This is a genomic window from Paenibacillus sp. EB106-04-04-XG159 (assembly GCF_058791835.1).
The window spans coordinates 173,014-230,684 of record NZ_JBYTDY010000010.1 but is presented as its reverse complement, the minus strand read 5'-3'; the positions used below and the strand labels follow the sequence as shown (position 1 = coordinate 230,684).

The 57,671-nt window shown below is 46.9% G+C and carries 55 protein-coding genes, 1 tRNA gene, 1 other RNA gene and 1 pseudogene (2 of these 58 only partly in view); 45 read left to right on the top strand and 13 right to left on the bottom strand.

What is annotated here, in order from left to right; all coding sequences use genetic code 11:
- The 12 genes from AC3WTP_RS14385 to AC3WTP_RS14330 all read left to right on the top strand — a co-directional run.
- On the top strand, positions 1–262 hold the 3' end of the coding sequence (locus AC3WTP_RS14385) for a tetratricopeptide repeat protein (RefSeq protein WP_492395309.1). Its footprint begins 1,673 nt before the window's first position; 262 of the gene's 1,935 nt are visible here — the last part of the coding sequence; the start codon falls outside the window, past its left edge; its stop codon occupies positions 260–262.
- Between the two features lie 152 nt (positions 263–414).
- Positions 415–1,371 (top strand): thioredoxin-disulfide reductase, encoded by a 957-nt coding sequence (gene trxB, locus AC3WTP_RS14380; protein WP_492395308.1) that lies wholly within the window; start codon positions 415–417, stop codon positions 1,369–1,371.
- A 204-nt stretch (positions 1,372–1,575) separates the two neighbouring features.
- Complete coding sequence (locus AC3WTP_RS14375) at positions 1,576–2,529, top strand: ROK family glucokinase (protein ID WP_492395307.1); 954 nt, start codon at positions 1,576–1,578, stop codon at positions 2,527–2,529.
- 31 nt (positions 2,530–2,560) lie between these two features.
- Entirely contained in the window at positions 2,561–3,454 is an 894-nt protein-coding gene (rapZ, locus tag AC3WTP_RS14370) for an RNase adapter RapZ (RefSeq protein ID WP_492395306.1), read from the top strand.
- Between the two features lie 20 nt (positions 3,455–3,474).
- Complete coding sequence (locus AC3WTP_RS14365) at positions 3,475–4,461, top strand: gluconeogenesis factor YvcK family protein (protein WP_492395305.1); 987 nt, start codon at positions 3,475–3,477, stop codon at positions 4,459–4,461.
- A gap of 4 nt (positions 4,462–4,465) precedes the next feature.
- Entirely contained in the window at positions 4,466–5,398 is a 933-nt protein-coding gene (whiA, locus tag AC3WTP_RS14360) for a DNA-binding protein WhiA (RefSeq protein WP_492395304.1), read from the top strand.
- 118 nt (positions 5,399–5,516) lie between these two features.
- Positions 5,517–5,783 carry an HPr family phosphocarrier protein gene (locus tag AC3WTP_RS14355; protein ID WP_492395303.1) on the top strand — a complete coding sequence of 89 codons (267 nt, stop codon included), beginning with the start codon at positions 5,517–5,519 and terminating at the stop codon, positions 5,781–5,783.
- A gap of 382 nt (positions 5,784–6,165) precedes the next feature.
- Entirely contained in the window at positions 6,166–6,366 is a 201-nt protein-coding gene (locus AC3WTP_RS14350) for a cold-shock protein (RefSeq protein ID WP_458570600.1), read from the top strand.
- Positions 6,367–6,533: 167 nt separating this feature from the next.
- Positions 6,534–7,520: a helix-turn-helix transcriptional regulator gene (locus tag AC3WTP_RS14345; protein WP_492395302.1), complete on the top strand. Its 987-nt coding sequence runs from the start codon at positions 6,534–6,536 to the stop codon at positions 7,518–7,520.
- A 31-nt stretch (positions 7,521–7,551) separates the two neighbouring features.
- A complete protein-coding gene (locus AC3WTP_RS14340) occupies positions 7,552–8,226 on the top strand; it encodes an AlkZ-related protein (RefSeq protein WP_492395301.1) in 675 nt (224 codons plus the stop codon).
- Positions 8,227–8,389: 163 nt separating this feature from the next.
- Positions 8,390–8,890, top strand: coding sequence for an RNA polymerase sigma factor (locus AC3WTP_RS14335; RefSeq protein ID WP_492395300.1), 501 nt, complete (start codon positions 8,390–8,392; stop codon positions 8,888–8,890).
- 3 nt (positions 8,891–8,893) lie between these two features.
- Complete coding sequence (locus tag AC3WTP_RS14330; protein ID WP_492395299.1) at positions 8,894–10,888, top strand: hypothetical protein; 1,995 nt, start codon at positions 8,894–8,896, stop codon at positions 10,886–10,888.
- A gap of 803 nt (positions 10,889–11,691) precedes the next feature.
- On the opposite strand, the gene AC3WTP_RS14325 is transcribed toward AC3WTP_RS14330, so the two are convergent.
- The gene (locus tag AC3WTP_RS14325) at positions 11,692–12,855 is read right to left on the bottom strand and encodes an acyltransferase (RefSeq protein ID WP_492395298.1); all 1,164 of its coding nucleotides are present in this window, start codon (positions 12,853–12,855) and stop codon (positions 11,692–11,694) included.
- A 329-nt stretch (positions 12,856–13,184) separates the two neighbouring features.
- Between AC3WTP_RS14325 and AC3WTP_RS14320 the strand changes: the two genes are divergently transcribed.
- The 5 genes from AC3WTP_RS14320 (at position 13,185) to AC3WTP_RS14300 (ending at position 17,979) form a co-directional block, all read left to right on the top strand.
- Positions 13,185–13,940, top strand: a complete 756-nt coding sequence (locus tag AC3WTP_RS14320) for an SIMPL domain-containing protein (RefSeq protein ID WP_492395297.1) — start codon at positions 13,185–13,187, stop codon at positions 13,938–13,940.
- A gap of 331 nt (positions 13,941–14,271) precedes the next feature.
- Positions 14,272–15,243 (top strand): ABC transporter ATP-binding protein, encoded by a 972-nt coding sequence (locus AC3WTP_RS14315; RefSeq protein WP_492395296.1) that lies wholly within the window; start codon positions 14,272–14,274, stop codon positions 15,241–15,243.
- Positions 15,240–16,094: an ABC transporter permease gene (locus tag AC3WTP_RS14310; RefSeq protein ID WP_492395295.1), complete on the top strand. Its 855-nt coding sequence runs from the start codon at positions 15,240–15,242 to the stop codon at positions 16,092–16,094. Before AC3WTP_RS14315 ends, AC3WTP_RS14310 begins: the two co-directional genes overlap by 4 nt.
- Positions 16,091–16,906 (top strand): ABC transporter permease, encoded by an 816-nt coding sequence (locus AC3WTP_RS14305; RefSeq protein WP_492395294.1) that lies wholly within the window; start codon positions 16,091–16,093, stop codon positions 16,904–16,906. Before AC3WTP_RS14310 ends, AC3WTP_RS14305 begins: the two co-directional genes overlap by 4 nt.
- A gap of 32 nt (positions 16,907–16,938) precedes the next feature.
- Positions 16,939–17,979: an ABC transporter substrate-binding protein gene (locus AC3WTP_RS14300; protein WP_492395293.1), complete on the top strand. Its 1,041-nt coding sequence runs from the start codon at positions 16,939–16,941 to the stop codon at positions 17,977–17,979.
- A gap of 861 nt (positions 17,980–18,840) precedes the next feature.
- Here AC3WTP_RS14300 and clpP read toward each other — a convergent pair.
- The 5 genes from clpP to AC3WTP_RS14275 all read right to left on the bottom strand — a co-directional run bounded on the left by clpP (position 18,841) and on the right by AC3WTP_RS14275 (position 21,193).
- Entirely contained in the window at positions 18,841–19,431 is a 591-nt protein-coding gene (gene clpP, locus AC3WTP_RS14295; RefSeq protein ID WP_492395292.1) for an ATP-dependent Clp endopeptidase proteolytic subunit ClpP, read from the bottom strand.
- Between the two features lie 269 nt (positions 19,432–19,700).
- Positions 19,701–19,775, bottom strand: a tRNA-Arg gene (locus AC3WTP_RS14290).
- 109 nt (positions 19,776–19,884) lie between these two features.
- Positions 19,885–20,199, bottom strand: a complete 315-nt coding sequence (locus AC3WTP_RS14285) for a DMT family transporter (protein ID WP_492395291.1) — start codon at positions 20,197–20,199, stop codon at positions 19,885–19,887.
- A gap of 2 nt (positions 20,200–20,201) precedes the next feature.
- Positions 20,202–20,522: a DMT family transporter gene (locus tag AC3WTP_RS14280; RefSeq protein ID WP_492395290.1), complete on the bottom strand. Its 321-nt coding sequence runs from the start codon at positions 20,520–20,522 to the stop codon at positions 20,202–20,204.
- Between the two features lie 65 nt (positions 20,523–20,587).
- Positions 20,588–21,193, bottom strand: a complete 606-nt coding sequence (locus tag AC3WTP_RS14275) for a TetR/AcrR family transcriptional regulator (RefSeq protein ID WP_492395289.1) — start codon at positions 21,191–21,193, stop codon at positions 20,588–20,590.
- Positions 21,194–21,607: 414 nt separating this feature from the next.
- On the opposite strand from AC3WTP_RS14275, the gene AC3WTP_RS14270 reads away from it, so the two are divergent.
- The 6 genes from AC3WTP_RS14270 (at position 21,608) to eno (ending at position 28,936) form a co-directional block, all read left to right on the top strand.
- Positions 21,608–22,663, top strand: a complete 1,056-nt coding sequence (locus tag AC3WTP_RS14270) for a sugar-binding transcriptional regulator (protein ID WP_492395288.1) — start codon at positions 21,608–21,610, stop codon at positions 22,661–22,663.
- 38 nt (positions 22,664–22,701) lie between these two features.
- Positions 22,702–23,706: a type I glyceraldehyde-3-phosphate dehydrogenase gene (gene gap / locus AC3WTP_RS14265; RefSeq protein ID WP_492395287.1), complete on the top strand. Its 1,005-nt coding sequence runs from the start codon at positions 22,702–22,704 to the stop codon at positions 23,704–23,706.
- A 304-nt stretch (positions 23,707–24,010) separates the two neighbouring features.
- Positions 24,011–25,195, top strand: coding sequence for a phosphoglycerate kinase (locus AC3WTP_RS14260; protein WP_492395286.1), 1,185 nt, complete (start codon positions 24,011–24,013; stop codon positions 25,193–25,195).
- Positions 25,196–25,249: 54 nt separating this feature from the next.
- The gene (gene tpiA / locus AC3WTP_RS14255; RefSeq protein ID WP_492395285.1) at positions 25,250–26,002 is read left to right on the top strand and encodes a triose-phosphate isomerase; all 753 of its coding nucleotides are present in this window, start codon (positions 25,250–25,252) and stop codon (positions 26,000–26,002) included.
- Position 26,003: 1 nt separating this feature from the next.
- Complete coding sequence (gpmI, locus tag AC3WTP_RS14250) at positions 26,004–27,542, top strand: 2,3-bisphosphoglycerate-independent phosphoglycerate mutase (RefSeq protein ID WP_492395284.1); 1,539 nt, start codon at positions 26,004–26,006, stop codon at positions 27,540–27,542.
- A 107-nt stretch (positions 27,543–27,649) separates the two neighbouring features.
- On the top strand, positions 27,650–28,936 hold the full coding sequence (gene eno, locus AC3WTP_RS14245; RefSeq protein ID WP_492395283.1) for a phosphopyruvate hydratase: 1,287 nt from the start codon (positions 27,650–27,652) through the stop codon (positions 28,934–28,936).
- 357 nt (positions 28,937–29,293) lie between these two features.
- Here the strand turns inward: eno and AC3WTP_RS14240 are convergent, their stop codons facing one another.
- Entirely contained in the window at positions 29,294–29,776 is a 483-nt protein-coding gene (locus AC3WTP_RS14240; protein ID WP_492395282.1) for a hypothetical protein, read from the bottom strand.
- 351 nt (positions 29,777–30,127) lie between these two features.
- Between AC3WTP_RS14240 and AC3WTP_RS14235 the strand changes: the two genes are divergently transcribed.
- The 10 genes and pseudogenes from AC3WTP_RS14235 (at position 30,128) to AC3WTP_RS14190 (ending at position 40,135) form a co-directional block, all read left to right on the top strand.
- Complete coding sequence (locus AC3WTP_RS14235; RefSeq protein WP_492395281.1) at positions 30,128–30,694, top strand: GNAT family N-acetyltransferase; 567 nt, start codon at positions 30,128–30,130, stop codon at positions 30,692–30,694.
- Positions 30,695–30,902: 208 nt separating this feature from the next.
- Positions 30,903–31,286: a PadR family transcriptional regulator gene (locus AC3WTP_RS14230; protein ID WP_492395280.1), complete on the top strand. Its 384-nt coding sequence runs from the start codon at positions 30,903–30,905 to the stop codon at positions 31,284–31,286.
- Entirely contained in the window at positions 31,279–32,001 is a 723-nt protein-coding gene (locus AC3WTP_RS14225) for a DUF1700 domain-containing protein (RefSeq protein WP_492395279.1), read from the top strand. Before AC3WTP_RS14230 ends, AC3WTP_RS14225 begins: the two co-directional genes overlap by 8 nt.
- The gene (locus tag AC3WTP_RS14220) at positions 32,002–32,943 is read left to right on the top strand and encodes a DUF4097 family beta strand repeat-containing protein (protein WP_492395278.1); all 942 of its coding nucleotides are present in this window, start codon (positions 32,002–32,004) and stop codon (positions 32,941–32,943) included. It begins immediately after the preceding gene.
- Positions 32,944–33,156: 213 nt separating this feature from the next.
- On the top strand, positions 33,157–33,981 hold the full coding sequence (gene pdxK, locus AC3WTP_RS14215; protein WP_492395277.1) for a pyridoxine/pyridoxal/pyridoxamine kinase: 825 nt from the start codon (positions 33,157–33,159) through the stop codon (positions 33,979–33,981).
- Between the two features lie 123 nt (positions 33,982–34,104).
- Complete coding sequence (gene secG, locus AC3WTP_RS14210; RefSeq protein ID WP_492395276.1) at positions 34,105–34,344, top strand: preprotein translocase subunit SecG; 240 nt, start codon at positions 34,105–34,107, stop codon at positions 34,342–34,344.
- A 197-nt stretch (positions 34,345–34,541) separates the two neighbouring features.
- A pseudogene (rnr, locus tag AC3WTP_RS14205) lies at positions 34,542–36,782 on the top strand (ribonuclease R); the annotation flags it as partial.
- 1,179 nt (positions 36,783–37,961) lie between these two features.
- A complete protein-coding gene (gene smpB, locus AC3WTP_RS14200; protein WP_492395275.1) occupies positions 37,962–38,438 on the top strand; it encodes an SsrA-binding protein SmpB in 477 nt (158 codons plus the stop codon).
- A gap of 622 nt (positions 38,439–39,060) precedes the next feature.
- A complete protein-coding gene (locus AC3WTP_RS14195; protein WP_492395274.1) occupies positions 39,061–39,294 on the top strand; it encodes a hypothetical protein in 234 nt (77 codons plus the stop codon).
- Between the two features lie 370 nt (positions 39,295–39,664).
- Positions 39,665–40,135, top strand: coding sequence for a DinB family protein (locus AC3WTP_RS14190; protein ID WP_492395273.1), 471 nt, complete (start codon positions 39,665–39,667; stop codon positions 40,133–40,135).
- Positions 40,136–40,735: 600 nt separating this feature from the next.
- Here the strand turns inward: AC3WTP_RS14190 and AC3WTP_RS14185 are convergent.
- Positions 40,736–41,152 carry a zinc ribbon domain-containing protein gene (locus tag AC3WTP_RS14185; protein WP_492395272.1) on the bottom strand — a complete coding sequence of 139 codons (417 nt, stop codon included), beginning with the start codon at positions 41,150–41,152 and terminating at the stop codon, positions 40,736–40,738.
- Positions 41,153–41,479: 327 nt separating this feature from the next.
- Between AC3WTP_RS14185 and AC3WTP_RS14180 the strand changes: the two genes are divergently transcribed.
- The 7 genes from AC3WTP_RS14180 to AC3WTP_RS14150 all read left to right on the top strand — a co-directional run bounded on the left by AC3WTP_RS14180 (position 41,480) and on the right by AC3WTP_RS14150 (position 46,184).
- Positions 41,480–42,037: a bifunctional transcriptional activator/DNA repair enzyme AdaA gene (locus AC3WTP_RS14180; protein ID WP_492395271.1), complete on the top strand. Its 558-nt coding sequence runs from the start codon at positions 41,480–41,482 to the stop codon at positions 42,035–42,037.
- Positions 42,038–42,040: 3 nt separating this feature from the next.
- Positions 42,041–42,505, top strand: a complete 465-nt coding sequence (locus AC3WTP_RS14175) for a methylated-DNA--[protein]-cysteine S-methyltransferase (protein WP_492395270.1) — start codon at positions 42,041–42,043, stop codon at positions 42,503–42,505.
- The gene (locus AC3WTP_RS14170) at positions 42,505–43,101 is read left to right on the top strand and encodes a DNA-3-methyladenine glycosylase family protein (protein WP_492395269.1); all 597 of its coding nucleotides are present in this window, start codon (positions 42,505–42,507) and stop codon (positions 43,099–43,101) included. The genes AC3WTP_RS14175 and AC3WTP_RS14170 overlap by 1 nt, the downstream gene beginning before the upstream one ends.
- A 312-nt stretch (positions 43,102–43,413) precedes the next feature.
- Positions 43,414–43,778: a transfer-messenger RNA gene (gene ssrA, locus AC3WTP_RS14165) on the top strand.
- Positions 43,779–44,108: 330 nt separating this feature from the next.
- On the top strand, positions 44,109–44,309 hold the full coding sequence (locus tag AC3WTP_RS14160) for a cold-shock protein (protein WP_492395268.1): 201 nt from the start codon (positions 44,109–44,111) through the stop codon (positions 44,307–44,309).
- Between the two features lie 550 nt (positions 44,310–44,859).
- Positions 44,860–45,441 (top strand): TetR/AcrR family transcriptional regulator, encoded by a 582-nt coding sequence (locus AC3WTP_RS14155; RefSeq protein ID WP_492395267.1) that lies wholly within the window; start codon positions 44,860–44,862, stop codon positions 45,439–45,441.
- A gap of 2 nt (positions 45,442–45,443) precedes the next feature.
- Positions 45,444–46,184: a CPBP family intramembrane glutamic endopeptidase gene (locus AC3WTP_RS14150; RefSeq protein ID WP_492395266.1), complete on the top strand. Its 741-nt coding sequence runs from the start codon at positions 45,444–45,446 to the stop codon at positions 46,182–46,184.
- A gap of 221 nt (positions 46,185–46,405) precedes the next feature.
- Here AC3WTP_RS14150 and AC3WTP_RS14145 read toward each other — a convergent pair whose 3' ends face one another.
- Positions 46,406–46,774 (bottom strand): collagen-like protein, encoded by a 369-nt coding sequence (locus AC3WTP_RS14145; RefSeq protein ID WP_492395265.1) that lies wholly within the window; start codon positions 46,772–46,774, stop codon positions 46,406–46,408.
- A gap of 228 nt (positions 46,775–47,002) precedes the next feature.
- On the opposite strand from AC3WTP_RS14145, the gene AC3WTP_RS14140 reads away from it, so the two are divergent.
- Positions 47,003–47,923, top strand: a complete 921-nt coding sequence (locus AC3WTP_RS14140) for a VOC family protein (RefSeq protein WP_492395264.1) — start codon at positions 47,003–47,005, stop codon at positions 47,921–47,923.
- 193 nt (positions 47,924–48,116) lie between these two features.
- On the opposite strand, the gene AC3WTP_RS14135 is transcribed toward AC3WTP_RS14140, so the two are convergent.
- Both AC3WTP_RS14135 and AC3WTP_RS14130 read right to left on the bottom strand, forming a co-directional pair.
- Positions 48,117–48,512 (bottom strand): VOC family protein, encoded by a 396-nt coding sequence (locus AC3WTP_RS14135; protein WP_492395263.1) that lies wholly within the window; start codon positions 48,510–48,512, stop codon positions 48,117–48,119.
- Positions 48,513–48,652: 140 nt separating this feature from the next.
- On the bottom strand, positions 48,653–49,993 hold the full coding sequence (locus tag AC3WTP_RS14130; protein ID WP_492395262.1) for an aminotransferase-like domain-containing protein: 1,341 nt from the start codon (positions 49,991–49,993) through the stop codon (positions 48,653–48,655).
- 118 nt (positions 49,994–50,111) lie between these two features.
- On the opposite strand from AC3WTP_RS14130, the gene AC3WTP_RS14125 reads away from it, so the two are divergent.
- Positions 50,112–51,032: a DMT family transporter gene (locus AC3WTP_RS14125; RefSeq protein ID WP_492395261.1), complete on the top strand. Its 921-nt coding sequence runs from the start codon at positions 50,112–50,114 to the stop codon at positions 51,030–51,032.
- Positions 51,033–51,131: 99 nt separating this feature from the next.
- Complete coding sequence (locus AC3WTP_RS14120) at positions 51,132–51,737, top strand: TetR/AcrR family transcriptional regulator (RefSeq protein WP_492395260.1); 606 nt, start codon at positions 51,132–51,134, stop codon at positions 51,735–51,737.
- A 57-nt stretch (positions 51,738–51,794) separates the two neighbouring features.
- On the opposite strand, the gene AC3WTP_RS14115 is transcribed toward AC3WTP_RS14120, so the two are convergent.
- Entirely contained in the window at positions 51,795–53,402 is a 1,608-nt protein-coding gene (locus AC3WTP_RS14115; protein WP_492395259.1) for a DUF5597 domain-containing protein, read from the bottom strand.
- A 23-nt stretch (positions 53,403–53,425) separates the two neighbouring features.
- Positions 53,426–54,817: an MFS transporter gene (locus tag AC3WTP_RS14110; protein ID WP_492395258.1), complete on the bottom strand. Its 1,392-nt coding sequence runs from the start codon at positions 54,815–54,817 to the stop codon at positions 53,426–53,428.
- A gap of 810 nt (positions 54,818–55,627) precedes the next feature.
- On the opposite strand from AC3WTP_RS14110, the gene AC3WTP_RS14105 reads away from it, so the two are divergent.
- Together AC3WTP_RS14105 and AC3WTP_RS14100 are read left to right on the top strand one after the other, a co-directional pair.
- A complete protein-coding gene (locus AC3WTP_RS14105) occupies positions 55,628–57,322 on the top strand; it encodes a methyl-accepting chemotaxis protein (protein WP_492395257.1) in 1,695 nt (564 codons plus the stop codon).
- Positions 57,323–57,615: 293 nt separating this feature from the next.
- Positions 57,616–57,671 carry the beginning of a FusB/FusC family EF-G-binding protein gene (locus AC3WTP_RS14100; protein ID WP_492395256.1) on the top strand. Its footprint extends 598 nt past the window's final position, so 56 of the gene's 654 nt are visible here — the first part of the coding sequence; the start codon lies at positions 57,616–57,618; its stop codon lies off the right edge, out of view.

Sequence of the window (57,671 nt, the reverse complement as noted above, 5' to 3'; positions counted from 1 at the left end):
GGATGACCGCTATGAGCTATATATCGTACATGATGCGGAAACGCTGTGGCTTGAATATTTATCTTGCTGTTACCCTGACACGCCGAAGCTGGCGAAAGCAGACGGTTGGGCAGCGGCGGTGGAATATGTGACTTCCAAGATGCATCAACGGGAGCTAACCTATAACGAGGTTGCAGCGCGATATCAAGTGTCGGCCGCGACCGTGAGCAAGAATGTTAAGCTTATTGAAGCCGTGTGTCTTATCCAAGATAGACTGGTATAATGATAATCAGTGATATTCCGATAAGTACATCAAGTGGTCACAAGAAGTGGTCATAAGCTGAATTTAGGCCATGGATTCAACTTAACTATTGAAGGTTATTAATACTAAACCACATAAATAGATACGTGCGACGGAAAGGGGAATAATATTAAATGACAACACAAGTTTACAAATCAGTAGTAATCGGGACAGGCCCAGCAGGATATACAGCAGCGATTTACTTGGCACGCGCCAACCTTAATCCGCTAGTCATTGAAGGCCCGCAGCCAGGCGGTCAATTGACGACAACGACGGATGTAGAGAACTTCCCGGGATTCCCAGAAGGTATTACGGGTCCGGAATTGATGGACAGCATGCGCAAGCAAGCTGAGCGCTTCGGCACGACTTTCAAGACAGGGTTCGTTACAGACGTAGATGTATCTGAGCGTCCATTCAAGCTTCAAGTCGAAGGCTTGGGTGAGATTATTACTGAAACACTGATCATCGCTACTGGCGCAAGCGCGAAATACATGAACATCCCTGGCGAGCAAGACAACCTCGGTAAAGGTGTCAGCGCCTGTGCGACATGCGACGGATTCTTCTTCCGCAACAAGAAGATTGTTGTTGTCGGCGGCGGCGACTCCGCGCTTGAGGAAGCTAACTTCCTAACTCGCTTTGCAAGCGAATTGACATTGGTTCACCGTCGTGACGAACTGCGCGCATCGAAGATCATGCAGGATCGCGCACGCGGCAACGAGAAGATTAAGTGGGCGCTGAATCGCACGCCGATTAATGTTGAAGCGACAGGTATGGGAGTTACAGGAATGCGCGTGAAGAACAATGAAACAGGTAAAGAAGAAGTCATAGAAACAGACGGCTTGTTCGTAGCGATCGGACATAAGCCGAATACAGACTTCTTAAAAGGCAAAGTCGAGCTTAACGATGCAGGCTATGTCGTCGTTCAAGCAGGCTCCACTGTAACGAGCGTTCCAGGTATCTTCGCAGCAGGCGATGTGCAGGACATGAAGTATCGTCAAGCGATCACAGCTGCAGGTTCCGGATGCCAAGCTGCATTGGATTGCGAGAAGTTCCTCGAAGGCAGCATGGTGCACGACTGGAGCGGTAACTAATCCACTAGAATGAGCTAGCAGATTGCATCATAGATGAGATCGAGATACGGGGCCGAGAGGCTCCGTTTTTCCTTGTTACACACCTTCTCTCCTCCGGCTCCTAGGGTCATCAGGCAGTGACCCGTTCTCTTGACCTAACATAGGAGTTCACGTATAGTGGGAACAGAAGTGGGATACGAATATGAACACAAAGGTGGATGACGTATGTCTGAGCAACTCTATGTAGGTGTCGATTTAGGCGGTACAGCAATTAAAGTGGGTTTGGTCAATGCTGAAGGTAAATTGCTGCAAACTTTTGAAGGGCCAACTGAAGTACCAAAAGGACCTGATGCGGTCATCGATAACATTGAGAAATATGTTCGTCATATCGTGGAAGAGTCGCCCTATTCGTGGGATCAGGTAGTTGGCGTAGGCGCCGGTGTTGCAGGGTTTACAAATGTTAAGGAAGGCATCATCTTATTGGCTCCGAATATTGGATTTAAAGAGGTTCCAATTCGCTCTATATTAGAAGAGCGCCTTCAGAAGCCGATCAAGATCGACAACGATGCGAATGTAGCCGCACTTGGCGAGGCTTGGAGCGGTGCAGGCAAAGGGATAGATCATTGCGTATGCTATACGCTTGGAACGGGCGTAGGCGGCGGCATTATTGTTGGCGGCAAGATTATGCAAGGCTTCTCCGGACTCGCAGGTGAGTTGGGACATGTCTCGGTTATTCCTGATCTTGAAGCTATTCAATGCGGCTGCGGTAAGATGGGCTGTGTAGAGACGGTGTCTTCAGCGACAGGAATTATTCGCATGGCTAATGATGCGGTTGAACGCGGAGATCGTACGTCTTTGGCACACGTGGAGCATCCGATCACGGCGAAAGATGTGTTTGATGCAGCGAAGGCTGGAGATGAAGTTGCGATTCGAATCGTAAGCCGCGCGGCTCATTATTTAGGTAAAGCGATGACTGCAGTAGCTGTTACGCTGAATCCTGAGCGCTTTATCATTGGCGGCGGTGTATCGAAAGCGGGAGATTTCTTATTTGACCAGATTCGCGAAACATTTATGAAATGTACTCCAGAACCGGTTACTCGCGGCGTTTCTATCGTTGCTGCGGAACTAGGCAATGATGCTGGAATGATAGGCGCTGCAGGATTGTTCTTATATTCGTAATCGGATCGTACTAAAGAGAGGACGAACGAGCATGGAATTGACGGAAACCACTGCCCTAGCCAAGTTAGTTATCATAACCGGAATGTCTGGTGCGGGCAAGACAATAGCCGTCCAGAGCTTAGAAGACTTAGGCTTCTTCTGTGTGGACAATCTTCCGCCTGTGCTGATTCCGAAGTTTGCTGAGCTTATTGAACAGTCTAAGGGCAAGATTGGCAAAGTAGCGCTTGTTATTGATCTGCGAGGTCGTGAGTTTTTCACAGCCTTGTCAGAATCGTTGAGCTATATTAGAGATCATTTTACAATTAGCTGTGAAATTCTATTCTTGGATGCTACAGATGGCGTATTGGTGCAGCGATATAAGGAAAGTCGCCGCCGTCATCCGCTAACGCCGGATGGCATGCCGCTGGATGGCATTAAGATGGAACGCAAGCTGTTGGAAGATTTGAAGGGCATGGCCTCCCAAGTGATTGATACGAGCAGCCTGAAGCCCGCGCAATTGAAAGAACGCATTATTTCTCGGTTTATGCAGGCGAACCAGAACCTGATGTCGATCAATGTAACATCTTTCGGCTTCAAGTATGGAGTGCCTATCGACGCAGACCTTATATTTGATGTGCGTTTTCTGCCTAATCCGCATTATGTCGACTCCTTGCGACCGCGAACAGGTCAAGATGCGGAAGTATATGACTATGTGATGAAATGGCCGGAGACTCAGCAATTTTTATCTAAATTATTGGATATGCTCAATTATTTAATACCGCAGTATCATAAAGAAGGTAAGAGTCAATTGGTTATCGGCATTGGATGTACGGGCGGCAAACACCGCTCTGTTGCTATTGCTGAATACATCGGTCGAATGATAGGCTCAAGTGATACGGAAAATGTGCGCGTCAGCCACCGCGATGCGGAGCGAGATCGCCACTGATGAGAGGATTTGAGGACCCCATGGTACGTAAAATGAAGGATATGGAGCGTCCGCGCATCGTGGTTATGGGAGGCGGAACCGGATTGTCGGTGATGCTGCGAGGCTTGAAAGAGAAGCCGCTGGATATTACCGCAATTGTGACGGTTGCAGATGATGGGGGTAGCTCAGGCATTCTTCGTAGTGAATTGCAGATGCCGCCTCCTGGTGACATTCGCAGTGTGCTGACGGCGCTCGCTGACGTGGAGCCCTCGCTCTCTGAAATGCTTAAATATCGTTTTCAGTCCGGCACGGGCTTGGCGGGCCACAGCTTAGGCAATTTGATTCTAGCTGCAATGACCGACATTACGGGTGATTTCGTCTCTGGTATACGCGAATTGAGCCGAGTATTAGCGGTTAGAGGACGTGTGCTGCCGGCTGCTGATCAAGCGGTTGTGTTGAAGGCCGAGATGATTGACGGTACGATTGTAACTGGGGAATCCAACATTCCCAAGTACGGGGAGCGTATTAAGCGAGTATTCATGGAACCGGATGATGTGGAAGCTTTGCCGGAGGCTGTCGAGGCTTTGCGTGAAGCGGATGCGATTCTGATCGGTCCTGGGAGCTTATATACGAGCATTATTCCAACTCTGCTGGTGAAAGAACTGGCGGATGCAGTAGTACAATCGAATGCGGTAAAGCTATTTGTATGTAATGTGATGACCCAACCTGGAGAAACTGATAATTATACAGTTGGGGACCATCTAGATGCTATACATCTTCATATAGGCCATCAGTTGTTTGACTATGTCATTGTGAATGATGGTGAGATCCCGCCTCAAGTACAAGATAAGTATGCGGAAAAGGGCGCTAAAGCGGTACATCTGGATCTTGAAGAGGTAACGAACCGAGGGTACAAGGTTATAGCTGATTCATTGGTGCTATTCCGCACGTACTTGCGTCATGACGCAGATAAATTAAGTCATCATATCTACCACCTGGTAGAGGATTGGATGTTACGAAAGAGGTGAGGACATGTCTTTTGCGGCACAAACGAAAAAAGAACTAACGATGGTCGAATCGGACTCGTGCTGTGAAAAGGCAGAATTGTCTGCGCTTCTGCGGATGAACGGATCGGTGCAGCTCTCCTCGAACCGCAAAGTGATCTTGGACATTTCGACGGAGAATGCCGCGATTGCTCGCCGTATGTATACACTGGTGAAAAAGTATTTTCAAGTTCACACAGAATTGCTGGTACGGAAGAAGATGCGATTGAAGAAGAACAATGTGTATATTGTGCGCATACCTAATTCTGTACAAGAAGTATTAAGCGATCTTCACATCGTATCTGAAGGTTTTTTGTTCACGGATGGAATAGAACCAGCCTCGATCGCTAATAATTGCTGTAAGCGCGCTTATTTGCGTGGAGCATTTCTTGCTGGAGGGTCTGTTAACAACCCCGAAGGGTCTTCTTACCATCTGGAGATCTCCTCGATGTATGAGGAGCACTGCAAGGCGCTTGCCGACCTCGCGAATGAGTTCGATCTCAACGCGCGTTGTATCGAACGCAAGAAAGGCTTTGTGTTCTATATTAAGGAAGGCGAGAAGATTATTGAGTTTCTCAATATTATCGGCGCCCACCAGGCACTATTTAAATTCGAAGATGTCCGCATCATGCGGGACATGCGCAACTCTGTGAATCGAATCGTAAACTGCGAAACGGCTAACCTCAATAAGACGATTGGGGCTGCGGTTAGACAGATTGATAATATAAAGCTGATTGAAAAAGAGCTCGGGTTGGACAGTCTGCCGGATAAGCTTAGGGAAGTGGCGCAGATTCGACTTGCCCATCCGGATATGAACCTGAAGGAAGTGGGCGAGATGCTCGCAGGAAAAGTGAGCAAATCGGGTGTAAATCATCGTCTGCGCAAGCTAGATGAACTGGCGGAGAGAATTCGGAACACCTGATACTTTTCTGCTAGTTTAAAATAGGTTATAATGCTATAATGTGATAAAATGAACCTAACCGACGTATTATATGGTATCACCGATGAATAATGGATTAAATATAGGGGGTATGATTCGCATGGCTCAACAAGAAGTTGTCGTACGTCTGAAGACAGGTCTGCATGCTCGACCAGCAGCACTGTTCGTTCAAGAGGCAAACAAATATTCCTCGGATATCTTCGTGGAGAAGGAAGATAAGAAGGTAAACGCGAAGAGCATTATGGGAATTATGAGTCTCGCAATCAGCTCAGGAACGTCAATTGGGATAGCTGCTGAAGGTGCGGACGCAGAACAGGCTGTAAGCGCTTTAGTTACGCTGGTCAGCAAGGAAGAATTGGAAAACTAATTTACCGCATACTAACGAGGCACTCGGCCCGCGAAGATGTGATCAAAGGGACCCTTCCCAGGGTTCCTTTTTACAATAAGAATGTCCGATATTCGTGGTTTGTTTCCATTTGATGTATAAAAATGGGAGCAATTTGTTAATAATATGAGCATATGCTAATAGAAGATCGATTCGATTTATACAATTTTTTGGATTATATAATTATTCCTCTTGTGTTTCAGCATTATATTTGGTATGGTTAACTCAACATTAAATGAAACCTTGATTCACATATTGAAAAGGGTAATCATTAGTGCTATGGAACCTTTTTCAATATGTGAATTTTTATTTTGTTTAATGAAATAAGAACAAACATGTAAAACATTATTTGGAGGTAACACACATGCAAACAGGTACAGTTAAATGGTTCAACGCTGACAAAGGATTCGGCTTCATCGAAGTTGAAGGCGGCAACGATGTATTCGTACACTTCTCCGCAATCACTGGCGACGGATTCAAAACTTTGGACGAAGGCCAACGCGTTGAGTTCAATATCGTACAAGGCAACCGCGGCCCACAAGCTGAGAACGTTGTTAAACTGTAATTAAAACACTTCGGTGTTAAAGAAGTTGCCCCGCATATGCGGGGCAGCTTTTTTTTGTGCCTTTTTGTATGTATATATACCTCAAATTTCGGATTGGTTGGTGACATATAAGCTGTCACCAATAGCATGGTATACTGCACGTATAACGAGGAGATAGAGGTGCAGTCATGAAACGCGGCAATCGCTTGACGGCAATTGTGATGGCGCTCCAGCAGCGCGCGGAGACAGCGGTTTCTCTCGCAGCTAAGCTTGAAGTATCGAAGCGCACGATCATGCGGGACATGCAGGCGCTGAGCGAGATGGGTGTCCCGCTGTACGCTGTCAGCGGGCCATCAGGCGGCTATCGCCTGATGGAGGGGTATAAGCTGCCTCCGCTTGGTTTGACGGAAGCGGAGGCGCTTACAGTGCTTGTCGCGTTGAATGGCATGACGCGACTGGCAGATTCACCGTTCAATACGGAACGGTGGACGGTCATTGACAAGGTCAGGCACGGATTGTCGCCTGACCTGCAGCTCCAGCTCGAGCCGCTGCTCAGCAAGCTGGAGCTGTCCATACCCGAGCGCCGCTACCGCACTCCGCATCTGATGCAGATGCTGGAGGCGGCAGCCGAGGGGCGCGCGCTGCGCGTGCGGTACCGTTCGCAGCGGCACGAACGGTCGCTGCTGCTTCAGCCAGAGCGGCTGCATAGCGCGCACGGCTTCTGGTACTGCGAGGCGTACTCGCCTGAGCATGGCGAGGTACGCACGTTCCGCGTCGATCGGTGCGACGCGGTGGAGGGTGTGAGCGGTCCGGATGAGGACCGCGTCAAGAGCGAGGCCGCGCGCTGGCGTGACGAGCAGCGGCGGCAGGCGGCGTCCGGCGCAGGGCGCGCCGTGCCGGGGCGGATACACATACGCGCACGGCTGAACTATCGCGGCATGCTGCGGGTCGAGCAGGACGAGCATATTGGCGAGTCGCTCTGTCAGCTCGGCGAAGACGTATGGGAGGCGGACTTCGAGCTGCCACCCACGGAGTACGAGTGGGTCGTGCGCTTCATGTACAGCTTAGGAACGGATGCTGAGGTGTTAGAGCCTGCGGCGCTGCGTGAAGCTATACGAGACATGGCGAGACGGGTTGTGGAGCAATACAACAATGAATTGGATACTACACATTGATGTTCATTTCACTGGGAGGTTGGCTCAAGTCATGAATCAATTGATCCATACTTATGATGAAGCTGTAGACGTGGTTAAGAAGATGGGGATACTGCCACTTACCCCGCTAATTCCGAGTTATCCGTCACTGGAGAGCGTCACACCAAAGGAACAGTGGTATACGGATTCCGACCAAGATCCTTGGCGTTGGCGCGTGAGATTCGCAGTGGATGGCCATGCCGCCTACGGCAAGTTTATCAAGAAGAAGTCGGTGTTGATCTCGCGCGAGGTGCTTCCTTGGGTATATGCGCTGCTAAGCCCGAGCGGAACGATTGAGCAGCGCTATGCGAACGGCATGCTGTCTATGGAAGCGAAAGAGCTGTACGCCATTATCGCTGATGAGCCAGGCATTGAGACAAGGGCGCTGCGAGCTGCAGCGGGCTTGAAGGCGAAGGAGAAGAAGGGCGACTTCGATAAGGCGCTTCAGGAGCTGCAGGGGCATATGGATATCGTCATATCTGGTGTGAAGGAACGGCGCAATGCTGCGGGAGAAATAAACGGCTGGCGCAGCACTTCCTATGAGCCGACACAGGTATGGATGCAGGGAGCAGGGGTTGCTATTGAGCGAATCTCTCAGGATGTGGCCAGATTCAAGCTTAGAGAACATCTGACGAAAGTCAGCTCTGAAGAGGCGTTGAAGGTGTTTGTGAAGATATTTGCCTTATAATCGGGAATATATGGTTATATAAAAGGGAGGCCGGAGTGCCTCCCTTTTAGCTGTTTTTAGTAACTTTATGCTCAGATGGACTTTAATCGCAAATGTGCGGCTTACGGTGATATATTTTCCAAGATGAATCGTTTAATGGGGTGAAGGGAGAGGGAGGGAACCTATGAGATCGTTCCTGGAGATGTACGATGATTATTATGATGACGTATATCGTTATGTGCGCTTTCGAGTCGGGGATGTCTGGGATACGGACGATATCGTGAGTGATATATTTCGCAAGTCGTTTGAGTCTGCTCGGAAACAAGGCGGAACGGTTCCTGAGTACGATCGGGCCTGGCTGTTCACGATTGCCCGCAATCGCATCATCGATCATTATCGACAGAGGAAGGATGTTCCTTATGGACAAGATCCGGAAGCTGCGGGTTATGAGCACATCCCTGAGTTATGTACGGAGACAGGTGTGGTTTATGAGTGTCTGCAGAAGGCATTGGTAGCGCTTGCGCCTGAGGATCGGGAGTGTGTTCAGATGAAGTACATGCTTGATCTATCTTATGAAGAGATTAGCAGAGTTACTGGGAAGGACGGCTCGTGGCTGCGAACGCGTATGCAGCGGGTGCGGAGGAAGCTGTCAATCTGGATCGAGAAATGTGTGGGGGAGGTGTGAGCGATGGAGAAGCATCCGGATATTGAGAAGCAGCTGCGGGAGATGCATCAGAAGATTCCTGTCAATGACAAGCTGAAGGCTGAGCTGAGGAACGAATGGGTACAGGTCATGGAACGTGATGAGCAAGGGGAGGCGATGCTGCAGGCACGTGAAGCTCGGGAGGGGCGGACGGCTGGAGCCCGATGGAAGCAGTCGAGAATGTGGCGTTATGGCTTGAGTGCCGCGATGCTCGTACTCGTGACAGCAGCGGTCGTGCTGTGGAATAGCAGTGAGATAGCCACGCAGCGGGTGTTTGCGGCGGATCTGAAGGTAACCCCTGTATTTGACACCATTCAGCAGTTTGGTCTAGATCCGGCCTCATCTGCTGTGGCGGATGGCGATGTATTATATGTGTCAGTTCCTCAGAAGGGGATCTATAAGCAGGTGGGATTAAATGTTGAATTAATCGTGCCGGGCGTTGATATTGATTCGCTGACGATATCTCCGAATGGTAAGGAGTTAGCCTATGTGAAGGCTGGGGGATTGTACGTATATAATCTTGCTGAGCGAGAAGAGCGGCAGATTGGTGCTTCACGAGACTATATCGGAGAACTTGCGTGGTCTCCAAGCAACAGCAGGCTGTTGGCTGTTAGAGGGCAGTCTGTTAGTGCGAGTACTCATGTTAGTGCTAATGCTGATGCTATTACTCATGAGATCCGGGAGATTGATGTCGCATCTGGTGAAGAGCGGTTCCTGTTAGAGGGCAGTCACCCTGCGTACAAAGGCAGTGAGGATAGCATTCTTTATGAGCATGAAGGCAGCATATATGCTTGGGATGTGAAATCGCAGCAATCGACGTTGTTTACGGAAGGTACGCAGCCAGTAGTTTCATCTGACGGTAAATATGTTCTGTATGTGCTCGAAGAGGGGAACTTACGTATGCAGAACTTGTGGGTGGCTGATATCGATCTGCAGACGCGGCAGAGACTAAGCAGCAACTTCAGCTTGCCAGTGAGTAATGATTGGTCGTGGGACGATGTTGATCAGTATGCGGATGAACCGCAGCGACCGTACTTCACAGTGGAAAATGTAACATGGAGTGCGGACGGCCAAGAGATTATCTACTTCCAAGCAGCGTATGCTGACCCTAACCGCCGTCAGATGGTCCACCTGACGCTTGGTGACCATAAGCCGACTCAGCAGGATACGGTGGCGCATATGGCGGAGGCGCTTATCTACCGGGATGAGGCGTTGGCGCATCAGTATTTTAGTTTCAATCCGGGGTATATGAAAGGCACATCCCCTCGTCAAGTTGATTATCGAATCCATAAGGTCGAGATGGAAACGAACGGTCGGGCTGTGATCGAAGCGGATATGATGTACTCGTATCAGTATCCCTATTACCGAGTGGTGAGCAATCGATTCGTTTTATCTCGAGATCCGGAGCGAGGTTATCTGATTGATGAGATGGAGGAGATATCATCAATTGCAATGTCTCCGTGGGACGATGGGAATATTTATATAGATGAGGACGGGAATGAGGTTGGGTTAGTGCTAGCTTTTAACGCTGTTCCTGTTGACGAGGGCTGGAGGAACAAGGAATTCGCACAGCTGCTCTATGATACGTCCGATCAAGGGGAAGTTCTCTGGTTTATGATGAAGCAGGAAGGAACGGCAGGAGAGCGGTTGCGCCTGATGAAGGCGGACCTGAAGCAAGGGGCATTTGAAGCTTATGGATGGATTGACGGCGCGCTGCATTCTAATGTACTTTATCGTGATTCGGTTAGCGGCTATGCTGCGGCTGTAGTGCAGTTGGCGGATGGCAGCGACGATATTGTGCTCATCTCGACGACTGATGCTAACGCGCCAATCTTGACTATGCGTGAGATGCTTCAAGGTGAGCAGCCGAGCGAGCTGACGATCCGTCTATTCAAGGAAGGCAAACTGATCTTCGCTGGCGAGATCGGGGAGAGAGATGTATTTTACACGTATAACGTTGCGGAGCAGTCAGGTAAGTAATTTCCTCGTTATCTTCACTCCTGTGAGTGGTGGCGATGAGTGTTGTGGTGGGGAGTTTAGTGGTGTCTCTTCCGCAGGGTGTGGCTGGCCAGAATGGCTGCGAAAGCGATTTGGTTTTCATGACTACTAACATTTAGATTGCTGATTATATCTTTAGTCAGGTAAATTTATGGAATCGGACTTTTCGGGCACACTTTACTGCAATTTTTGTTGAGCATACAACAATAGCCTGCCAAGCGGACACAAGATCCTTTATTTTCAGTAAAAATCGGTATTTCTCCATGTTTGCGGACCGTGGTTCCGCTATTTGTGAACAATCGACGTATAACCGCCCATTTTGAAGCAAATAAGGGCTTCTGAGTCCGGTAAACTTCAAATATTCCGTTTTTATTGGAAATAGCGGCTCCTGTGTCCGTTTCCTCGTCGGAAGAATGAGTTTGTAGCAAAGCCAGCGCGCCGAAAGCGGTAAAAACCCCGTTACAGCACCCCCAAGAGTGCACACGAGAGTTGTAACGGGTAAAAACCGCGTTACCTCATTTGCGGAGTGGGTCGAGTCAGCTAGATTGGCTTCGAAAGCGGTAAAAACCCCGTTACAGCACTCCCAAGAGCGCACACGATCGCTGTAACGGGCAAAACCCGCGTTATCTCATCCGCGGATTGGTCCGATCCATCCGGAATTATGGATCCCCCGCCCCCTCCCTCGTTAACGTGTTCCTCGCTAACATGCTCGGAGCTCACATAAGCTCCAACTCACAAAAAAAGAGGGGCGCGCTGCCCCTCTCGATCACGAACCTTCGTATAAATTATCCCGATACCACGGTAGAATCCTCATCCTTAGCTGCCTTCTTGGAAGCGGCAGGCTTCGCGTTGGAGCCGAATAGCATCCATGACCACGAGAAGCGCGACAAGAGTCCTACGATGATCCAGGAGGCTGCTAGCGCTAGGACAAATCCGCCGATCACGAAGATCGGATACAGCACGGGTGATCCCCCATGCCAAGGAAACTTGCGATAGACGAGCAGGATCACAGGATGAAGCAAGTAAACCCCGAAGGATACTTCGCCCAGATGATTCAGCAGGTGTGTCCAAACCCCTTTGCCGCGACGGTGGATCAGTGAACTGATCTGAATGAGAATGAGGCATGATAACAAGCTGTGAATGTTAAACAGCGCTTCGTATCCCAGTGAGTTCATCATCCATATTCTAAGGTTGTACAAGTACCACACTTGAACATGTGCAAGCGCCATAACGAGCCAGCTGAGCCATAATGCGACGTTCCACCATTTATGAGCCTTGGTAGCGGCTGGGTTGAACAGCGATTGGAGCCAATTTTTGCATCGATCCCAGTTGATACCTATGTAGGATCCCAGCATCCAGAAGCTGACATAAGACAAGAATATGCTGCCTTTCTGTGGCACCTGCCATTCATATTTATTTAACAGAATGAACGCCCATTGAATAGCAAGACCGATAACGATGCTGTACTTCACAAATGTCTTAGAACGAGCAGCCATTAGATGAAGCGGGAAGAGTATGTAAAACTGTACGAGAACAAATATGTAATATAAGTGCGCATAAGCGGATCCTGTAAGCAGGTCCTCGACAAGGGCGCTAATCGTCTTTATGTTCAAATGAACACCGCCACGCATCACCTGGATCATAGCGAAGTAGCAGAGCGATGCGATAAGGTAAGGCACGAGTATGAACTTTAAGCGCTTGGTGTAAAAAGATAAGATGTTCGAACGTTTCAAGCCTTTATCCGCATAGTTGTAGAATAGGACGAATCCGGTTAAGAATATAAAGGATGGGACCGCGAATTTAGAAAAAATGTTGGCGAATACATACCCGTAATACATGCTGGAAAGCTGCATATTGGCCACGGCCTGTGACGTTGCATGAATCATCAGAACGGCTAGAATGGCAATCGCCCTGTAGAAAGATAGGTACTCTATCTTCTCTTTTCTCATGTAAATGAACAACCCCTTCTATAAGCTTAGAGCTATCTATGGTAAGTAAAACGAGGATACGGCACATATAAGTGCCAATCAGGACAAACTATGTATAAACCAGCGCCATCCTATATCATATAACGATGATGCGAGAATGTCGTTAAAAGTTCGACATAGACTGAGTATAAACCTGCAAAACTTACTAATTTTTTGATTGGGGTAATCGCACGTAGGGAAAGCGCCGCAAATAATTAAAATAAGACGCTCTAACCTGCAACATTTTCCAAATCAAGCCCGTCTAGTCATTAGTTAAATATTCCAATTGAATCGGTATCGGAGGGGTTCTCATGAAGAAAGGGTGGAAGCGCCCATTAGCGGCGGCAGTGCTGGGGGTTGCGCTTATATTCGGAGCAACTGGCGGGTTGGGCTGGAGCCAGCCTAGCGTAGTAGAAGCGGCAGGTGAAAGCATGCGTAATGTAGTTTCGGTTAATGGGATCGGAAGCTTGGAGCTGGATCCAGATATTGCATATGTGCATATGGGCGTCATGGCTAATGCTGAAACGGCAAGCAAGGCACAGGAGTTGAATGCGGCTGCATTCAATAAGGTGTATAAAGTGCTGACAGAGACATACGGCATTAACTCGAAGGATATCAAGACGACGGAATTCACTGTTCAGCCGCAGTATCAGTACAAGGAGAACCAAGAGCCGAAGGTTGTCAGTTATAACGCCGAGCATATGATCAAGGTAAATTATCGCGACATGAAGAAGCTTGGTGAGATGGTGGACGCGGCATCCAAGGCGGGGGCTAACCGCATTAACTCCATCAACTTTGATGTGGAAGATCAATCAAGTGCTGAGACTGCAGCATTAGAGCGGGCCGTTCAGCATGCGAAGAAGAAGGCGGAGGCGCTTGCGAAGGCTGGAGGACGTCAACTGGGCGCGGTGATCTCCATTACGGAAACGAGCTCTGATTATCGTCCGGTGCAGATGAACTATGACATGCTGGCTGCCAAGACGGAATCTAAGGCGATGGATTCAGCTCCACAAGCAGGACAAGTGCAGCTGCAGACGAGGGTGCAGATTGATTTCGAATTGAAGTAAGAACAGGTTAATGCGATAGTCTAACTTAAGCACCAATATATGAAATAAGCATGAAGGCTCCTGATGCGTCAACGTCGGGAGTCTTTTATTTTTAGCCAAAAATGCTTTAAATTAGGGGATAATTACCCTTTAGATGCTACAAATACATGAAATTCTAGCTAATTCATGTATGGATATGTCGAATTTACACAAAACTAGTTGTAAGAGCAGGCAAAACAATGTATATTGAATATGCAAAAAAATTATGCTGGGACGAGTAAGCCATACCAATGGATATGGCTTTTTTTAATGATATTGTATGACGTTGTCTACCGACGACGGGAAGGGGTTGATGTACATGATTGGTCTGGAGAATGTGGAAAAGCATTTTGCTGGGCACCCCGTTGTTCATCCCTTGTCTTTGACAATCGATGAGGGGGAGTTTTTAACGCTGCTCGGACCGAGCGGATGCGGAAAAACGACGATACTTCGCATGATTGCTGGATTTGAACAACCAACATCGGGTATTATTCGGCTCGATGGAGAAGATGTTACCCAATTGCCGCCGAACAAGCGGAATTTGAACCTGGTGTTTCAACATTATGCATTGTTCCCGCACATGACTGTGCAGGAAAACATTCAGTTTGGTCTGAAGATGAAGAAGATTCCGGCCGCTGAACAGAAAGAACGCATCGCTGAAGCGATCCGATTGACGCAGCTTACAGCGTTTGCGAACCGATACCCGCATCAATTATCCGGCGGTCAACAGCAGCGTGTAGCGATTGCTCGCGCCATCGCGAATAAACCGAAAGTACTGCTCCTTGACGAGCCGCTTGGCGCACTTGATTTGCAATTGAGGAAGAATCTGCAGGCAGAGCTGAAGCAGCTTCAGCGCAGTTTGGGAATTACATTCGTATATGTAACGCATGACCAAGAAGAAGCGATGATGATGTCCGATCGAATCGTTATTATGAATAACGGTCGTATTGAACAGGTCGGTTCTCCAAAAGTTATTTATGAACGCCCGGAGACGTTGTTTGCAGCTACGTTCATCGGTGAGAACAATATCTTCCATGAAGACAAGCTATTTTCTGTTCGTCCTGAGCGTGTACGCGTATTAACGGATATCGAAGATGCTCCAAGACGCGGTACGATTCAAGATATCGTTTATCTCGGCAATATTCATAAATTAATAGTTCATCTAGATCAAGAGCAAGTCAGTGTTACGAGCGTACTGGACTTTACAGATACGCGGGAATGGGCGATCGGCCAGCAAGTTAGACTGACTTGGGATCCACAGGATGAGGTGACGATCGGGTCATGAAGAAGCGCACATTAGGTATTGCCTCACCTGTCCTGTTGTGGTTTGGTTTCTTCCTAGTCATCCCGATGATTGCGGTGTTTGTCATCTCCTTCATGCAGCGTGACAACCTAGGAAACATCGTGTGGAACTTTACACTTGACAATTATGCGCGATTCTTTGATCCGCTGTATCTCGGTATTTTCTGGGATACGATCGTGTTGTCTATAGTAACGACAGTTGTGTGCTTATTGATCAGTTATCCGCTGGCGTATTACATTACTACAGTCGGTCCTAAGGCTCAGAAATTTTGGCTCATCGGCATAACGATCCCATTCTGGATCAATTTCCTCGTCCGTACGTATGCTTGGGTTATGATTCTGCGGACACAAGGATTCCTGAATTCCGGATTGATGAGCTTAGGAATTATCGATGAACCGCTGCAATTGCTCTATACGAAGGGCGCTGTACTGCTTGGTATGGTGTACACCTTCATTCCATATATGGTGCTGCCGATCTATGTTGCCTTGGAGCAGATGGATCGTCGCCTGCTGGAAGCGGCAAGCGACCTGGGCGCGTCAAGCTGGCGCTCCTTCTGGCACATCACGCTTCCTCAGACGAAGTCTGGTATTATGACTGGCTCGGTACTCGTGTTCGTTACGACGACCGGGATGTTTGTTGTCACCGATATTCTCGGCGGCGCAAAGTCACAGATGATCAGCAATGTTATTCAGAATCAGTTCCTAGGCGCACGAGACTGGCCCTTTGGTTCTGCGTTGTCGATCATCTTTGTTATCAGTTCGCTTATCATTATAGGATTATTCAACCGCGCCATGCGTTCTAAGTACGAAGCATCTAAGGAGGCGAGGTCATGAAGACAGCATCTAAACGGAAGAATCCGCTGTTATCCATTCACTCGTACCTGATGCTCGCCTTTATCTATGTGCCCATTCTGCTGGTCATTATCTTCTCATTTAATGATTCGAGAATGAGCACGGACTGGGAAGGCTTCACTTGGCACTGGTACGGCTCGTTGTTCCAGAATGACAATGTGCTGGAAGCGCTCAGTAACAGCTTGAGCATCGGATTCACTTCAACTATTATTTCGACAGTGCTTGGTACGTTGGCAGCATTAGCGCTGCGCAATATGAACAGCAAAGCGCGAGTCAGCTTCGGCGGTCTGATGTATCTGCCAATTGTTGTACCTGAGATCATTATGGGCTTGTCGCTGCTGATCCTGTTCAGCCAGCTTCATGTCCCGCTGGGTAAGCTGACGGTTATGATTGCGCATGTTACGTTCAGCACTTCATTCGTATATGTTATCGTATCTTCAAGATTGGAAAATATGGGTAAGCAATTGGAAGAGGCGGCCAGTGATCTCGGAGCGACAGCTTGGCAGACGTTCCGGTATGTCACGCTGCCGTCAATCTGGCCGGGCATTGCGGCTGGAGCGTTGATTGCGTTCACGCTCTCCATTGATGATTTCATCATCAGCTTCTTCGTAGCAGGTCCGAATTCGACGACTCTGCCGATCTATATTTACAGCTCAGTGAAGCGGGGGATCTCGCCTGAGATCAATGCGCTGTGTACCATTATGATTTTTGTCAGCATATTGCTGATTCTTCTGGCACAGTGGCTTCTAAACCGCGGTCAGGGGAATAAGCGCAGCTCCGTGCTGCCATTCTAATACTTTATTTTTTCTAGGAGAGGGGTAGTAAATTGAACAAAAAATGGTTTGCGGTCGTATTGGCCGGATTGTTGGCACTTACTGCGCTTACGGGTTGCGGTGAGAAGAAAGAAACACTGAATTTGTATAGTTGGGTTGACAACTTCGATCCGGACATGATTAAGAAGTTCGAAGAGGAGTATAACGTCAAGGTTAACTATTCTTATTTTGCTAACAATGAAGAGTTGCTGGCTAAGATTAAGGCTGGCGGTTCGGATTATGATCTAATCCAACCTTCGGATTATATGGTTTCTAGTATGATTAAGCAGGATCTTCTTGAGCCGCTTAATATGAACAATATTCCGAATTTCCAATACGTTGCAGACACGTTTAAGGACCCTGCATATGATCCAGGCAATAAATACTCCATTACTTACACATCAGGCGTTACCGGCATTGCGTACAACACGAAGTACGTGAAGGAAGAGATCGACAGCTGGGCTGATCTGTGGGATGAAAAATATAAAGGTAAAGTGCTGCTTCTAGACGACAACCGTGAAATCATCGGTATGGCGCTGAAGAAAGCAGGCAAGTCTAACAGCTCCAACAGCGAAGAGGATATTCTAGCTGCTGTAGAAGATCTGAAGAAGCTTGTGCCTAACGTGCTTGCGTTCGATACGGACAGCATCAAGCAGAAGATGATGCAGGAAGAGGGCTGGATCGGCACTGTGTGGTCCGGTGATGCGGCATTTATCGCTGCTGAGAATCCAGATGTGAAGTTCGTTGTGCCTAAAGAGGGCGCTACGATCTGGTCGGACAACTACGCGATTCCAAAGGGCGCGAAGAACAAAGACCTTGCTGAGAAGTTCATCAATTTCATGCTGGACCCAGAGAACAGCGCGAAGAACTACGAAGCGATCGGATACAGCAACCCTGTAACGGAAGCGAAGAAGTATCAAAGTGAAAAATACAATAGCAACACAATGATTAACTTGTCTGAGGAAGAGCTCTCCCGCACGGAGTGGCTCCTTGACGTAGGTGACAAGATTCAATTGTACGACCGTCTCTGGACCGAGTTGAAGAGCGGACGTTAAGCCTTAATCATACGTGAAGCGAATAAATAATCCCTTGCTTAGAGCCTGGTCATGAGGTTCTGGACAAGGGATTTTTGTTTTTTGCTACTTATAGCTTGTCAGTCTTTATGAAATTTTAAGGTTCAATTCAGTTTGATTTAATGTAAGGGCGTTATTCTAATAGTGGACCGAATGACAGATGACGATTTTCAAGGGAGGGTTGCCGCGCTAGTTCATATCCTTGAGTAGTGGGATTTGATCCGATGATCAAGGGATCCGTTTTATCTTTCTCATGGTTTACAGTTTACCCCTAGAACATATATTGACCGCATCGTCTCGTGAAACGATGCGGTCCTTTTTTTTTGTATTGGTTATGTTTGATCAACAATGTTGTATCAAGTACAACATAATGAGCTGTTCATGATCTAATCCCATCGTATTGTTGTACAGAATACAACAATGTCTAGCAATTAAGCATGAGATGAGGGGATTGAGGGTATTTTGTTGTATAACGTACAACAATATTCCTATTATCGTGGATCATTGTAAGTATTGTTGTATTCCGTACAACATTAATTGTTAGTCCTGCAATTCACTGAGATGACGGTGGAGGTACGGCTTCGGGATGATAATACGGCATTTGTAAATGAGCTTAGTAAAATAGAAGGCGTGCAGGACGTGTCCTTAGTCAATTATTCTGGGGATTATGCGCAATAACTGAATGACGAAAAAGCAAAGGGTTGTCCCTAAAGTCATGAAAATGACTTAGGGACAACCCTTGTGTTAACTAGGGGGAGCCGCTGCTATGAAAAATCCCTCCTGAGTATAACGGTTTGGAGTTAATTCCAAACTATACACTTAAGAGGGATCATATCAAGCTAACTAAATCTGCATCGTCTTTTCCAGCACTTTATCAACAAGACCATAGGCTTGCGCTTCATATGCTGTCATAAAGTTGTCGCGGTCTGTATCTTTCTCAATACGCTCCAACGGCTGACCTGTGCGCTCGGACAAGATCTGGTTCAACTTATCGCGCATCTTCAGGATGCGGCGAGCGCGAATCTCGATGTCGCTTGCTTGACCTTCTGCTCCGCCAAGCGGCTGATGAATCATAACTTCGCTGTTAGGCAGCGCGAAACGCTTGCCCTTCGCGCCGGCATTCAGCAGGAACGCGCCCATCGAAGCAGCCATACCGACACAGATCGTAGAAACGTCTGGTTTAATGTGCTGCATCGTATCGAATATCGCCATGCCCGCTGTAATTGAGCCGCCAGGGCTGTTAATGTAAAGATGAATGTCCTTCTCCGGGTCATCTGCTGCTAAGAACAGAAGCTGAGCAATGATGGAGTTAGCTACTACATCGTTGACCGGTGTTCCCAAGAAGATGATGCGATCCTTTAATAGACGAGAATAAATATCGTAGGCACGTTCGCCGCGATTCGTCTGTTCGACAACCATAGGTATTACACTCACGAATACCCCTCCTCAGCTTCAATATAAACCATTAATGTGACCCTTAAACGGTTGAACATTAGAAACATTTCCTCTAAGAGCCATAATCCTATAATAACGAAAATGAAGGTAAAAGTCAAAGATAGTCAAACTCTAGTTTGTCCTTAAAAATGAAAAAAACACCTCTAATCTTCTCCCTATGCGTGAGGAGAGGATCGAGATGCTTTCGATCATAGTAGCCTTCAATATTCATACGTTAACTTCATTATCAGGCATCAACGAGAATGGTATGGCGCGCCCGCAAGGAATCGAACCTTGATCTCAGGCTCCGGAGGCCTACGTCATATCCATTGGACCACGGGCGCTTACAACATCCTTCTTACAAAAATGATGCATTTTTAATTATAGTGGAATCATGCTAAAAGTGCAACCGTTAACTTTTTATGGAAGGATGCCATTAATGAAGTGTATTCTTTATGTCGTTAACTTGAGTCCGATAATGCCCGTTACGATACAGAGCAGAAACATGATCTGAGTGCGGTTGTATTTCTCCTTGAACCAGAACATGCTTACTAATGTAATGCCGACTGCACCGACTCCAGCCCATACCGCATAAGCGACGCCTGCAGGAATAACCAGCATGGCCTGCGTAAGGCAGAAGAAGGATAGAACAAGACCCAGAGTCATCACGATCAACGGCGTCTTTCTCTTGAATCCATCTATATATTTCATGGCGATAACGGATATGATTTCTTCAAGACCTGCGAGAATTAATAAGAACCATTCCATAATTAAGCTTCCTCCTTATCCTTTGTTGACAGCTTCATGCCAATGATGCCGATAAGCAGAAGAATCAAGAAAGCGATCTGAGGTAGGGAATAAGGCTCCCCGAGCATGACACCCATAACATAGGTGCCTATCGTACCAATCCCGACGAACACCGTGTACGCGATCGCGACAGGCAGCTTCTTATAAGTCTGAATCAGCAAGACATAGCTGATGGTGATCAATGCGAATATTCCAACCCATTCCATGGGTGTTGAAGCGTACTTTAGCCCTGTTGCCCATACAATCTCAAGCGCTGCGGCTATAAGAACTAGAATCCAAGCCAAAATCATCTTCCTCCATTCATGTTGTTTCACTAGTCTGCAGCGGATGAAGATTAAAAACGATAAACTTATACGGTTCGAATCACGCCTAACGAACGTTCCATTGCTTGCAGCAGTGTTTCCTTAATGATGTTAATGTCCTCTTTTGATTTACCTTGAGGGATGTCTACAAAATGTGCAGTCTCTGCCGAAACCTCTACCATGTTGATGAGCATGCGCACCATATAAGGAATAGGGTAGTTTACTTCAATTTCCCCTTGGTCCAACGCTTGCTGAACTTGTTCTCGGAACCAGGTGTAGTACGGTTCATAGATCTCCTCCCATCGTGGGAAGGAATGATGATAAGCGAGTCCGGAATAGCACAGCAAGATAACTTCCTTAAAGACCGCGTTCATCTCAAAGGTTGCATTTATAACCGCACGCAGCTTGTCCGACAACTTGGATAACCCAGCAGTGTCTTGCTGGATGCGGCTGAGCAGCTGCTGCAGGATATGGTCTGCTATGGCGGGAACGAGATCATTCTTTGTTGGGAAATAGAGATAGAATGTCCCTTGCGCTAATCCCGCGCGTTTGACGATACCGCTGACAGACGTTTGTTGAAACCCTCTTTCCATAATGAGCGACAGGGATGCTTGAAGCAGCGCTTCTCGTTTCACTTCTTGTTTAGGTTTCAATAAACAGTTCCCCCTCAAAAATGACTGACAGTCATTCATTTATATTCTAAGTCTATGCTTCTTACACGGTGATGTCAATTTCGGTTAATCATGACTAATCACGGTTAATCTTGATTATCGGTGATAGGCAAACCATACGGATGGATTTCCTCCGACATGCGCCTGCTTCCTTCATTAAATTTTCACAAGTTAAGGGTGGGTATGCACATTCCACATGCCAGCGGGATAACCCTGGAATCCCTTGTTGCAGCAGGGATGAATAAGTTTGGAGCTAATAGCCCATTCTAGATGCGGGATACTTGCAACTTGAAGGAAATTTAGGTAGAATAGTGGTGGGACATAAAATGTGACAGAGGGACATTTTGAGTCCAGTCATCATCTACACAGTTTCTGGGAGTGCAGGAGTGGAGAGAATTGCGTGAATGGTTAGAGATAAATAAACGTCTGCTGCCCGACCTATTGGAACTGTTAAAGAAACGCTATACAATTCTGTACCAGATCATGATGTCAGATATGATTGGTCGTCGAACATTGGCTGCATCCTTACAGATGACAGAGAGAGTATTGCGGGCCGAAACCGACTTGCTGAAAGCGCAAGGTCTCATCGAGACAGAGACCGCCGGTATGCGTATCAGCGAGGAAGGACGCAAGCTTGTCTTGCAGCTTGAACCGCTCATGCGGGAATTGCTTGGTACGCGTCACCTGGAAGAGGCTATTCGCGAGGCCTATGGGTTGAAGCAAGTCATCGTCGTTCCCGGCGATTCCGACCTCACCCCGGCAGTCAAGCAAGAATTGGGCGGAGCAGCATGCAATGTCCTCATTCGGTGCATAAGCAAAGATGATGTAATTGCTGTAACCGGCGGATCCACATTGGCCGCTGTAGCAGATCAACTAACGAACTCAGCACCCCATAAGGGGAATTGGTTCGTACCTGCAAGAGGCGGTTTAGGTGAGAGCTTGGAATATCAAGCGAACACGATTGCTTCTATGATGGCGAAGCGATACGGCGCACAGTATCGATTGCTGCATGTGCCGGATCTGATAAGCGAAGATGCGTATCAATCGCTGAAGCAAGAGCCTAACATTCAAGAGCTGTTGCGTGTCATTCGCGAAGCCAGAATCGTCATTCACGGCATTGGCGACGCGCTTATTATGGCGAGACGTCGCAAGGTCGATTCGAATACGATCGACTCCTTAAAGAGTGAAGGCGCAGTGGCCGAAGCATTCGGTTATTATTTTGACCGTGACGGGCATGTTGTACATACGATGCTCACATTGGGATTGCGTCTAGAAGACATATCCCGCACAGAGGTCGTGATCGCCGTTGCAGGCGGTAAGAGCAAGGCAGAATCCATCACCGCTGTATTGAAGGCTGGTCATGAGAGCATACTCGTGACAGACGAAGCCGCAGCGAATGAGATTGCCAGACTAAGTGGTCTCGACGTGCCTACAAGCCGTCTTGAGCAATAAATAACATTTCAAACACAAGGAAATGGGAGGAATCATCAATGGTTAAAGTTGGTATTAACGGTTTTGGACGTATCGGTCGTAACGTATTCCGTGCAGCATTGAACAACTCTGAGGTAGAAATCGTAGCAATTAACGATCTTACAGACGTTAAGACGCTCGCTCACCTGTTGAAATATGACACAACTCAAGGCACTCTTGATGCAACTGTAGAAGCTAAAGAAGGCGCTTTGATTGTTAACGGTAAAGAAGTTAAAGTATTCGCTGAGCGCAACCCAGAAAACCTTCCTTGGGGTTCTGTAGGCGTAGAAATCGTTGTTGAATCCACAGGTATCTTCACAGCGAAAGAAAAAGCACAACTTCATATGCGCGACACAGTTAAGAAAGTTATCATCTCCGCGCCAGCTTCTAACGAAGATATCACAATCGTTATGGGCGTTAACGAAGATAAATATGATGCTGCTAACCACAACATCATTTCCAATGCATCTTGCACAACAAACTGCTTGGCGCCATTCGCTAAAGTAATCAACGACAAGTTCGGTATCGTTAAAGGTATGATGACAACTGTTCACTCCTACACTAACGACCAAAGCGTACTTGACCTGCCGCATAAGGACCTTCGCCGTGCTCGTGCAGCAGCTGAAAGCATCATTCCTTCCACAACTGGTGCAGCTAAAGCAGTAGGTTTGGTTCTTCCAGAACTGAAAGGCTTGTTGAACGGTATGTCTATGCGCGTACCTACACCTAACGTTTCCGTAACTGACCTCGTTGTTGAACTGAAACAAAACGTTACAGTTGACGAAGTTAACGCAGCTCTTAAAGAAGCAGCTAACGGAGCTTTGAAAGGTATCATGAACTACTCCGAATTGCCGCTTGTATCCCGTGACTACAACGGTGACCCAGCATCTTCTACAATCGATTCCTTGTGCACTATGGTTGTAGGCGACAACATGCTGAAAGTAGTTTCCTGGTACGACAACGAGTGGGGCTACTCCAACCGCGTTGTTGACTTGGCAGCTTTCATCGCAGCTAAAGGCCTGTAATATCATAGCTTAAACAATCAAAGAGGGGACACCGCCGGAGAAACCCGTGAGGGTCCCCTCTTTTATTCCATATAGGCTTTATTTATATATGTAATATTGAACACGAGTTGGCTTGGTGAAGACACTTCCCATTTCCTTATTGGTAGAAGTATATAAACCAAGTCTCTTACAGATATATAACCATCTTTAGAACCGAACACCCTATATATATAGATGATGATTCCATCAACCATTGCATAGAAACAGATATAAACCATACAAGATCAATAACCGATTATCAGGATTCGATAGGAGGAACATGGAGATGAACAAGAAGAGTGTACGTGATGTGAATGTAAACGGTAAGCGCGTATTTGTACGGGTTGATTTTAATGTGCCGCTCGAAAATGGCAAGATTACAGATGACACACGGATCCAAGAAACACTGCCTACGATCAAGCACTTGATCGAACAAGGCGCGAAAGTGATACTGGCGAGCCATATGGGCCGTCCAAAAGGTGAAGTTGTAGATTCTATGCGTTTGACGCCTGCGGCAGCTCGTCTGAGCGAACTGCTTGGCAAGCCGGTGAAGAAGCTGGACGAGTCCATCGGTGAGAATGTGAAAGCTGCGATCGCTGAGATGAACAATGGTGACGTTGTTGTACTCGAAAACGTTCGTTTCCACAAGGGAGAAGAGAAGAACGATGTGGAATTGGCGAAGCAATTCGCAGAACTAGCTGACTTGTTCGTGAACGATGCATTTGGTGCAGCTCACCGCGCGCACTCTTCTACAGAGGGCATTGCTCATCATATCCCTGCAGTAGCAGGTCTCTTGATGGAGAAAGAACTTAGCGTATTGGGCAAAGCTCTATCCAATCCAGAGCGTCCATTCACAGCAATCGTGGGTGGTTCCAAGGTTAAAGATAAGATCGATGTTATCAATAAGATGCTCGAAATCGCTGACAACGTGGTTATCGGCGGCGGATTGGCTTATACTTTCTTCAAGGCTCAAGGCTATGAGATCGGAGACTCCTTGTTGGATGAGTCGAAGCTGCAAGAATCTCTCGGATTCATGGAGAAAGCGAAAGAACTCGGCAAGAACCTGTACCTCCCAGTTGACATTGTCACTGCTGACGATTTCAGCGCTTCCGCGAATACAAAGATTATTAATGTTGAAGAAGGTATTCCTGCTGGTTGGGAAGGTATCGACATCGGACCGAAGACTCGTGAGATCTATGCTGATGTAATTAAGAACTCCAAGCTGGTTGTATGGAACGGACCAATGGGTGTATTCGAGATTGATCCATTCTCCCACGGTACTCGCGCAGTGGCTGAAGCTTGTGCGGAAACGAACGGCTACACAATCATCGGCGGCGGCGACTCCGCGGCTGCAGTTGAGAAGTTCCAATTGAAAGACAAGATGAACCATATCTCTACAGGCGGCGGCGCTTCCTTGGAATTCATGGAAGGCAAAGTATTGCCAGGCGTTGTAGCATTGAACGATAAGTAATTGAGTAAACAGGCGGCAGCTCTCGGGCTGCCTTCTGAATGAGGAGTGAAACAAGTGAGAAAACCGATCATCGCAGGTAACTGGAAGATGTTCAAGACGGTGCCTGAGGCTGTGGCATTTGTTGCTGACGTTAAAGGCAAAGCAGAAGTTGAAGGCGTAGAGAGCGTAATCTGCTCCCCATTCACGAATCTGCCGGCATTGGTCGAAGCGGTTAAAGGCACGTCCATTAAGATTGGCGCTCAAAACCTGCACTTCGAAGATAACGGCGCATTCACAGGTGAGATCAGCGGCGTTATGCTGAAGGATCTCGGCGTTGACTATGTGATCATCGGACATTCCGAGCGTCGCGCTTACTTCTGTGAAACGGACGAGATCGTGAACAAGAAAGTTCATGCATCATTCCGTCACGGTCTGACACCTATCGTTTGCGTGGGTGAGTCGCTCGAAGAGCGTGAATCCGGCAAGACGAACGACGTTTGCAAAGTACAAACAGTTGGCGCTTTCCAAGGCGTATCTGCTGAACAAGCGAAAGAAGTTGTCATTGCTTATGAGCCAATCTGGGCAATCGGTACTGGCAAATCTTCTTCCGCTAAAGATGCGAATGAAGCTTGCAGCTACATCCGCAGCGTAGTTCGTGATCTGTACAATGATGAAGTAGCACAAGCTGTTCGTATTCAGTACGGCGGCAGTGTTAAACCTGAGAACGTCCGCGAGTATATGGCGGAAAGCGATATCGACGGAGCTTTGGTAGGCGGCGCAAGCTTGCAGCCAGCATCCTACATCGCTCTTGTGGAAGGAGCGAAATAAGATGTCTACTCCAAGACCGGTAGCACTTATTATCATGGACGGTTTCGGTCTGCGCGACACAGCTAACGGCAACGCAGTCGCACATGCGAAGAAACCGAACTATGACAAATACATGAGCATGTTTCCGCATACGACATTGACAGCTTGCGGCGAAGCCGTTGGACTTCCAGAAGGTCAAATGGGCAACTCCGAGGTTGGACACTTGAATATCGGCGCAGGTCGCGTCGTATATCAAGACTTGACTCGTATCACGAAGTCGATTCGCGAAGGCGATTTCTTCGAGAACGAAACATTGCATGGCGCTGTGAAGAACGCAAAAGACAATAACAAAGCCCTGCACATCTACGGCTTGTTGTCTGATGGCGGCGTACACAGCCATATCAACCATACACTTGCGATGCTCGAGCTCTGCAAGAAGGAAGGCTTGACTGAAGTTTACGTGCACGCGTTCCTGGATGGACGCGACGTTGCTCCAGACAGCTCCCGCGGATACATCGAGACACTGCAAGCGAAGATTAAAGAGCTTGGCGTAGGTAAGATCGCAACGGTTCAAGGCCGTTACTATGCGATGGACCGCGACAAGCGTTGGGAGCGCGTTGAGAAGTCGTACCGTGCGATGGTATACGGCGACGGCCCTAAATATCGCGATCCAATCGAAGCGATCACGAAATCCTATGAGCAATCCGTTTACGATGAGTTCGTAATGCCTACGGTTATCGTTGACGAAAACGATCAGCCGGTCGGCTTGATTCAAGACGGCGATTCGATCACCTTCTTGAACTTCCGTCCTGACCGTGCGATCCAATTGTCGAACGTGTTCACGAACCAAGATTTCCAAGGATTCGATCGCGGCGAGAAGCTCCCTAAGAACTTGTACTTCGTCTGCTTGACGCTCTTCGCTGAGACAGTCGGTGGATATGTAGCCTACAAGCCGAAAGAATTGGACAATACGCTTGGTGAAGTACTTGTGCAGCACGGCAAGAAACAGCTTCGTATCGCGGAAACGGAAAAGTACCCGCACGTTACGTTCTTCTTCAGCGGCGGTCGCGATGTTGAACTTCCTGGCGAGAAGCGAGTTCTGATTCCTTCTCCTAAAGTGGCAACATACGACTTGCAGCCTGAGATGAGCGCGTACGAAGTTGCTGAAGCAGCTGTGAACGAGATCAATTCCGATCAGTTCGATACTATCATCCTGAACTTCGCTAACCCTGATATGGTTGGTCACTCCGGTATGTTGGAGCCAACGGTCAAGGCTGTTGAAGTGACAGACGAATGTATGGGTAAAGTAGTTGAAGCTGTATTGGCTAAAGGCGGCGTCTGCTTGATTACAGCGGATCACGGCAATGCGGATATGGTATTTGACGAGCAAGGTCGTCCATTTACTGCGCATACGACGAACCCAGTACCTTTTATCGTAACAGACGCTAATGTACAACTGCGTGAAGGCGGAATCTTGGCGGATATCGCGCCAACGATCCTTGACTTTATGCAGCTGCCTAAGCCTGTTGAGATGACTGGCGAATCGATGATTAAGAAGTAAGACAGCAGCTCGAGCACGAACGAATGAACATGCCGATGAATGGGCGAACCATTTTGCGGTATGCTACAATAAAGCTAATTCATGACATTAAAGGAGACTGAACGATTATGACAATGATTATGGACGTATACGCTCGCGAAGTACTTGACTCTCGCGGTAACCCTACAGTAGAAGTTGAAGTTAAATTGGAATCCGGCGGCTTTGGCCGTGCAATCGTACCTTCCGGTGCTTCCACAGGCGCTCACGAAGCAGTTGAGCTTCGCGATGGCGACAAAGGCCGTTACATGGGTAAAGGTACTGAGAAAGCTGTAGCTAACGTTAACGACATCATCGCTCCAGAAGTAATTGGTATGGATGCTCTTGATCAAGTAGCTATCGACCGTTTGATGATCGAATTGGACGGAACACCTAACAAAGCTAAATTGGGCGCTAACGCAATCCTAGCTGTATCCATGGCTGTAGCTCGCGCTGCTGCACATGCTCTTGATGTGCCTCTTTACACTTACCTTGGCGGATTCAACGCTAAGCAATTGCCAGTTCCAATGATGAACATCATCAACGGCGGCGAGCATGCTGACAACAACATCGACGTACAAGAGTTCATGGTACTTCCTGTAGGTGCTCCAAGCTTCAAAGAAGCACTTCGCATGGGCGCTGAGATCTTCCATAACTTGAAATCCGTATTGCAATCCAAAGGCTTGAATACAGCTGTAGGTGACGAAGGCGGCTTCGCTCCTAACCTGTCTTCCAACGAAGAAGCAATCACAACAATCATCGAAGCAATCGAAAAAGCTGGTTACAAGCCAGGCGTAGACGTATTCTTGGGTATGGACGTTGCTTCCACTGAGTTCTACAAAGACGGTAAATATACTCTTGCTGGTGAAGGTAAATCCTATACATCCGCTGAGTATGTTGATCTTCTTGCTTCTTGGGTTGAAAAATATCCAATCATCACAATCGAAGACGGTATGTCTGAAGATGACTGGGATGGCTGGAAATTGCTCACTGAAAAATTGGGCGACAAAGTTCAATTGGTTGGTGACGACCTCTTCGTTACAAACACCGAGCGTCTTGCTACTGGTATCGAAAAAGGAATCGGTAACTCCATCTTGGTTAAAGTTAACCAAATCGGTACACTTACTGAAACATTCGATGCAATCGAAATGGCAAAACGCGCAGGCTACACTGCGGTTATCTCCCACCGTTCCGGTGAGTCCGAAGATAGCACAATCGCTGACATCGCAGTTGCAACTAACGCTGGCCAAATCAAAACAGGTGCTCCTTCCCGTACAGACCGCGTTGCGAAGTACAACCAATTGCTTCGCATCGAAGACGAGCTCGGCGGCGTATCCCGTTATGAAGGCTTGAAATCCTTCTACAACTTGAAAAAATAATTGGCCTAGCCAATAGCAAGAGCCCACATCCTACCCAGAGCGGATGTGGGCTCTTTTTATGTGTGCATTAGGTGGATGATAGATGATGTACAGTACGAAGGAGCTCAAGGTGATCAGGATTGTTGTATAAAGTGCAACAATATGAGCTGCAAATGACCTAATTCCACAGTATTGTTGTACAGAATACAACAATGTCTAGCAATTAACCATGAAATGAGGGGGATTGAGGGCATAATGTTGTATAACGTGCAACAATATTCCTATTATCGCGGTGGTGATTGGGTTACTGATCAATAATTTTCAGGTAGGACAGTAAGAGATGACTTTGTGTTGTTTCTTACTGTTCTTTTCCTATTATCACTTCAGCTTAACTAAAAATGGATCGAGAAATTCTAACTTATCAAGCCTGAATTCATTTGTAATTTTGTATGAATAATTATCATTTGTTTCGTAATCATGCATTAAGATATCCTCACTGGAAATAATAAAAGCCCAAAATAGCTTTCCGTTTTTCCCTATAAAATTAAGTTGATAGTTTGGATATTCAGGAAAACCAAGTAAAGAAGAATCACTCTTTACTTGGATTTCAGGAAGTGATTTTATGACGAACTCTATGTCTTTTTTATCGGTAAAGCGAATATCACTATAGTCTTTGCTGTCTGCTGACATGAACTTTTGTATAAAAATAGACTCCATTTCTTTTTCCTTAAAATGCTCCCGAAGTAAATCGTTAAATGAAAAAGTCGTCCGTGCATTATTTGAATGATAAAGAAAAATTCCTATTATACTAATGATTAATATACCTGCAATAATAAAGATTGGCTTCTTGAAATTTGACATTTTGTCCCCCCCCCCCCTTTTTGCAATGGGAAATGTACAACTACATTACATTTTACCAGAAAATATAAGCTGCAGAATCACTTAAAGTCCTATTGCTCATATAGATCCCCAACTGGATCAGACGATCACTCTCGCGGCGTTAGCTTCCTTATGTGTTGCCTGTCCACCCAATCCTTCACGTCAACGCATTGAATGGAGTTTCGTTATAGTCGTTCTTTACATTGACGCAGCAGCCAGATATTTCTTAAGGTTGTGTTATGGAGATCAACAATAACATGTAATAGAGCTAATGTACGAGTAATGAATGTAACTGGAAAAGTTGAATTGTATCATGCTAAGGAGGTACTCGTAATGTCTCTGTGTGATGGCGAAATACGAATTCGACCAGTGAAGGAAGAAGATTTATATGAGCTGTGGGAACTCGTGTACAAGGAAGAGTCACCGGAATGGAAGCGATGGGATGCGCCATATTATTCATTGGAGAGAATGACTTATGAGCAGATGCTAGAGAAGAAGGATCGCTACATAGATCGAGACGATTACTGGCTTATTGAGATCAATGGTCGGACAGTCGGAATTGTCAGTTGGTACTGGGAGCATGAGCCCTCGCTATGGTTGGAGATGGGGATCGTCATCTATGATCCAGTCTATTGGAGTGGAGGTTACGGAACGCGTGTGCTGCGGATGTGGACTCGACGTCTGTTTGAGACGAAGCCGCTGGTTAGAGTCGGATTCACGACATGGTCTGGCAACATCCGCATGATGAAGGTGGGGGAGAAGCTCGGAATGATGCTCGAGGCAAGGCTTCGTAAATGCCGGTATTACGATGGACAATATTATGATTCCATTCGTATGGGCATTCTCCGCGAGGAATGGGTTGCTTATGAAGAGAATGAAGCTAAACGTGTACGAGCTTGAAGCCTATCCACCAGTAGAAGGCGATCGTCCGAGGATGATCGCCTTTGTTATGTCGCGAGACGGAAGAGCGACTGGACCTAAGACTAGTTTTACGTTCAGTACCTTGCATTGTTCAATACCGTACCATATACTGTAATTAGCTACTACACAATAAACAATACTGAATATAGCAACTCACATGAGATGTGATGTTGGAGGTGAACGCAAGATGAAAGAAATCATTCAATTCAAGAAAGGTGTACTCGGTTTGTGCGTGATGGTTCTCATTAATCAACGAGATCGTTACGGCTTCGAGCTCGCCCAGCAAATATCAAAGCACGTTGATGTGGCCGAAGGGGCGTTATACCCGGTGCTGCGTCGTATGGTGGTAGATGGACATTGTACAACGTACCTGCAAGAATCGACCGAAGGACCGCCGCGTAAGTATTACAAATTAACCATTGAGGGTAAAGAGTATATGAATCAGCTCGTTGCGGAATGGAAGAGCTTTGTTGACGGGGTTGGCACGCTGCTTGATAGTACCTCGGCTGATGATGATACAGATGATCTTACAGAGCATGTGAAGGGAGATAGGGGTGAACGAGATGAATAAACGTGAATTCATGATCAGACTTCAATATGAACTGCGCCCGCTGCCGGAGAAGGAGCGTGTTGAGATATTAGAAGAGTATGATGCACACTTTGAATTCGGGAAGCAGTTGGGAAAGACAGAAGAAGAGATTGCTAAGGAGCTTGGAGTACCGGAGGAACTCGCAGAGGAATTGCTCGGAGATGGGGCGCGCAATGAACAGCCTTCGTATGGGGGATATGCTATGAACCCTGGAATGCAGGGGCTGCCGCCGCAGTATCCTCCGCAGCACGATCCCTATGCGTACAGGGGAGATAGACATCAGTCGCCGCCATATCAAGGTCAAGGTCCATACCAAGGACAGCAGGCTTATCCAGGTCAGCCTCCTTATCCGCCGTATGAGCCGTATCCGCAGAAATCAAGCTGGTCAGCTAGAATATTTGGCCTGATTGGAATTGGATTCGCAAGCCTCATTCTGGTGCCGCTTCTTATAGCCTTTTGGGGTGTGGTTGTGTCGTTGGTTGCAGTAGCAGCTATTTTATTGCTGATGCCAATTATTTATGCCGTTAAATTGCTGCTTGGCGGACCGTTCTTTGCTGGAGAACTTAGCATGGTATTGATCACGTTTGGACTTGGCATCTTCTTCAGTCAGTTCATGTTGTGGATCGTGAAGCTGTACGGCAAGCTCAACTTGGGTTATGCAAGATGGATCGTTAATACCGTAAAGGGGGGGATTTAAATGAAACGAACGTGGTTTAATATTCTCGGCGTATGCTGTATCCTTCTTGGTATTGCTGGCTTGTTCATCTATGGAATTAATCCGCTGCTCCCCCAAAGCGCGAGGGGAGAGGCGTTGGAAGAGTACAATGGCTCAACTTCAAGTAATGGTGAAATAAGCAACAAAGAGCGCTATCAGCTCTATAGATATGAGAACAAGTTTGAATTCGATAAGGAGCAGCTCGCCAGCTTGAAGGTCAATGCTGATATGGGCGACGTTAGTATCAAGTGGGTATTGGATAATGAAAGCTGGATTGAAGTAAAGGGTGAAGCTACGAAGGATGTAATCGATCGAATCGCTCAAGCGGAGATCAAGGGCGGCGAGCTTCAATTGAATTACGACTATGAACGACAAGCATGGGAGTTCATACAGTTATTCAATGTGGGCTGGCAGCATCATAAGCACGAGATTGTGATTCATGCCGATAAGGACTTTGTACTTAAGAGATTGGAAGCTGACCTAGCGATGGGCTCGTTTGAGATTGACGGCGGCCGATACGATCGGATGAAGGCCGATTGCGATATGGGACAGATGGAAGTGCGTAATGTCGTCGCTAACTACGCTGAATTGGATGCAGCGATGGGGCGAGTCGTAACCGATGCTGTGGATGCGCCATTGACAGTAGAGACCTCAATGGGAGAAGTGGATATGCGAAACACACTCCAAACTGTTGATGTATCGTCTGAAGCAGGCAGCGTGTATATTGAGCAAGCGAAAGCGCATAACATCACAGCTGACAGCAGCATGGGAAGCGTAGAAATCAGAGTAGCTCCAGAGTTCGAGGGCAGCTATGATCTGAAGGTTGAGCTGGGTGATATAACGGCTCCAGAATCCAAGCGCAAGAGCGATCAAGTGATTAAAGTGCGTTCAGAGATGGGTAGCATTCATATTGAAGAACAATAATTAGTCTGATAAACATAACCCTTTCATATGACTTCATAAGGTATTGGAATCCTTTGAAGGACATGAGAGGGTTTTTGCTGAACGGAAACAATACTTGCTAGTTGACTCAAGACCTGATACATTGAGAAATCATGTGGGTGTGTCAGAATTCACTGTCATGTTCGGTTATAATAGTAATGTTAAGCTTACAGTTGAAGGGGAGCAATAAAATAAATGAAACCGATTAAGAAAGTACTCACTTTAGCAGGTTCTGATTCCAGCGGCGGCGCAGGTATACAAGCCGATCTTAAAACATTCCAAGAACGCGGTGTATACGGTATGACTGCCTTGACGACAGTTGTTACGATGGACCCTGACAATCAATGGGCGCACGGCGTATATCCAATTGCATTGTCGACAGTTAAGGAGCAGTTGAAGACGATTCTGTCCATCGGTATCGATGGCATGAAGACGGGGATGCTCGGTGCTGTTGATATCATTGAGCTGGCAGCACACACAATTGAGAAGCATGGCATCACGAATGTTGTCGTAGACCCTGTAATGGTGTGCAAAGGACAAGATGAAGCCCTTCATCCAGAGACAAATGAAGCGCTGCGCGACATACTCGTACCGAAATCCACAGTAGTTACGCCTAACTTATTCGAAGCTTCTCAATTGGCTGGAACAGGTCCAGTGCGTACACTTGATGATATGAAAGAAGCAGCTGCGCGCATTCATGAGCTTGGCGCTAAATATGTACTCGTAAAGGGTGGTTCCAAGATCGGACTGCCAACTTCGGTTGATGTCCTGTATGATGGTCGCGAGTTCGAGATTCTGGAGGCAGACTTGATCACGACTACGTATACACATGGCGCAGGATGTACATACTCATCCGCCATATTGGCTGAGATTGCGAAGGGCAACGATGTTCCTACGAGCGTTCGCACGGCTAAACGCTTCATCACGGAAGCTATTCGTCATTCCTTCCCGTTGAACCAATATGTAGGACCGCTTCGCCACAATGCTCTTCGCTTGGTGGAGCAAGGCGCAGAAGAATAGTCAACAGCAGACTTGGGCAAGGTGAATTGCTTGTACCAATCTTATAACTGTGTTATACTGATAATGCTGTTTTTAAACAGTTTATTTTCGACTTGTTCGAGCTAACCTTTAGGAGGTGGAAGAATGGAAGTATTTCTGGAAATATTGCTTGTTATCTTCTCGATTGGATTAATCAGTGTGGTACTCTTGCAGAAGGGTAAGAGCGCTGGTCTGTCAGGTGCCATCTCCGGCGGTGCTGAACATTTGTTCGGAAAGAAGAAGGCACGTGGTATGGATCTGGTCCTGCAGCGTACAACGATTGTATTGGCAGCTGGATTCTTCATCCTGTCGATGGTCGTAGCAATATATAATCAAGTGAAATAACATGAATAACGAACCCTCTGTTCTTGCGAACAGAGGGTTTCTTGTATTTTAGGAAATAATTCAATGCTCCAGTAAGAAGCCTTATTATTGAAGTCTGTGTAAACACACGGATGCTTGAAATTAAAAAAGTGTATACTAGGTAATATATTGGTATACTGATGCAATGGGCCAAGCATGGCTAGGTGAGAGGTGAATAGATGATTACCGAACAGCAGATATTGGACTTTATGCGTGAAACAGCATATAAGCCGATGACGTATCAGGAGCTGGAGCAGTACTTTGGACTGCCTGATGCTGCGGCGTTCAAGCAATTATTGAAGACATTGAATCAATTAGAGCAGGATGGTTTCATCCTGCGTTCCCGTACGGACAGATATGGTGTACCGGAACGGATGAATGTGGTGCGCGGTCGACTGCAGGCGCATGCGAAGGGATTCGCTTTCTTGATTCCGGATGAAGCGGGACATCCCGATGTGTATATACACGCGAATGATCTCAAGACAGCGATGAATGGAGACACGGTGCTTGGACGAATAACAAGCCGCGCGGGTGACGGCGCACGCATGGAAGGCGAAGTCGTTCGTATTGTGAAGCGGGCTGTGGAGCAGGTCGTCGGTGTATTTCAAAATGTCGAGTCGTATGCATTCGTTGTGCCCGATGATCGGCGGATTAACCGGGATATATTCATTCCGAAGGAATCATTTCACGGTGCGGTAACTGGACAGAAGGTTGTCGTACGAATCGTGAACTATCCGGAAGGAAGAGCGGCGGCAGAAGGAGAAGTTATCGAGATTCTGGGGCATAAGGATGATCCAGGCGTAGACATTCTGTCGGTCATTCGGAAGCATCAGCTGCCGGAGGCATTTTCGGATGAGGTGATGCAGGAAGCGGAAGCCGTGCCGGATGAAATCACGGAAGCCGAGATTACCAACCAGAATCGCCGCGACCTGCGCGGCATGAACATTGTAACGATAGACGGCGAAGATGCCAAGGACTTGGATGATGCTGTGTATGTGGAGAAGCTGCCGAATGGGCATTACAAGCTGGGCGTTCATATCGCGGATGTCGGGTATTATGTAAAGGAAAGCTCAGCGCTGGATCGTGAAGCTTATGCGAGGGGCTGCAGCGTTTATCTGGTGGACCGTGTCATTCCGATGCTGCCGCATCGATTGTCGAACGGAATCTGTTCCTTGCATCCTCGCGTAGATCGGTTAACCTTGTCATGCGAGATGGAGTTCGATGAGAAGGCGAAGTTGGTGAAGCATGACGTCTTCTCGAGTGTGATTCGTACGGTGGAACGGATGACTTACACCAATGTTCGTAAGATCGTGCAGGAGGAAGATCCGGAAGTAACCGCGCGTTACGCGTACTTGGTGGACAGCTTCATGATGATGAAGGAGCTGGCGATGAAGCTGCGCGATAAGCGGATGAAGCGGGGCGCGATCGACTTTGACTTCGAGGAGTCGAAGGTTATTGTGGATGAAGACGGCAAGCCGATTGATATCGTGAAGCGTGAACGTTCTATCGCGGAGCAGATCATCGAGGAGTTCATGCTCGCGGCGAACGAGACGGTGGCGGAGCATTTTCACTGGCTGCGCGTGCCGTTCTTGTACCGTATACATGAAGAGCCGAGCAGCGAGAAGTTGATGAACTTCGTGACGTTCGCGGCGAACTTCGGTCATGTGGTACGAGGAACGGGCAATTCAGTTCATCCGCGCGCCTTGCAGCTCTTGCTCGAAGAGATCGAGGGTACACGCGAGCAAACGGTGCTCAGCACGATGATGCTGCGCTCTATGAAGCAGGCGAAGTATGATGCGGAGAGCACGGGGCACTTTGGATTGGCGGCGGAGTTCTATTCTCACTTCACTTCTCCTATTCGCCGATACCCAGACTTGGTCATTCATCGGGTCATTCGAGAAGTGATCGATTATAACGGGGTGCTGCCAGAGAAGCGCTTGGAGCAGCTGCAGGCGCGAATGCCGGATATTGCGAAGCAATCGTCGGAGCGTGAGCGCGTCGCTGTGGATGCGGAGCGCGATACGGTACAGTTGAAGAAAGCCGAATTCATGGTGGATAAGGTCGGCGAAGAATTCGACGGCATTATTAGCAGTGTGACAAGCTTCGGCATGTTTATCGAATTGGAGAACACGGTAGAAGGCTTGATCCGTTTAGCGGATATGTCGGACGATTATTACCATTTCCACGAGCAGTATATGATGCTGCTCGGCGAGCGGACGTCCAATATGTTCCGGATCGGCGATGAAGTGCGGATTCGCGTGGCGCGGGTCAATATGGAAGACCATACGATTGATTTCGAACTGGTAAGCAGCGCACCGCGTCAAGGTGAGCTAGGCGGCAAGGAGTTCGGCTTCGAGATACGCAAGAAGCGCGGCCGCCAAGAGGGGCGAGACGGACGCGGGCGCAACGATAAGCGCGGAGTCCGAGGCCGCGATGAGGGCCGCGGCAATGGACGCGCGGCAGGCGGAGGCGGTACTGGTGCTGGTGCTGGTGCGGGACGTGGCGATGGGCGCGGTGCGGCAGGCGGAAGCGGTGCTGGTGCGGGACCTGGCGACGGACGCGGTGCACGTGATGGACGCGGTGGCAATGCGCAAGGCGCAGGTCGCGGCGATAGTCGCGGTGCGCGGAACGGCGCGCGTGATGGGCGCGGAGCGGGACGCGGCGCAGGTGAGCGCGGGCGCGGCAGTGATGCGGAGCGCCGCCGGGGCGCGGCTCTGCCCGCGACGCTTGCGGACGAGGACGCGCGCGTGTACGCGCAGTTCGGCGCGGACACGGAGCGGAACCAAGCGGGCGGCGTAGGCCGCGGGGACGAGCCGATGGGCGCGCGCGAAGGTGCGCCGAACGGCGAAGAGTGGCTGAACGCGGGCGAGTACCGCGACCGCTTCGGCGGCAGCGGTGGACGCGGTAAGCGCGGACGGCGCGGCGGGCATGGCGACGACGCGAGCCCGTATGCGCCGCGCAAAGGTGCGAAGCCGCCGAAGGGCAATGGCGGCATTCGCATGGCGGGGCAAGGCGAGGGCTCGGCGGCGAAAGGTGATGAGGCGAATTGGGTAGATCGCCTCATCTCGGACGCCGAGCATGAAGCGGGCCGCGGGCCGCGCGCATTCGACTTTGGCTCGGGGCGCGGCGGTTATGGGCGCGGCGGCGGTCAAGGCGATAGCGGCCGCCCGAGCCGCGGTGGATCTCACGGTCGGAGCAATGGTCCGACCGGGGCAGGCAAGCGCGGACGGAAGGCGACGTCCGAGAGCGGCATTTTCATCGGCGAGCAGGCTGCGGAAGCACGCAGCCATGCGAAGCAGGCGGAGAGCCATGCTCGCCGAAAAGGGAAGTCCAATAGCAAGACCGCCAAGTTTGTCCGCAAAAAACATTGAAAGAAGTAGTGTAGCGCGGCTCTCCGAGAGGAGGGCCGCTTTTTCCAAATTAGATGGTCTAGGGTTGTTATGGTGTTCGGGTATTATCCCTTTAGCTCAGGTAGGATGATGGAAGTACACGCTTGTTGGCATATGTACTTGAGTGATGTGCCTAGTATTTGGTACAATATATGTCTAATGTATGGTTCAACGCAGTGTGAGCTGGGTTGGCGGTCGGAGGGTTGAGAGATGGCGACGAAGAAGAGCGAGAATAAGGTGCTGGCGCAGAATAAGAAGGCTTCTCACGATTATTTTATTGAGGAGACGTATGAAGCGGGTATGGTGCTGACGGGCACTGAGATCAAATCGCTGCGCAGAGGCAGAGCGAATATCGGAGATGCGTTTGCCACGATTCGGAACGGGGAGATGTTTGTTCATAACCTGCACATCAGCCCATTTGAAGAGGGGAATCGGTCGAATCCTACGGATCCTACGCGTGCGCGCAAGCTGCTGCTGCATAAGCAGCAGATCATGAAGCTGCTTGGCGTGACAAAGCAGGAGGGCTTCACGATTGTGCCGCTGAAGATATATGTTCGCAACGGTTATGCGAAGCTGCTGATCGGTGTGGGACGAGGCAAGAAGCTGTATGATAAGCGTCAGTCGGCGGCGAAGAAGGATGCGGATCGTCAGATTCAGCGTGCGCTGCGTGAGAAGCAGAAGGTGTAACGGGAAGTATTGGTTGGTTTATTGGTGAATGTAGAATAGCTATGGATTAAGAGGTGGCAGTCAATGGGACTGCCATTTTTTTGTGTTTTTGTAGTTTCTGGTTCGAGTTTTAAGTGAATGTAGTTAGTGTGCGATGCTGAGGATGATAGTGGTGGGAGGATTGTTGTACAATGTACAACAATTTGGGCTCGGCAGTGTTATTTTGAGTGGATTGTTGTATAAAGTGCAATATTTAAGGGGCTTCGAGCACTAAATTGAGCATTATGGACCATAATGTTGTATTACGTACAACATAATCCCGCTTGGGCTGTGATTATGGTGGAGAATGTTGTATTTCGTACAACATTTCAATGGGTGTGGAGCATCTTTAGTCAGCTAATATAGCTACAGTAACAGTTACAGCAACAGCTGCAGGGAGCAGCATTAGTTAGAGTAACTAAGCTCAAATGTGGTATGAAACGATTAATGCACCTAACACTACTTCTCATTTTCCTCATCGTATCGGTAGAGGTACCCTTGTTGCGTTACTCTCCTTTGGGCTATATTGTAATTAAATGGATTACAATTGAATTACACCACATAAATCTATAATTGAGAAATGAATAGAAACAAGGTGGATCTGATGAATAAAAAAGATGTGCACGAAACTCAACAATCTAGTGAAATCATAATCCCTAATGAACAAGGTTACGTCGATGAAAATCTTCAATCTATTCAAAATGTTGAAGGTGGAGGACCATTAAAAAAAGTTGATTTAAAAGCAATGCCTCGTCCACTTCGAATATTTGGCTATGTTTTTTATACGATAGCAATACTTATACTCCTAGCCTCCATCTATGTTAGCGTATTTCGTTAACTCTCCAATATCCTCTAAATGATGCTAACTAAAGTCTGTTATGAGGTAAAGGCTCGAAAGTTGTATAATGTACAACAATTTGGGCTTGGTAGTGTCATTTTGATTGAATTGTTGTATAAAGTGCAACATTTAAGGGGGTTCGAGCACTAAATTGAGCTTTGTGGGGCCAAATGTTGTATTACGTACACCATAATCCTGCTTAGGCTTTGATTATGGTGGGGATTGTTGTATTAAGTACAACATTTCAAAGGCGCGGTGGGCGTAGAGCATCTGTTATCCATTCCAAGTAATGAAGCAGCACACTCGGCATATGCTCCATACATCTGGAATATATAACATAGGTGAAGTAGCCATAAAGGAGTTGATACTCATGATGAAGGACACGATCTCTAACTTGGAGGGATTGCTGCAAACTGTTCCTCAACGATTTCGACTATTGCATCACGATGACATGGTGCAACCGCGCGCGGAAGGGAAATGGTCACGACTTCAAATCCTAGGTCACCTATGTGATTCGGCCGTCAACAATCTAACCCGATTCATTCAACATCAATATCACGCGGAACCGATGCTCATGACTCCGTATAACCAAGATATCTGGGTCGAAGCCCAACACTACATGGATGCACCTCTGGAAGATGTGCTGGGGCTTTGGGTGAGTCTTAATCAATCTATTGTTCGTGTACTCTCCAATTTGTCGGAAGCAAGTTTGTCTCGTGCTTGTCAGTGGCCTGATGGAAATGTGGTCACACTGGAGTGGTTGATCCAGGACTATGTCGAACATATGAAGCATCATCTGCGGCAAATTTTTACTGATGATCTTTCTCTGGAAGTCAATTAGTTGAAGTTTGTGCTTTCTTAGATTTCAGATTGGGGTGGCGTGATGCCATCCTTTTTACATTGTGCAGACGGCTGCAAGTTCTGATACGCCGCTCATATCTTGATATACAAAAAGCATCGTTTGCGACGATGCTTAGAGGACTTATCAATGCGCTGCATATTCGGAAGCGGTATATCTGAATAGTGCGTAACCTAGAAAGGCATAGACTGCACAACTGATTAATGAGGATAATGATATAGCTGTAAAAGGGAACAAGATTAGAAAGGCCCTCCCCCACAACGCATAAGGTACGTACTTGACTTGACGTGATGCTAAAGTGATCCATACTCCTAATAGAAACGCTAGATAAGCAATTTCGCTGAGTGGGATGGTGATAAAGATCGTATTCAGAGTTCTATAGCTCCCGAGCGGGAGGATCCAATAGAGTAGATCCCTTAAAAAAAGGATGCCAAGTGCGCCAAATAAGATATACAGATTATATTTGCTTAAGAGCTGAAACCATGAAAATGATTGGAACCATTTATTCAATTCCTTAAGAACATTTGAAAATTGCTGCATACGCTGCATCGCTCCTCGGATATGATGATGTACTTATCAAGTCTACTGGTTGTCTTGCGGATCTGCTTCTTCTCCATCTAATGGAAGAGATACGTTGGAGGCTGCTTCGAACGTGTTGCCGCAGTCCGGACAGAACTTGGCATCAAGTGCGACGGTCTTACCGCATGCTTTGCATGGCTTCTCATCCGATAATGTAGCGATCTGTTCCAGATTGGCTTCAATCTCGGACTGAAGCTGTGCAATTCGATCCATATGAGGCTGAAGAACGTCAGTCGATAAGTTAGGCCATTCATGATCCAGTTTGGATTCATACACGTACTTGCCTATCTGCTGGTACTGTTCATCGATTTCACTTTTCTTATTGTTGTTTTGCATCTTTAAGCGGTTAATCTCAACGACTAACTTTGCTTTATTTCCGGCTTCTGTTACACCGGACTTGAGTTTATTTATAAAGCTCAATTGATTCTCTCCTTCCAAATACTACCCGTTTTCACTATAGTTCGATATGAAATGCTAATTTCCTCCTACTTAAGACATAATAATTAGTTATTCTGACTTATATATCTCAGGTGATGCTATCAGGTTCTCTTCAATAGACCTGGTTGGCTGGAACTAACATCTACACCTTATCCATTCGTGCTATCGAGGTGAAGTATTACAGGAAATGTTTCATCTCGCTACTGAGTGAAGGCATAAGAATTACTTCGTAAGATTAAGGAAGATTGTTGGAGGAATCGGGGTTACAATAGATGAAACAGTCCTATTCAAGCGAAGGGAGGGAGTTCGGTGACATTTCTATCGGTAGATGAAAAATGGAACGCCGTGGTGACATGCGATAAAGCGTATGATGGAGCATTTTATTATGCGGTGAGGACAACGGGGATCTACTGCAAGCCTTCCTGCGGCGCCAAGACACCGCTGCGAGAAAACGTGCAGTTCTTCAATCATCGAGAGGAGGCGGTTGTCGCAAGCTTTCGTCCCTGTAAGAAATGCAGACCCGATCTGCTGGTCTATGAGCCGGAGCGCGAACTTGTTGAACGTGCTAAACAGTTAATGGCATCAAATGTCGGCACCCTGCTAACGATCCGAGATATGATGAAGGAGCTGGGAATTAGCCAGAGCAGCTTCAATAGCCTATTTCAAAGATATGTTCATGCTTCCCCCAAACAGTATTGGATGAGACTGAGAATTGAGCAATCAGCCAGATTGCTGACCGAGACGGAGACGAGCATCGTGCAAGCGGCATTGTCCTGCGGTTTTATGAGCTTATCCAGCTACTACAAATGCTTCAAAGAACAGATGGGCACAACTCCGTTGGAGTATCGAAAGCGAGGAAGGTGTTAGCGCATGCCGATGTATTATTACGAGACAAGCATAGGGAAGATTGGGATATCGGAGCAAGACGGTTGTATTAAAAATGTATATTTTGAAACAGATACTGTACCGGAAAATGTGGAGGTTGCGGAGACGGAGGCACTTCGAGAAGCCGCTAAGCAATTACAACTGTATCTTGTGGGTGAGTTGAATGAGTTTACGCTGCAGTTGGCGCCAGAGGGGACGGCATTTATGCAGAAGGTGTGGGAATGTCTGTGCGAGATTCCTTATGGGAAGACTGCGAGCTATGGGGAGATCGCGGCTCATGCGGGCAACTCTAAGGCTTCGCGGGCTGTCGGCCTCGCGAATAATCGCAACCCGATTCCGATCTTTATTCCATGCCACCGAGTAGTCGGGGCTAACGGGAGCATGACAGGCTATCGCGGCGGTATTCCGATGAAGGAGAAGCTAATTGCGCTTGAGAAGGGGAAGGTTTAATGGAGGTATTTCGATACGGTCAGGTTGAAATGGATTATCTGCGACAACAGGATGAAGTGCTGGGCGCCGCCATTGATCGATTGGGTATGCTGGAGCGTAAGGTGACACCGGAACCATTTTCGACACTTGTGAATAGTGTGGTCAGCCAGCAGATATCGACGAAAGCTGCCTTGACGGTGTGGAAGCGACTTTGTGATACGCTTGGTGAAGTGACGCCGGAACGCATTGTCAGTACAGATCTTGAGGCTATTCAAGCCTGTGGTATGTCTGTTCGTAAAGCTGGCTACATTAAAGGTATCGGGGAAGCGGCGGTCAACGGAGTGATTGACTTCGACGGATTCGACTCCATGTCCGATGCGGAGGTCATCAAGCAATTGTCCTCTCTGAATGGGATCGGCGTGTGGACGGCGGAAATGCTGCTGATCTTCTCGCTAGGCAGACCAAATGTGGTGAGCTGGGGCGACCTCGCGATTCGGCGCGGCATGATGAATCTGTATGGGCTCACAGAGTTGAAGAAGAGTGAATTCGAGAAATACCGGGAACGATATTCGCCGTACGGTTCGGTGGCTTCCTTGTATCTGTGGGCGCTGTCTTGATGAGATGTTCGGACGGATAGTGCTTTACTTTAGAGGCAGACCTCTTTATAATTGCAATATATGAGCCGAGCGAGCTTGTGGCTTGTATCCATCTAATTCCGCACTTAGCAGAAGTCACATAAGGCATATTGGATGGGAGATATGTTATACTAAGTACATCAGAGCGAGGCGGGCGTTGAAGAATGGCCTTGATCGCTGCTGACCTTGACAATAGAATAAGGTATGAAGATATGGTATATAGTCTACCGATGCTTCAACTTCCTTAATCTAAAGACTGCTGCCCTGTACGGGTAAGCTTGTCGCTTACACTATGGGGGCGTTTTTGGATTCGACGGGGATAGTTCGGGCTCGGGTAGCGGGTAGTGGGGCTGCGTCCACTTCAACAACGCGAAAGCCTATTTAAACGGCAAACAACAAAACAACTTCGCATTAGCAGCTTAATAAACTGTTAGCGAGCTTCTACTCTGCATCGCCCATGTGCCGAGCTAGGGGCCCAACTTTAGTGGGATACGCTGTCACATCTCCGCCTGGGGTGTGCTGAAGAAGACAATCAGGCTGACCCAAAGTAGAGCCGGTTACGGGGCGCTACTCGGGTGACATCAAAACTGTGACTACACCCGTAGAAACCTGTGTTGCGTTATCTTCGGACAGGGGTTCGACTCCCCTCGCCTCCACCATCATTAAGCCGACCGCATGAGGTCGGCTTTTTGCTATGTTTTGTTTCGCATCTCTTAACATTTCCATGATGGGATATTGCGGGGCGGGATGAGTTGGTGTTGCCAATTTATTCACATGTAGATAATTAAGTATCTTAATGAACTTACATGTGCTATAATCAATTTATCGAAAGAAAGAGTTACCTAACGAATTCGCATAGCGTAGAGGGTTATTCTTGAGACAACAATAACCTTGTACCATATGTGAATTTTTATTTTTTAAGGGATTTTGCAAGAGATTTTTTTGGGATAAGATTGACATGTAAATTTAAATTAGGTGGTAATTGTATTATGGAAACAGGAACAGTAAAATGGTTTAACGCAGAAAAAGGATTTGGCTTTATCGAGACCGAGGGCGGCAACGATGTATTCGTACACTTCAGTGCAATCGTTGGAGATGGCTATAAGTCCTTGGATGAAGGCGAACGCGTTGAATTTGAAATCGTACAAGGCAATCGCGGCCCACAAGCCGAGAATGTTGTAAAACTCTAATCTTAGAGCCTGATGCCCCAAACATTATGTTTGGGGCATTTTTTATGATCTAATGTATTAATGGCATAAAGAGAGATACAGATGTACTATTTATCTCGCAGAGGTACTCAATATAATCCCTAATCAAATTAATAGATGGTTGTGTTGAAATCTACTCGGGTGACATCAAAACTGTGACTACACCCGTAGAAGCCTGTGTTGCGTTATCTTCGGACAGGGGTTCGATTCCCCTCGCCTCCATTGTTGTACAAAAAAAGCCATCAACCAAGTAATCCGGTTGGTGGCTTTTCGCTGTGTGTGAGAAAGGAGGGGGATGTGGATGTTTGCGGATAATGGCTAGAAGTGTGACTTCGGAAAGGCGACGACGGGGGCGCCGCACCGTGGAAACTGGATAAGCCGATTCGCCAGGTCATTTTCTCATTTACAAGCCGACTTTGGTTTTCCCAAGCCACATCCTGTAGCCCGTAAAAAAAGATATTAATAAAAAAAGACATAAAATATAACATATGTAATATAACTATTGTTATCTTATTGTTGAGGAGGAAATCTTATGCCCCCGAAGCCGAAAGTGACGCGCGACATCGTTCTGAAAGCGGCACTCGGGCTGGTACGCGAAGAGGGATTAGATACTGTCAACGCGCGCAACGTTGCAAAAAGGCTCGGCACCTCCACCCAGCCTATCTTCAGTCATTTTGCTTCAATGGAGGAACTGAGGGAAGCGATCCACGCTTATGCCGAACATCTGTACAACGCGGCGATGCTGACGGCGATGCAGAGCGGCGGTAACGGATTTCTGGCGATGGGCCTCGCTTACATCCGGTTTGCACGAACGGAACAGAAGCTGTTCCAGCTTCTGTTTATGTCTGGTCGGCTTCAGCAGGAGAAGGTGGCGGATATCGCCGGAACAACCGAGGGCGACGACCAGGTTATTGCGATGATCGGAAGCATGACCGGCCTTTCGGTCGACCAAGCGCGCAAGTTGTATGTCGGCATCTGGTTTACGACGCACGGCATCGCCTCACTGGTCGCAACAAACAGCAGCACGATGGATGACGAGGAGGCGCAGGCCGTATTGAGCAACGTGTTTAAAGGTTTGTTGGTTACACTCAAAAAAGAAGGCGAGGAGCTTTAGCCATGTCCGTGACTTTCATCCGCAACCATCCTTACATCGCCGCCGTCATCGCGGCGCTGATCTGCACCTTTCTTACCGCTGCCGGTTCCGCGACTGCCCAAATTGCCGAATTGGCGGAAGTCCCCGCTTATCTCGTCATGGCAACTTCCGTGGTATTGTCCATTTTGGCGGGCCTATTTTTGCTGCGCCGCTCTGGCCTTTCGGCTAGCGAGGCCGGTTTCCGCCGGCCGGCCTCCGGCAGCATGCGCTCCGTCTGGCTTTGTGTGCCAATGCTGCTGATGGAGGTGATTCCGCTTGCCGTTTACGGCCCAGCGTTTACCCGTCCGGGAGCCGAATATGCGGCACTGGTTCTGTTCACCGTCGTTGTTGGCTTTAACGAGGAGCTTTATTTTCGCGGCCTGGCCTTCTCCTTCCTGTTGGGAAAAAGCCGAAAGCAGGCCGTTATCGGCTCGTCCCTAATCTTTGGCGTGCTGCATGCCGCCAACGCCCTGAGCGGGACACAGCCGGTCGAAGTGCTGCTGCAGATTGCCTTTGCTTTTCTCTTCGGCCTTGCGTTTGCACTCATCGTCAGCATTACCCGCAGCCTTTGGATCGGCATTGTGTGGCATGTTGTCCATAATTTCATCTCCTTCAGTACGGAGCTTGCCTTCGACTGGACGGCGCTGGCCGTGGTTTCGGCTCAGGTGTTGATTTTGTTGGTCTACACTGTCGGTTTGTGGAAACGCGGCACGGCAGAGCTTTGAACGTTGCCGGCGAAACCCCTGAGGTATCCGCCGCATGCCTTCTGCGAATTGAATTGGCAATTTTCTGAACAAGATCAAGTAGCTTCGCTACGATTTTTGGCCCAGGCTTCTTTGTTGCTGAATTGACTACTGATTCACTGTCGGTTCACTGAATTTCATTGAAGTTTTATGACGCGAAAAAGCTCCATTCCTAGTGGAACGGAGCTTTTTCGCGTGTTCATTTAGAAACATGTAAAGGATTGGATGGACCGCAAGCTCAATCCGGTATACAACCAAAACCTTCCGTTCCACCGAAATCCCGAAACAGAGGTGCGACCTACGAAAACTGGGAAAAACCAGAATTGATCTCTATTCACGAGCCAAACATAAGTCATCCGAAACAAACAACCAGCAATCGCTCCCGGGTCGACAGCAAAGGGCGAAACCGCAGGTTGTTGAGGGGTGAATCCTGGGGGAGGTGAGCTGGGTCCCATAAGTCCCGGTTGTCCTGGTGGTCCCGGCTGCCCTGGGAATCCAGGCTGTCCAGGCTGCCCTGGAAATCCCGGGAACCCTGGGAATCCTGGGGGACTTGGAGGTGGGGTAAATGACATGATCTTGTCACTCCTTAATTGATGGGCTAAAACATTGTATGTAGGTGCGGAGATAAGTGAATGGGCGCATCCGATATTTTCCTAATGCGTTTCGCGGAGGATGAAATGTTTTCTGGATTATGCAAGAAGGATGTAATCTATTTATTTGCAAACAGTGTTTGAACAGCTCAATAATGGTATATAACATATAGGGGTGTCAAAATTTCTCCATAAAGGGGCTGTTGAATCATGTCAATCAGTTTAACAGATCAAAAAATCGTTCCGCATTTATGGTACGACAAAGAGGCAAAAGAAGCAGCCGAGTTTTACGCTTCCTTGTTCCCGGACTCAAAAATTACGAATGTAACCACATTACATAACACACCATCAGGCGATAGCGATCTAGTTTCTTTTGAAATATGGGGTCAAAAGTTCATGGCGATTAGCGCAGGACCCTATTTTAAAATCAATCCGTCTGTGTCTTTCATGGTTAATTTTGATCCATCTCGAGACAAAGATGCGAGAGGGAGAATTGATGAGGTTTGGAACAAACTATCTGATGGCGGCACAGCGCTAATGCCGCTGGATAAGTATCCGTTCAGTGAGAGATATGGCTGGATTCAGGACAAGTATGGTTTGACGTGGCAGTTAATTCTTACTAACCCAGAAGGCGAAGTACGCCCTACGATAATTCCGTCGATATTGTTTGTTGGTGATATATGCGGTAAAACGGAAGAGGCGATTCATTTTTACTTATCCGTATTTAAGAACTCAAAGCAAGGTATTACTGCTCGCTACCCCAAAGGCATGGAACCTGATAAGGAAGGGACGATCATGTTCGCTGATTTCATGCTTGAAAATCAGTGGTTTGCCGCAATGGACAGCGCGCACGAGCATAGATTTGGTTTCAACGAGGCAATTTCATTCATGGTGTATTGCGACACACAAGATGAGATTGACTACTACTGGGAAAGGCTCTCTGCGGTTCCTGAAGCCGAGCAGTGCGGCTGGCTGAAAGATAAGTATGGAGTGTCCTGGCAAATCGTGCCGAGAGAGATGGACGAGATGATGAGCAAGGGTACACCGGAGCAATTAGCTACCATAACAAAAGCATTTCTTAAAATGAAGAAATTTGATATTGCGGAATTACAGAAAGCATACATAAGATAATGTGATCTGAGCCCCCGCATAATCCTACATAGTACAAATCCACAACTGCATGAGGTTGTGGGTTTTATTTTGTCTACAACATAGTTTCGAATAACCCTTTAACCATGGCGTCAAACTCTAATTAAAAAAGGCACTCTTCTTATTAAAGAAAAGTACCTGAATGTGGATGTCTATCAATTTGCAACAAATAGTTCTATTTTGCGTTCTCATCAGGCTGATGAATACCAAAAATATTACCTTCGGTATCCATATAATATCCCTGCCACGCCATTCCAGGGAGTGCATGCTTCGGTAATGCGACCTCGCCTCCCAGATTGAGAATTTTTGCTTCAGTAGAATCGTAATCTGCCACTCCCATTGTACATGCAAAGCCATTCATAGCCTGACCTGGTACTGGGGAAGCACCTTGACGCTGCATCAAAGCCCCGTTAATTCCAAGCTCCTTTGCATCGCCAGTTACAGCTCCGAAATAAGGCATTCCAGCATAGTCGCTCCAATCCTCAAATGTCCATCCAAATACTTCTCCATAAAACTTCTTAGCACGCTCCATGTCATCTACATGAATCTCGAAATGAACTAATCTGCCCATAATTTCCTCCTATGGTTTGACTTCTTTATATCTTTCTTTTATTATGGTTTCTTTTCCTACTTGATATGCAAAAAAATAGAAATTATTTATGGTCTGTGACGACGCTTAGGGATGTTGATGGGCCACTCGCACTTTGGAATTTACAGAAAGTGATTTTCAATGTTATTTATAGCAAGTGCGATTTCTTTAATCCCGATCTCAATCTTATGTGCATCTACATTTGAAACATTTAATTTCAAGATTCTTTCGCGATAAAATCCCTCTAAATAATTTCGATTAATGGTCTCCAATAAAATATGCTTTTGCTTTAAATGCTGAATAAGAGAATTCAAATCGACTTGCTTTGGCAACACGATATGGCTGTGCATGCCTATTTCTGTTGGCGTTTTATACATGGGTAAATGTGTTTTAAGGCAGTGTTGAAGGATATTAGCACGGGCAGTATACGCTTCATTTACTTGTGCTTTATACCGTTTAAACATACCGCTTTTTAAATACAGCTCTAAGGCTGCCTGTGAAATCATAGAGCTATCGATATCCATGGTATTTTTATATTGCTGAAAAACTTGTGTTAATGCTTTTGGCAATATGGCGAGCCCAATACGTAATCCAGGAAACATAATTTTAGAGAAACTTTTCAAGTAAATAACGCGTTCGTGAATATCGTATGCAAATAACGGATCTATCTTCGTATTCTGTTCAAAATCGCCTAAATAATCATCTTCTACGATATAGACATCATATTTTTGGGCTAGGTAGAGAATGGATTCCTTTTCTTTTTTACTATATGAAGTACCTAAAGGGTTATGAAAACGCGGCATCGTATAAAAGAATTTAATATTATTGGAACTGAAAATTTGCTCTAATTCCGCTAGGTCAATTCCCTCTGTCGTTCGTTTGATACCGATCGCTTGCAATCCATGGGTTTTGATCAAATCCATATAGAGGTGATAACTTGGCTGTTCTACTAATATGGTCGTATGTTGATTGGGAAAAGGCATGATGCTAAGCAAAGATAGTGATTGCTGAACACCTGAAGTAATGAAAATATGCTCTTCATCTGTGAATACTTGATACGTTTCTAGCAATTTTCTTGCCTCTGTAATTAATGATGGTAAACCTTTGGGTGTACCGTATCGAAACAAGTCTGTTCGATAGGTATCGATTGCTTTGTTGATGCAATGTTGAAAGTCTTTGTAAGGGAATGCATGACATTCTAGTATTGACGTTGCAAAGTCTATGGATTGCGATACAGATGGTTTCTGTGGCATCATATGATCCACGACATAATAACCGCTTTTAGGAATCGCATAAATGAGGTGCTGGTCTTCAAGTCTTTGCAAAGATGATAGTATGGTACTTTTACTGCAAGAAAATTGGTGTGATAAGTTCCGGATCGAAGGTAGCTTTTCCCCAGAGCGTAGAATACCTGCTTGTATTTGATGACGTAGTTCGGTAACTATAGATTCATACTTTAGCATGTTAAGCCTCCAGGCACATCTGTATCGGTACAGATGTGTTTTTTACTTGTCGTGATACTCTTTATTTTCTATTACGATAGTTTTACTGGCCGGATAGGAAAAAGAAGGAGTAGATCATATGACAGAAAAAAGAAAAGCGTATATTGCTGCAATTGCATATGCGTTCATTATCGGTCTTTCGTTTATGTTCGTTAAAATGACATTAACCATTGCAAGTCCAATGGATACATTAGCACATCGATTTACGGTGGCACTAATTGCAATCCTCATTCTAGTAGGACTTAACAGAGATAAATTTAAAATTAGCTGGAGAGATTTACTGGATATTTTTCCGTTAGCCTTATTATATCCGATTGTTTTCTTCTCTCTTCAAGTATTTGGCTTAGCTCGAATATCCTCTTCGGAAGCTGGGATTATCCAAGCGACAATTCCAATTTTTACGTTGGTGTTTGCGGCTGTGTTATTGAAGGAGAGAGCGACGCGTGGACAGCTTGTTTTTATGAGTTTATCGGTGCTTGGCGTCATATACATGCTCTTTATGAATGGTGTAAGTACAAGTAAGGTGAATCTGATCGGCAGTGGTTTTATATTACTCTCATCTATTGCCGCGGCACTATATAACGTGTTTGCAAGAAAGCTAACACGAAAATATTCGCTAATGAAAATCACCTATGTGATGACGATTTTTGGATTTCTCATGTTTAACCTGCTGGCGATTGGAGATCACGCGATGAAAGGTACCATCAATCAGTTTTTCGAACCTTTTACGCACATCGAATTCGTCATATCTATTCTATATTTAGGTATTTTATCATCACTCGGTACTTCGTATCTTTCGAATTATGCTTTATCCAAAATAGAGGCGACTAAAATGAGTGTTTTCAGCAATTTTGCTACTCTCATTACGATATTGGCAGGCGTGATCTTTTTGCAGGAGGATTTTCAACTATACCATTTGGTTGGAGCCATTATCATTATTATTGGGGTTGTTGGAACCAATTATTTCGGAGAGAGAAACAGACGAATTGAAAAAGTATGATCTTTCCTTGTTGAACAGCTAGATTCATGCAAAGTATGTTAAAATGATGGTTAATATTGGATTGATCTAGGGATTAGACGAGGGGACGAAGGAATAGATATGCAAACGACAAGGGAACGTATCCTGATCGAAGCAGAAAAACAATTTATAGCACTCGGGATCGCAAATGCACAGATGAAAGATATTGCGTCGGCCGTAAACATCAATAGGAGAACACTGTATCGTTATTTCCCCACGAAGGATGAATTAGCTTTCGAAATTGAAATCCTGGTGATGAAACAAATACAGGACTATCTTACACTGGATATCGGGGAAACGACCGGCAAAACGGGTTTTGAAAAAGTAAAAGCGTACTTCTATCGGGTTGATCTGGATAAAGTCAAAGAACAGATTAAATTCACTGCTGAGTTCGACAGGTATTTTCAGGAGAATTATCCGAACCCAGAGCTGGAACAATCGTTTATCGAAGCTTTAAATCCCGATCGGGACCCGCTGTTTCATTATATTCGCGAAGGGGTGGCAGATGGCTCTATTCGTAACGATCTGACGGTCGAAGAGCTGTACCACTTTATTAGCCACAGCTTTATTTCCCTCTTCCAACGTCTAATTCTGAGAGAAAACCACTTGAAGCGTGAATACTGCGATAATATTGATTTTCGCAAATCTTTTCGAAATATTGTGCTCAGCGGAATACAGCGCACATGAGTACCGGAGTTTATCGACTGCGGCTTCATGTGCGCGGCATCGGCTGATATTCGATAGCTAAGGCGTTAGAACGACCCTTACAACACCGCAGTACGGGGTAACCCAGAAACCTCCGAACACGGATTCATCGCCATTTCTGGTGCGCGCGGGTACAAACTCGCCTGTCTCTGTCAGATAGCCTTCCTCCACGGAAAGATAGTCCACGGGGGTGAGTACCATCGGCATTTTCATGGCGTCAAGCCACGCAGGTCCTGACCCGGGAACCATGAAGAGATGAAAGTTCCCAGCGAGGTAGAATTCCCGCGGTCCGGCTTCAATGATAAGCCCGTGTTTAGGTCTTCCTTCAATCAACCGGGGATTACGGGCGTGTCTATGATCCTTATTCTCGCTCGTGCCGCCCAGATTGATAAAAGGTACTGCCCCAATGTATTGTTCGAACTCAAAGCTCTGATTGATCTGGTAATCCTCTTCTACAACGGAATAAACTTTGCCTGTACCGCGATACTTGTGAAGCAAGGGTAACAGACTCATTACGCTGCGGAAGCTTTCGGCGAATAATACGGCATCTTCCAGTAGATTGCCTTCCATATCCAGAATGCTGTCTACGCCAAAACAAAAGTAACCGATCGCGTTGTAGTCAGCCAGAGCCCGGAGCATATTTCTCGCATTAAGCCCGTCTGGACTGGATTCCGGAATAAACAAAGGGTTGTCGGGACGGTGATAGTCTTCGCACACAATCTTGTAGTCGCTAAAATTAACCGAGTAAATATCCGGTGCGATCAGATCGAGATGAGGCGCGGCAAATTTCCAAATATCTAACGTGCTCCTGACAGGCCCGCCTGAAGGATAGAATCCAGGAATCGGCCAACCCGGAAAAGAGAGCCAAGCATTGGTGTACATGGGAAGATCGTATACCGCACGGCCTTCTGCGGCGATATGATCGATATATTTGGCAATAGACCAAGCTGTGCAGAACTCTCCGCCCGCGACGCCAAAAACCTCCTCCCAACTCCCTTGTTCTTTAGAACCGTTCTTCTGCAAGACCTCCCAGACGCTGCCTTCTCCAAGTCCCTTCACATGTTCGAGAAGTGCGGAGGGTACAGCCCCGGATAATGCGGCATTTGCCTCAGGCCCATAATCTCTATCACAGCCAAGAATGCCCGGTTCGTTCTCCACTTGCACCGCAATAACCGTCTCAGTCTCGCTATCCCTTTCTTTCAGATGCCCCATCAAAGCCTGGAACGCTCTTGTATCCGCCTGAAGCGCTTCCTCGCAAAAAGCCGAAAGCACATTCATAGGGACGCCGTCGCTGCGAAGCACCCTGAAAAATCGCTGCTTGTCTGACTTTATCCAACAGGGGCAATAACGCATCTCGCCATTCTTCCAGGTTGCAAACCATAATACGATAAGGTGCAAATCATTCTTCCGGCACTCCTCCAGCAGCATATCTACCGAAGAAAAATCAAATTGCCCCTCTAGCGGCTCCACTTGTTCCCAATAGACTGGAGCTTCCAGCGTATTGCCTCCCAATGCCTTGACACCAGCAATAGCAGATGCCAATTCTTCCGCGGTATAGGCGCTGGAGTTTTTGGACTGGCCCCCCATCGGCATGAATGGTTTTCCCTTTACTTTAAACATACAATCCTCTCCTGTTCTTCTATTCAAATGGGATAAATCCGAATTTCAACTTACGCGTGGTGGGTCGGTTCTTGAGCTTCTATATTCTCGATCGGATAAGTACTGGAGCTGATTTTTTTCTCATCGTATTTCAGAAAAGCGAGTAAGGATAAGAGGGCAACAAAGGCAGCTATGACGACAGATATCCGGATTCCGGAATCATCATTAACCGAATTCCCGATTGCTAGTATAGTGGGCAAGATGATAACGGATAAAGATCCTCCAAATTTTGTTAAAAACGAGCGTACACCAAAGTACAACGCTTCTTTGTTATCGCCGCTTGAACTGGCGTCATATACAGCGCAATCCGCAACGATGGCATTCGGCAATATACCTGATATGGCCGCGGTAACTGCAGAGAGAAGAATGATGGGAATCAACTGTATAAATCCGTCAAACGGAAACATCCCCATAAGCGAGATATAGATGAAAGAAACGATAAGAGAAAAGAATGATATGATCATCAACTTCTTCTTGCCATAACTTTTACTTAATCTATTGACCAATGGATACAGCAGGAACGAGAGTACACCGACGGCAGCCACTATCAGTCCGACGTGGGTTTCCTTCTGCCGTGCGAGCACCGTAATGTAGTAAACAAGGGATGATTGGAAGAAGCTGTTCGTGAACCAATACCCCAGCTCGCTCATTAAGAAGAATCTGAAATCTCTATTTTGAAATATTGTTTTAATGGATGCTTTGATGTCCAAGCTTGTCGCGTTTGTGGAACCATACAGATTCTCATCGATCGTATAGGCCGGAATGAGCATAAGAATCAATGCAATGGCCGCTAGTCCGGTAAAGGTCCACTGAATCGCGGCGGTTTTGGAGATCTCGAAGATCGTCATGACGGTATCCCAAATATTAGGCGCAAACGTTGCGATAATCAGTCCCAGAAACCAAGTAACCGAGATATACGTCGACAGATCTATTCGCTCTTCCGAGCTCCGGCCCAACTCGCTTAGAAGGGCTGTGTAGGGTATCACATAACAAGTAAAAACAAAAAAGTATAGAGGTAGAAGGATAAGAAGCCATAAGGAGTTGATAGTATGAATGCCATCTTGAAAAGGAACGACAAATATGCACACGAGCAAAATGGCACAAGGCAGGGAGCTTCTTCTCAAAAACGGCGTCCGTCTCCCAAGGCGATTCCTGCTTCTATCGCTCATGTTCGCAATCCATAGGTCGGACACTGCATTGATCAACGTAGAGATTCCCATGATGACGCCAATAATCGTAACGCCCATAAACACACTACCTTGCGGGATCACAACTTGGATGCCGGATTCTTCCGGTGGCAAATAAAAATAGATGAGCCATGTTCCCATGATTCCGGCTAGAATCGACCAGCCCAACTGCCCAAGCGAGTAGAACACCCTGATCTTCCTTGGTAATTTTCCCATCCGCCCCCTCCTTTGGAATTAGATTATCACTTATACGCCACACGTGTGACATGTATAAATTATACAATATTGGAAATGGTGTCGTAAAGTCCTTTTCATGCCAAATAGCATTGGCCCGTCCTGCAAGGCTAGCAGTACGGGCCAATGGAGTTGAATTTTCCAAGGTGACCCGCACTTGAACGGACACAGGGGCCGCTATTTCATGATTTCGGGGTATTTTTTGAGGGCTTGCGGACTCAGATGACGCTATTTGCTTCAAAACTAGCACTAAACGGCTTATTCGGGTCAAATAACGGCTCTACGGTCCGCTAGTATGGCGAATTAGTGGTGTTTGCTGCAAATAGCGGCTCGTGTGTCCGCTCCCGCCCCCTGTAGATAGCTATCGATTTTATAGAATAGCTGTAGAACTAGGAATGGACAACCTTGAGTTCGACAACATCGAATAGTCTATCTCAGTTGAGACGTCAGAAACCTGCGTCTTAGTTCCAAAATCAGCTCGCGCGTGGCCTGGGATGCTAAAAATGACATCCCAGGCGCCACAACCGCATTAGTGAGCCGAAAAACAAGGGGCTTTCCCACTTTGAGACAGTCCCTTTTGCTTATCCACCAACTTAAAGAGAGTTGATTTCTTTGATTTAATAATTACCTGAAATTATGACAATATAGATCTAAATCATTTATTTAGAGAAATGTAAATAGGTCCAAACTATTATATTTTGAAAAAGGTATAAAGGTCTATTATTTGTCGAATGAAGTCGACCGATATAATGAAATAAGGGCTTTTTTTACAACAAAGGAGTGGGGCTAATCATGAAGATTTCTACCTGGCTTAAAACGATGAGTGGAATTTTTGTTTTACTGACGGTCCTGAACGGAATTAGTATTTATAACCTTCAAGAGAGCGTAGCGCAGGAACGTGCCGCTGTAAAAAGGCAGGCAGAATTCAAGCAATTAGGTATCGATTTAGCCAACTCCTCGGACTATTTGACTAACGAAGCAAGAGCTTTCGTGCAGTTCGGAGACAAAGACCACTACAACAATTATTGGAAGGAAGTAAACGAGACCAAAACGAGAGATCATGTAGTAGATAGACTAACTGAATTGGGCGCGCCCCAAGAAGAGCTGGATCTTATAACACAGTCAAAACAAAATTCGGATGCTCTTGTCAAAACAGAAGCTGCTGCAATGAAAGCTGCTGAGAGCAAAGATTTTACCAAAGCCCGGGAACTTATGTTTGACAGCAATTACGATGCGATCAAAAAGACCATCATGGAGCCACTGGATCAGTTTCAACTAAAGATGAATACTAGAGCGGAAAATGAGGCTGATGCTGCAAAGCAAAAAGCAAGCTGGGCGCTTACGGTAACTTTGTTTTTGCTAATAACTACATTTGTGGCATTGCTTGCAGTATTTATCATTATTTTTGTTAAGTTGAAACCGCTTAAATTAGTCAATGAAAAAATCTCCGAACTTGCGCAGAGCGGGGGCGACCTTACCGGAAGACTGGATTACTCCGGCAAGGATGAAATCGGAGAAATCTCGAAATCCTTAAATGCTATGCTGGAGACCTTGCAAACCATTATTAAAGATGTCCGTGATACCTCCCATAGTGTATTGAATTCGTCGAGCAAACTAGTTGAAAATACGAAAGAAACCGCAAGTGCGACAGAGGAAATTACGAGACAGTTAGTCAGTATCGAGCAAGGGGCGACAACATCGGTGCAAAGCACACTTGATGCTTCATATGCAATCAATGAAATGTCTACAGGTGTGCAGCGTGTCGCCGTATCCGCGGAGGATCTTGCCGATGCCGCAGCTGAGACGGAGAAAGAGGCAGCAAGCGGTGTGAACTTTATACAGCAAGTTAGCGAACAAATGGCCCAGATTAGCGATTCTGTAAGTTCTACAGTAGAAATCGTATCTAACTTGAAAGAACAAACATCTCATATTGAGCAAATTGTTAGCGCCATTACGGAAATATCGAGTCAAACGAATCTGCTTGCGTTAAATGCTTCAATTGAAGCGGCAAGAGCAGGCGAACATGGAAGAGGATTTTCGGTAGTGGCTAGCGAGATCCGAAAACTGGCGGAGCATTCCTCTACTTCAGCAGCGCAAATATTCGGATTGCTGCAAGATATTGTGAAAGACTCTCAAGAAACGGAATGTGCGATGCAGCAAGTGACGGGAGAAGTATTGACGGGCCAAAGAAAGATAGAAGAAGCAATCGAATCCTTTGAAAACATCTTGAAGTCCACTCAGAAAGTAACTTTGCAAGTTCATGAGGTTTCTGCAATCAGCGAACAGATGGCGGCAGGCTCAGAAGAAATCGCAGCATCTGTTTCCGAAATGGCAACCGCAGCTGAAGAATCACTTACAGGAGTTAAAGTTGTGAACGATATGACTGCAAAGCAAAATTCTTTAGTTCAGGAGGTTGCTTCACTTACTGACTTGCTAAGCAAAGATTCTCGAAGCTTGGAAGCTCTCGTTATGAAGTTTAAAGTGTAAAATGAAGCCGACCGCATAAGGTCGGCTTTTTGCTCCACCCTAATTCCGCTCATCGAATAATGGACTTCGACCAAAGTATTCCTTATAATGCTTTATATAAAGGAGGTCGGTGGGGATGGTAAATCACGTTACCAGAGCTGGCGACGACTCATGCAAAGCCTAGTATAGGGGCGATTCTTTGCGTGGGGCCAGACATTTACTGTTAATATTGTCGCCCGAGAGAGCTTGATTCGTTTCTAATCATGGGCTTTGCACCTTATTTGCAATTCAATATGAATAAGGGGCTGAGAAGCATGAGCGCACCATTTATTAGAAACCATCAATATAACTTAGTTAAGAAGCAGGTCGG

Coding starts and splice junctions, on each gene's coding strand:
- trxB (WP_492395308.1), top strand. CDS start 415: ATGACAACACAAGTTTACAAATCAGTAGTAATCGGGACAGGCCCAGCA.
- AC3WTP_RS14375 (WP_492395307.1), top strand. CDS start 1,576: ATGTCTGAGCAACTCTATGTAGGTGTCGATTTAGGCGGTACAGCAATT.
- rapZ (WP_492395306.1), top strand. CDS start 2,561: ATGGAATTGACGGAAACCACTGCCCTAGCCAAGTTAGTTATCATAACC.
- AC3WTP_RS14365 (WP_492395305.1), top strand. CDS start 3,475: ATGGTACGTAAAATGAAGGATATGGAGCGTCCGCGCATCGTGGTTATG.
- whiA (WP_492395304.1), top strand. CDS start 4,466: ATGTCTTTTGCGGCACAAACGAAAAAAGAACTAACGATGGTCGAATCG.
- AC3WTP_RS14355 (WP_492395303.1), top strand. CDS start 5,517: ATGGCTCAACAAGAAGTTGTCGTACGTCTGAAGACAGGTCTGCATGCT.
- AC3WTP_RS14350 (WP_458570600.1), top strand. CDS start 6,166: ATGCAAACAGGTACAGTTAAATGGTTCAACGCTGACAAAGGATTCGGC.
- AC3WTP_RS14345 (WP_492395302.1), top strand. CDS start 6,534: ATGAAACGCGGCAATCGCTTGACGGCAATTGTGATGGCGCTCCAGCAG.
- AC3WTP_RS14340 (WP_492395301.1), top strand. CDS start 7,552: ATGAATCAATTGATCCATACTTATGATGAAGCTGTAGACGTGGTTAAG.
- AC3WTP_RS14335 (WP_492395300.1), top strand. CDS start 8,390: ATGAGATCGTTCCTGGAGATGTACGATGATTATTATGATGACGTATAT.
- AC3WTP_RS14330 (WP_492395299.1), top strand. CDS start 8,894: ATGGAGAAGCATCCGGATATTGAGAAGCAGCTGCGGGAGATGCATCAG.
- AC3WTP_RS14325 (WP_492395298.1), bottom strand. CDS start 12,855: ATGAGAAAAGAGAAGATAGAGTACCTATCTTTCTACAGGGCGATTGCC.
- AC3WTP_RS14320 (WP_492395297.1), top strand. CDS start 13,185: ATGAAGAAAGGGTGGAAGCGCCCATTAGCGGCGGCAGTGCTGGGGGTT.
- AC3WTP_RS14315 (WP_492395296.1), top strand. CDS start 14,272: ATGTACATGATTGGTCTGGAGAATGTGGAAAAGCATTTTGCTGGGCAC.
- AC3WTP_RS14310 (WP_492395295.1), top strand. CDS start 15,240: ATGAAGAAGCGCACATTAGGTATTGCCTCACCTGTCCTGTTGTGGTTT.
- AC3WTP_RS14305 (WP_492395294.1), top strand. CDS start 16,091: ATGAAGACAGCATCTAAACGGAAGAATCCGCTGTTATCCATTCACTCG.
- AC3WTP_RS14285 (WP_492395291.1), bottom strand. CDS start 20,199: ATGGAATGGTTCTTATTAATTCTCGCAGGTCTTGAAGAAATCATATCC.
- gap (WP_492395287.1), top strand. CDS start 22,702: ATGGTTAAAGTTGGTATTAACGGTTTTGGACGTATCGGTCGTAACGTA.
- AC3WTP_RS14260 (WP_492395286.1), top strand. CDS start 24,011: ATGAACAAGAAGAGTGTACGTGATGTGAATGTAAACGGTAAGCGCGTA.
- gpmI (WP_492395284.1), top strand. CDS start 26,004: ATGTCTACTCCAAGACCGGTAGCACTTATTATCATGGACGGTTTCGGT.
- eno (WP_492395283.1), top strand. CDS start 27,650: ATGACAATGATTATGGACGTATACGCTCGCGAAGTACTTGACTCTCGC.
- AC3WTP_RS14240 (WP_492395282.1), bottom strand. CDS start 29,776: ATGTCAAATTTCAAGAAGCCAATCTTTATTATTGCAGGTATATTAATC.
- AC3WTP_RS14235 (WP_492395281.1), top strand. CDS start 30,128: ATGTCTCTGTGTGATGGCGAAATACGAATTCGACCAGTGAAGGAAGAA.
- AC3WTP_RS14230 (WP_492395280.1), top strand. CDS start 30,903: ATGAAAGAAATCATTCAATTCAAGAAAGGTGTACTCGGTTTGTGCGTG.
- AC3WTP_RS14225 (WP_492395279.1), top strand. CDS start 31,279: ATGAATAAACGTGAATTCATGATCAGACTTCAATATGAACTGCGCCCG.
- AC3WTP_RS14220 (WP_492395278.1), top strand. CDS start 32,002: ATGAAACGAACGTGGTTTAATATTCTCGGCGTATGCTGTATCCTTCTT.
- pdxK (WP_492395277.1), top strand. CDS start 33,157: ATGAAACCGATTAAGAAAGTACTCACTTTAGCAGGTTCTGATTCCAGC.
- secG (WP_492395276.1), top strand. CDS start 34,105: ATGGAAGTATTTCTGGAAATATTGCTTGTTATCTTCTCGATTGGATTA.
- smpB (WP_492395275.1), top strand. CDS start 37,962: ATGGCGACGAAGAAGAGCGAGAATAAGGTGCTGGCGCAGAATAAGAAG.
- AC3WTP_RS14195 (WP_492395274.1), top strand. CDS start 39,061: ATGAATAAAAAAGATGTGCACGAAACTCAACAATCTAGTGAAATCATA.
- AC3WTP_RS14190 (WP_492395273.1), top strand. CDS start 39,665: ATGATGAAGGACACGATCTCTAACTTGGAGGGATTGCTGCAAACTGTT.
- AC3WTP_RS14175 (WP_492395270.1), top strand. CDS start 42,041: ATGCCGATGTATTATTACGAGACAAGCATAGGGAAGATTGGGATATCG.
- AC3WTP_RS14170 (WP_492395269.1), top strand. CDS start 42,505: ATGGAGGTATTTCGATACGGTCAGGTTGAAATGGATTATCTGCGACAA.
- AC3WTP_RS14160 (WP_492395268.1), top strand. CDS start 44,109: ATGGAAACAGGAACAGTAAAATGGTTTAACGCAGAAAAAGGATTTGGC.
- AC3WTP_RS14155 (WP_492395267.1), top strand. CDS start 44,860: ATGCCCCCGAAGCCGAAAGTGACGCGCGACATCGTTCTGAAAGCGGCA.
- AC3WTP_RS14150 (WP_492395266.1), top strand. CDS start 45,444: ATGTCCGTGACTTTCATCCGCAACCATCCTTACATCGCCGCCGTCATC.
- AC3WTP_RS14145 (WP_492395265.1), bottom strand. CDS start 46,774: ATGTCATTTACCCCACCTCCAAGTCCCCCAGGATTCCCAGGGTTCCCG.
- AC3WTP_RS14140 (WP_492395264.1), top strand. CDS start 47,003: ATGTCAATCAGTTTAACAGATCAAAAAATCGTTCCGCATTTATGGTAC.
- AC3WTP_RS14135 (WP_492395263.1), bottom strand. CDS start 48,512: ATGGGCAGATTAGTTCATTTCGAGATTCATGTAGATGACATGGAGCGT.
- AC3WTP_RS14130 (WP_492395262.1), bottom strand. CDS start 49,993: ATGCTAAAGTATGAATCTATAGTTACCGAACTACGTCATCAAATACAA.
- AC3WTP_RS14125 (WP_492395261.1), top strand. CDS start 50,112: ATGACAGAAAAAAGAAAAGCGTATATTGCTGCAATTGCATATGCGTTC.
- AC3WTP_RS14120 (WP_492395260.1), top strand. CDS start 51,132: ATGCAAACGACAAGGGAACGTATCCTGATCGAAGCAGAAAAACAATTT.
- AC3WTP_RS14110 (WP_492395258.1), bottom strand. CDS start 54,817: ATGGGAAAATTACCAAGGAAGATCAGGGTGTTCTACTCGCTTGGGCAG.
- AC3WTP_RS14105 (WP_492395257.1), top strand. CDS start 55,628: ATGAAGATTTCTACCTGGCTTAAAACGATGAGTGGAATTTTTGTTTTA.